Here is a 40405-nt window from a genome sequence, read left to right on the forward strand (position 1 = left end):
TTAAATTATATTTTTGAGGTGAAACTATGATATGCACGCATATACCAAATGTCAGCTGTTATTACTCGGATTCCCTGGATCATATTCTGTTCATGCCATCGGCACATTTTGAATACCAGATGATTTTAGTCACGGGAGGCTCCTCACAAGTCCAGATCAATCATAAATCTTATGTCTTAAAAGAAAAATCGCTGCTTTTCATCAGCCGTCTGGAAAGACATAACTTTATTATCAAACAAGAACCTTATGCACGCTATATTGCGTCCATGTCCAGTGAATTAATCATGTCCAGTATAAAAGATGTGGAACTCTGTTCCATTTTCATTCAGCGCCCCAAGGAGTTTTGCCATGCCATTCAGCTCAGCGACCAGGCATATGACACCATACTGCCGCTCTTCATCCATTTAGCTGACGAATACAAAAATCAATACGATTTCTATGTCTCCCGCAGTACCTCTCTGGTGGTCGCCATACTAATCGAATTATACCGCATGCACCCGCTGTATTTTCCTCTCCGCAGTCAAAGCAACATCTCTGCAGCTGTACTAAATGCACAGCAATATATCAGCAGTAATTTTTCGCAAAAAGTCACTTTGCAGGAAATCGCCGACCAGAACTATATCAGCAGTCACACACTTTCCATCGCCTTTAAGGATATTGTGGGGATAACCTTTAAGGAATACCTTCTGCTTTTTCGGATCACCGAGGCAAAAAAATTACTGATCACCACCGATGCGTCCATTTCAGAGATTGCTGAACAGGTAGGTTATATCAATGTCAATAATTTTATTAAGGTATTTCGTGAGAAAGTCCTGATATCTCCGCTTCAGTACCGCAAACAATATGTTTCATCTCAACATGAGTAGTCTATCATGCAACGTGACTAAATAAAATTATCCCAGCTTTGAAAAAATATGCTTTTTATTACATGTTTGATGATGTATGACTAATTTATAAGGTTTATTATATTGTTTTTTATGCCTTTTATTACCATTTTGTGGAAGGTATGAGGGTTGGGTTTGGCAAATCAGACAAATTGCAAATCTTTCATATGACATCCGGGCACGACAAAATAAGGAAAGGAGCGCAAATAGACTGCGCTCCTTTCCTAAAAAAATCACTTCTGAATCTCTGTATAAATAATTAAGGTTCTATCCCCCACTGCAGATTTCCGGCCAGATAAGCGGGTATTTTATCGCTGTCGGCATATGCTGTGCCGGTTGCCTGATAGGAATAATCGTCTGTCTGGATATAATTCGTCCAGTCTGACTTGGAAAACCTCACCTGCAATTCCACGGATTTCCCGGCAGAAAGGGTACCAGATGCTTCGTTAAAACCAATTTCCAGATAATAATCGGCACCGCTCTTTTCCTCTTTCATTTTCACAAAAGCTCCTGCCACATTGGCGGTTCCCGCGGAAGACCAGTCACACCAGAATTGCTGTTCTTTCTCTCCATCAATCGTGTAATAATATCTTAATTTAACATCAGAAAGACTGATGTCCCCGGTTCCCGTATTATACAGTCTCATTTTTGCTGCAATGCTGCTTACGGTTTCGGGTGTATTCATATTATACGCCTGGACTTTCAAATCTCCTGTTGGGATAACTGAACTATCCGTTATGGTTATTGTGAAAACAGGATCGTTCCCTCCGCTGAAATCAAAGGTTAATCGTAAATTGCCAACAGATTTACCTGCAAGATAGGAACTTAAAATGGTAACAATGTTATCGGATACGACATAATCGGTTTCTTTCACCAGCAGATCGGTGCCATTTTTTATATTGTCAAGTGTATTTCCATTGTATATCACGGTTACTGGCACATCCGAAGGATTGTATTGGTCAAAAGATGCAGTTACCGGACTGATGGAAGAACTTCCTGAGGAACTTCCCGGCTCATTGCCGAATACTTTTACCCCAGCGTCATATACCGGAATATAGGTTGTCTTAACTACTTTTCCGGAAGTTACACCGTCTAATCCGGTGTAAGAATAGTCATTGGTATGATCCCAGGATGCCATACTTTCCGGTGCGGCGATTCGAAACTGGATTTCTTTCTTGTAAGCGGACTGTCCTCCAGGATAGATTTTGATTTTTGTGAAGTCAACATTTACATAGTAAATATTGTCAGCCTCTGACCAGGGCAAAAGATGGGATATGGCTGCTCCCTGGTTGTAATTCGCAGTGATTGTAAAATCGTCTGCTGTATAGCCTTTTTTTACAGCTCCTGTTATATCAACAAAATACTTAAATGATAAATGGTCTCCCATTCTTGCAGGCCATCCGGAGCAATTATTTATTATAGCCTTGATCTCTATAAAGTTACTGCCTGAGGCGTTAATTCCGGCTTCCATAAAGTATTCGTCGTTCGTTACCTCTTCCATTGCTGTAAAGTCAGCAATCGGATTTCCGCCGTATTCTCCATAAAGTTTTGCAAGTGCTCCGACAAATCCTGCATTATAGTCGCAGGCGACCTCGTTATTGACATAGTTATTGATATCATCGGTATAACTGTCGTCTTTACCCGGTCCCCCTGCCAGAGCCCCATAAAGGGTATGCCTGTGGTATGCAGGCACGGTCATGCTGTCTGCCCAGGAACTGTGGGCGGTTCTGTGGTGAGGCCTTTTGGGAGAATTTATTCCATAACCAACCACAAAACTGCGGCCGCTGCTTCCCAGAGCATAGTCGATCTGCTGTTTGGCAAAATTCTTGTAGGTTTCCACTTTGTTTGCACTGCAGCCGGACCAGTCAGCATAAACGCTGGCTAAGAAAGCTGTGGTGGTGGCGTATCTTAAAGAGCCCCAGGTATCCAGCCAGGCAAGCCCCTTTGGCGTATAGGAAATGCGGCTGCCGTTATATCCGGTTGTCCAATAATCCAGATGCATTTCCATACTGTTCCTATACAACTCTTTTCCGGTTAATTTCGCAAGTAGCAAAGCAGCGCCATTGTGCACATCATCCCAGCATTGTGCCCATTTATAGGAAATGGTGGTAGATTGAGATTCTGTGCCCCAGTTTGGAACATAGGATTCTGCTTTGTCCAGATAATTGGAATCTTTGGTTGCTATATACAGCCATACACAGGACCAGGACAGTTCATCATAGAAACCGCTGCTGGAGGTATAAAAGCCATTGGCTGCGGTATAACCACTGTCACTTTTTGTTTTGTCAGCAAATGAAAACAGCTCCTTTGCATGTTGAATGCAAGTCAAGGCATAGCTGGGATCACGATCCGCATAAATGACAGCCGCTGCTGCCAGTGCTGCCGCTGCCGCAGCGGAAACGGAAGAACCAGGACTGTTAAGATCGACCCGATAGGACGGTCTTCCCATCTGCATTACTTCTGCCGGCCCCCACCAGGAATGATCCGTATTGCCATTTCCCACCTGATAGTAAAAGACATTTGCCGAAGGGTGGCACTTGATCAGATAATCGGTTGCCCATTTGATTTCTTTTAATAAATACTCTAACTGACCACTTTCTTTTAAGGCATCCTCTGCCTCATATACGCTCCAGGCAAGCATGGCGGCTGAATAAGACATGGGGAGATTAAATTTCACATGATCTCCTGCATCATACCATCCTCCAGTTAAATCGATCCCTGCGTCTGAACCGTCAGACAGCCCAGAATCTCCTCTCCAGTTATTCCGTATATCAGAAGGCAGTTTTCCGGAACGTTGGAACTCATAAAACATGATTGCTTTTTGTAATGCTTCTCCGTAATTATAAATTGACTCTTTCTTTGACGGCTGAGCCGCAAGGGTGGTACTCATTTTTGTACGCATATCCAAATCTCCTTATCAATCGTTTCCCACGCTGATCGATTGATGAAACGCATCCTTACGGGTTCTTATTGATAATCCTGACCCAAATCCAGTCTTCTGATATCTGGGCCAGAATATATATTTTTTAGCTCTACGCTTTTATTGCGGCTCTACTCCCCATTTCAGGCTGCCAGAAACATATCCTGTGATTTTTGTCCAGTCTGCATAACTGCTGCCTGATTTTACAAAGGAATAATCTCCTGTCTGCGTATAACTGCTCCAATCAATTTTATTGAATCTTACCGGTACTTCAATGGACTGACCTTCTGCCAGTTCACCGGCTCCAGCTGTAAATCCGATCTCCAGGTAGTAATCTGCACCTGATTTTGCTTTTGGCATTTTTACAAAGGTACCTGTTACATTACTGCTGCCGACTGTAGACCAGTCACACCAGAAATTCTGGTCCTTTTCTACGTCTATGGTGTAATAGTATCTGAGTTTCAAATCTGTAAGTGTGATACTGGTTTTCCCAGTGTTGGTGATTTTGATTTTTGGTACAATGGAACTTACCTGTGCTGTTGTGGTGTCATTATACATTTGTACTTTGATATCTCCGGCTGCGATTGAAGAATCTGTCACAGTCAGGACAAGTACCGGGTCAGTTCCCGCGCTGAAGTCGAAGGTGAGTTTTAATTTCCCGACTTCTTTTTCTGCCAGATAGGTTTTTAATAATAAAACTGTATTATTGGTTAAGGTGTACTCCACACCCTCTGTTAAATAATTATTGCCCTCTTTAATCCCGATAAAGGTATTTCCGTTTAAGGTAAGGGTGATTTTAATGTCTTTCTGGCTGCCTGCCTTTTTGTCAAAAGCTGCTGATGTGGGATCAATGGCAGAGTTGTTTACCGGCTCTCCGCCTTCTTCAAACAGCATGGAATATACACCGTTCGCAATCGCAATATCACACTGTGCCCAGAAGCGGTGGTAATTTAATACCGGAGCGGTTCCTCTTTTGTAAGCGTTCTCAACCTTCTGAAAATCAGGATCATCTTTATATTTAGAACGGATATCTATAAACTTAACTCCTGATTTAATCTCATCTCCGTTTGGCATGGTTCCTGTCCATCCTGACGGCACATAGACTTCCTGATCAAAGAAGCGGCTGTAGTCATTCCTCTGTTCGGGAATGGAAAGACCTTTGTCACCTTTGTATAAATTCCACATACGGTCTAATAATTCCTTGGCAAGTACTCTGGCCTCATCGTCACCGGAAGCTTTACTGTAATACAGTAAGGTGTTAGCAAGAGAACCTGACACGCCAAGGTCCGTGCCATAGGTGCTTACTTTTACATGCAGATTGGGATTTCCGGTATAGGACCCTGTCCAATTATCAGGCTGGCCAGACCAGTCCAGATTATCAGGAATCGCAAAGGTTCCGTCTGCTTCCAGTTTGACTACTGTTTTAACCCATTTAACCCATTTGTCCAGTAAGGCCTTTGCCTTTAAATTCTTTGTTTTGTAATAATACTCTGCTACACGCTGCATTGACCATGCCTGGAACCCAAACCACCGGTTGCTTCCCGGATCAGCATAAACAGGGTGTTCCTGATAGCCCATTCCATAAAAGGTTGCGGTTCCTGAAGGCCAGCTTTCATAACGGCCTTTATTAGAATTGGAAACACCGCCTGCAATTCCGCCTTCATCGGACTGCAGCCACTGATAGAATTCCAGCTGTCTCTCCAGACTTTTACTCCAATCACTTGCACCATTTTGGGAGCGTGGTTTAAATTCATCATCCTGTGACAATATCCAGGCTGCCATGGGATTCTGGTAACCAAAATGGTTGTGACTGCATCCAATTACCCAGGACCAGTTTGCGTTCTCGCCGCCACCCCATGCATAATACCAGCTGAGCAGATAATGAGCCCCTTCGTAACCGGTACCGGCAGCAGCTGGCGATCCGATTTTACGGAAGTATTTATCAAACATGGCATACCTTAAATAGTCACCCATTTTGCTAGCCTTGCCAATATAGGTTTCAAGATCTACCCCATATTCACTGGCCCACTGGTCTGCCCAGTATGTCGCCTGTATTGCACGCGAATCTGCATCGGGTGCATCGGTATACTTAAATTGTTTTGCATAATTACTGTCTCCGGTAAACAGATCCAGAAATCCGTTTTTACCACCGAAGCGCATGTCATCCCAGCATGGCTGAGGTATGGTTTCCCAGGTAGATTCCTCTCTTCCTCTCTGGAAGGTATTGATATATGACGGTGCAGACTTGCCATCTCCCCGACTGCCAAAACCATACCAGTTGTCCGCATCTAACAGCCAGTGCATGCCGTAAATAACAGATGTGCCATAGGTTGATTTTAAATCGTTATAGATTGGATCTGTACCTACCGCTGCGCCAGAATCCAATTTTGCCGGATAAAGACTTGGCAGCTCCCATTCAGGTGCATAGGTTGCGGGTTTGCTGGCATTGTATCCAGACATACTGCTATTGGGCTGGTCTTTTTCTGTGGGGATGATATAGGTTTCTGCAATATCCCATGCTTTTTTAAAACCAGAGAAATCGCCGGTAAATTTGCCATACATGGCTTCAAGCCAGATATAATAGCTTAACGTTTCACTGGTAGTTACATGACCGTAGTCGGGTGCTTCTACTATCAGAGTTTCTATGCTGTGATAGGGGACTCCCTGGGGACTGAAATATCCATTTTCGGAATCGTGGAGTATCTCCCATAATTCCAGGAACCTTTTCTGATAGGCACCTGTGGGCTCTTTTAATAACTCGTTTTTCATTATAAAATATCCTCCTCTTATACTAAAAAATCAACAGAATCTTCAAAACGATAAAATACTTAAATTATCCAATGGAATCACTCCTTTCACTGAAAATTATGGTACCTTCCTTTGAGACTCAATGGGTTTTAGCATATGCCCTAGCCAGGTAAATTCCAACATAAGTTCCGAAATTATATACGTTGAGTATGATGTTATGAAGCTTTATTTTTGATTTTTCAAATGCTTTATTTCAATTTGATTTTTAATCTTACGACTTAGTTGAATATAAAATATAATTTATCCTTACCACATTTTTTCCGTAGGAAATCAGAGCCCAAATGGTACCAATCAATGGTAATAAATAAAAATTATTGGACTCAACGAACGGCACTTGTGTTAAAACAACCCTAAGTTAAGTATATGCTAAAGATGTCCTATAAGTGACCAAGACGTTTTACATGGATTATTTTCTTAATAGATTGATGATCTAAATGACGACGATTGAGGGGCGGAGAGGACGACCAGAATAAATAACTAATGAATATTCGTATACCAGAATTTTAGATATCAGCTTGGGTTTGAATGCAGGATTTTTCCCTTTATGGAGTCTTGGATCTCTTTTATCACACAAATCTGTTTTATAATCAATAAAGTATTAGAATAACATATAACTTTGAAAAATATTACGAAATGACATTATGGGACAGAAAAAGCAGAAAATCTGGTTCGATTCACTGCTTCTGTTGCTACTGAAAAAGTAGCGGATGTTTAGTTTAATTAAAGATTAAATCATATTTTATGAATATCACATTATTCCCTTAACTATAAAAAATTCGGTTGGATTATAACTTATATATTTAATAATTTTTCGTATAATATATTCATACACCCTATTTTTATTAATAATAATGTCATAGCTGCCGTAATTAATATAATAGGTAGGTAACGCTTCACCTTTTGAGGAATATAAATTAAAAGACACACTATCATACATAAATAGGCTACTAGTAGTAATATATTATCTCTTCCTGTTATATACCATTCCGTACACAATGCTATGATTGGCAGAGCCGCAATAATATTAGCAATGCTTTTATTTTCCCTTGCATACCACATAGCAGCTGCACAGATTGGTGAAATTAACGATATAATGCTCCATAAAATTATTTGTGATTTCGGAAAGAAACCAAGAAACAAAATTGTATAAGCATAATATGTCAAAATCATTGTGGAAAAAAAACTAAATACTCTAATTGCTGCATGTACAGGTGTATTTGAAAAAACAGATAATAGTGTTGCGACAAAAATCCAAATACCAAACCTCCCAAATATATCATCCAATATTGGAAACTCCCCTGTAATTCTTGGAACATCCACAAGCTTTGCTACCAGTCCTAAAAATATACCAATTATTGCTGCATAAATAATTGAATGACATTCTATATTTGTCTTATTTTTTCTATATTTGCATTGCAAATTTATACCTCCTCACGCTCCCCTTTAATTTACTCTCCAGATTTATAGATTTCCGGATCTCTTTAAGGTAATTCCCTAAGCAAGGATTTAAAGCGGTCTGCAATCGTCTGTTGGCTGAGATTGAGACTGAGAAGCCTCAGAATCTCACGATACTTTATCATAAAAGTAACCTCCTTATAATGAATTTATACCGGTTTGGTGCATGTCTTCACTATAAGTAATGACGTATAATTAATTTCACAAATTCATTTTAATAAAAATAGACATGGTCTATAGCCGTTTAGTAAAATAAAGTCACCACAACCAAATCTCACAAAGGTGGCTATAGAACATGTCCGATAACATTATACAATTAAATCAGGAACTTATCCATAAAGATTTGAAAGATTTAGTACGTAACAGCGTTGAGGAAATTTATCGGTGATAAATGCCTTGGGATGCTCGAATCTATTCCAGAAGTATTTCCGGATGCAAAGTATCAAAGATATACGGTTCATTTCTATCGAAATATATTCTCAGCCACTTCTCGTAATAAGATGAAAGAAGTCTCTATGTTGCTGAGTGCTATCCATGCTCAAGAATGCAAAATATCTGCAAAGGAAAAAGCGAAACAAGTAGCAGATAAACTATGCGAGCTGAAATTAACTTCTGTAGCTAAAAAGGTTGAAGATGGAGCATCTGAAAAAATCTGATATCCAGAAAGAGTCTGATATCCTAGCCGGCTGACTACCGGCTACCTAACGGGGGAAATACAATTTGCTAAAAAATCTTGACACTATCAGAAGAAGCAAACTGATAGATTATAGTGTGTTTGGAGATAATTTTAAATTGTCTTATTACCACTTAAAAACGCAAAAAAGAGAAGCTCAAATTGAACCTCTCTTGCTGGATCACAGACCTAAATCAACACTATTGCCGGGGTCTTTACATTACCATATGATAACGGAGTATCTGCTATTTCACTATACCAACACACCTCCATGATAAAAACATTCATAAACTTTAATATTCTGGCAGTAAATTTCTTCGTAGCCCTGGAACCACTCCATATCACCAATTACCTTAGTTTTATATGTGTACTCTCCAGATTGATAGAATTCCGGGCCTCTATAAGGTAATTCTCTCGGTGCTGATCCTAATACCTCTTTTAAGAAATCACCGCTAAATCTTTCATCTAAGTTTCTTCCAAAATAGTTCATTGAATAAATTGCTTTTCCCTTTTTCCAGATAGCTTCTTCCCCTGAAAACTTTTCTCCACCTAACCACGTATCATAATATTGGTAATCGCCTTTTGTGTAGGTATAATCGTTTGAACCAGGCCTAGATGCGCCACAGGTTTCAGCATAGCCTGCGTAAGTGTTTTTGATTGCCTCTAATTTGAAATCTATTAGTTCGTCAATGTTATTTTCATGGGTGATTTCTAAAGATTTGCTGCATTGATTGTCTTTGACTAGGTAATCAACCGTAATATGAAATAATTCACTTAATTGAATTAAATTCATTATGTCCGGGTATACCATGCCACTCTCCCATTTTGTAACTGCCTGACGGGATACATTCAATTTTTCGGCTAATTCTTCCTGGGTGATGCCTTTGGATTTTCGGATAATCTGTAATTTATCTGAGAATGTCATTTTGTTAACCTCCATTTCTATGATAACTTTCTTCTACACAATATCATGAAAAGTGGGTTTTAGAAAGCATTCGGTGGTTGCATGAAAGATACTATGGGTTACATTATAGATCCATCTAACTGCCTGACCCTCATCAGAATGTCCTTACAGGTGTCGCCTTCCTTTGGATTATACAGGAGGGGCATATGCGCTTGTTTCTCTTACCCTGAATGGGAAGCAGTGCAACAATTAATCCGCCTAAGGAAATTAGCAAATCTATCCTCTATTTTATGTAGCACTTACTCCCCCCTAAAACTGGAAAGGGATTTTTGTATAAATCTAATTTAATTATACACATGAATAACTATTGCACCTTCATCATTTGATACTTTAAATTGTTTACCATAATCTGTAGTTCTATTTTGCCATTGAGAGAGATCAAGCGCTTTAGCATTAATACCATCACTAATATCATTTACCCAAACCATCTTTTCATCTGTTCCATTAGGGTCTTCAAACCAAAGATCATAATTACCATACGGTTCTGGTTCCGGAAGATTCTCTAAATCTGGAACAGGATATTCCATCAATACATTATTTGACTTCCTATATTCAATCTCACCTCTCCAGCCTTCTATAAAGTTTTCTTTAGTAGCAGGCCTCTCTGGAAAACCACTTTCCCTCCAACCTCTTATGGTGTTTCCGTTTTCATCAACAGCCATCTTGTATCCACCAGAATGACTTATCTGATCCGCATGAGGACGAATGTAATCAAATAATTCTTTCCCTACTACATCTCCAACTACTGCTTTAATAGTTCTAAATTAGCGGGCTCATAGCGTTGTTCAAAACTCAGCAAGATTTTACATTTATCAAACTTATATATACAATGGAACTGTCTCCAAATAACTATGCTCAACCCTTGCTATTGCTACACCATATTCAATCATATCATCCCATGTTTCATCTCTTTTTAACGATATTGCAAACCAATTTCCTTTAAATGCAACATATAGTTTCTCATTACTAAAAGCATGGCAATACCATGATATTTTAATTTTCTCTTTTAGCATATCTAATACACCTTCGATCTCATTATTATTTACATGATATTCATTTATATGCCATGCTGGAAATTCATCTTTTGGCACATTTTCTATCCGCTGTGATATAAAATATGGACTCAATGTACTAAGAATATTCACTTCTTCAAGACTCTCTTCTATTATACCTAATTTAAACATCCACTACCTCCATTTTCTATTCGGACCAATTCATTTGTTCATCTAAAATGCCCATTTTTTGACATTCCTCGCATACTTGTCTTTTTTCTGTTTCATTTCCTATTCGATATTTTAAAATTTTGTTCTTAAATACGATGTACTTTACGTTTCCTGTTTTAAAGTCAACAAACCAATTTTCTCCACCATCTGAATCTGAGACCATAACATTAGAAATTTTCTCCGGAAAATCATCTCTGTCACTGGTAAAAAAGAGTACTGTCCAATATTTTGGAGTTCCACCAGTATTCCATAATTCAATCTTATTTACGTTTATCAAATCAATAATACCATCATCCACTACACTTTCTTTAATTAACACCCCTTCATATACTTCCTGTTTTTTCTCATGAATTGCATTATCACTACAACTGTTAACTTCCTTAACCTCACTCAGGATTAACTCATCCTTTAGTAAAACATCCATTGAAACACGAAAGATCTTACCCAACATTAATAGTTTTTCTGTCTCTGGTAATGTAATATCTGCTTCCCATTTAGATACAGATTGTCTGCTTACATTACATATTGATGCAAGATCCTCTTGAGTCATTCCATTTGCTCTTCTTAATTCAATAATTTTCTCGGATAACTTCATAAAGGCTCCCTCCTACAGTTATTGAATTTATTGTACAAAACAATAAATTTATTTACCACCAATTTCAAAGTTCTTTTTCGCAACCATAAGTTGCTCAATATAATTATAGAGGAAAAATCTTTTTCAGACATTTTATATACCGATTGAGGATACAAAGTTATTCCTTCGTTTTGAAAACTTGTATATAAAAAAACACTCCATTGGTACACTGATGTCCAAGAAGTATTTTTTCAATTAAATCTTTATTCATATACGCGCTTTATTGTATAAGTCCCCTTAACGTTATCATTATATTGAATTATTCTATCTTGCGCATCAAGATTTACTTTTTCTTCATATTTAATTCCTTGAGAATCATAATATTGAATATTTAATGTTAAATAATCGTGATGATTAACATATTGCTTTGAGCACATTGCAATATTTAATAACGATATATATTGTTCTGGTAAATAATATTCAAATGCTTCTTTCCCATCTCCTAATAAATATGGCTTTTTGATTCCGTTCCAATTGCAAAATTGTGATTTATTATCATCTATACTAATAAAATAATTGGCTTCAGAACCTTCGATGGAATAAGTATGATTTTCATCACATAAATCCGCTATTTTAACAAGATCTTTTAAATTATCAAAATCCATCGAAATTTCCAAATCAATAGCATTCCCACCTAAATTATAAAAAACAATTGGTTCTATTGTTGCATTAATTAAACTTGATTCTTCACTTTGATTGATATTAAATGATACTTTTGAACCTTCTTGTACAAGCACTGGTTTATATGTATTATTTCTTTCAACTTGCGTTTCTTTTAAAGTTAGCCTTACATAATACATCGATGAGATTGCCAATAAAATTGATATGATAGAAATGAATAACTCAATATTTTTTAAGGTAAATAATTTTTCAAATTTCTTTTCATTTTCATTAACCCCTTATCTAATATAGTTCATCAAAACTGCTGACATTTTGCTGACACAAAAACTGGGAAGTCGCTTATTTAGCGGCTTCCCAGCGTTTCCAGGTCACTCGAATTCAATCGTAGCCGGCGGTTTCCCCGTGCAGTCATACAACACCCGGTTCACACCCTTCACTTCATTTACAATCCTTCTTGTCACAACCCCCAGAACCTCCCAAGGAAGCTCTGCAGATTCCGCAGTCATGAAATCAGAAGTCAACACTGCTCTCAAAGCAATTGCATAATCATAAGTTCTCTCATCGCCCATGCATCCAACCGAACGCATATTTGTAAGTGCAGCAAAGTACTGTCCCAGTCCTTTATCCACGCCTGCCTTAGCAATCTCTTCCCTATAAATCGCATCTGCTTCCTGTACAATCCTTACCTTTTCCGGTGTAACTGCACCAATAATCCTTACACCAAGCCCCGGACCCGGGAATGGCTGGCGATAAACCAGATATTCCGGAATTCCAAGTTCCAGACCAGCTCTACGAACCTCGTCCTTAAACAGAAGACGAAGTGGCTCAATAATCTCCTTAAAATCCACATGCTCAGGAAGTCCACCTACATTATGATGGGACTTAATCACTGCAGACTTACCAAGACCTGACTCAATCACATCAGGATAAATGGTCCCCTGCACAAAATAATCCACTACACCAATCTTCTTCGCTTCATCCTCAAATACACGGATAAATTCTTCACCAATAATCTTCCGCTTTGTCTCCGGATCTTCCACCCCATTCAGTTTCTCATAGAAACGTTCCTGAGCATTCACCCTGATAAAGTTTAAATCATATGGGCCAGCAGGTCCAAATACCGCCTCAACCTCGTCACCTTCATTCTTACGAAGCAGACCGTGGTCTACGAATACGCAGGTAAGCTGCTTACCAACCGCCTTCGCCAGCATAACAGCAGCGACAGAAGAATCTACACCACCCGACAAAGCGCAAAGAACCTTTCCGTCTCCAACCTTCTCTTTAATGGACTGAATAGAAGTCTCCACAAAAGAATCCATCTTCCAGTCACCAGCACATTTACACACATTGTAAACGAAGTTGGAAAGCATCTTGGTTCCTTCCTGTGTGTGCATAACCTCAGGGTGGAACTGAACAGCGTAAAGCCCTTTTTCCTCACATTCCATACCCGCAACCGGGCACACTGGAGTATGAGCGGTAACAGTAAAGCCTTCTGGTGCTGTCTCTATATAATCCGTATGACTCATCCAGCAGATGGTCTTTGGACTAACATCTTCTAATATTTTGCTGCCAACTACTGTGGTGACTTCCGTCTTACCATACTCGCTGACAGGAGCTGTGGCAACCTTACCGCCAAGCATATGAGCCATTAACTGGGAGCCATAGCAGATACCCAGGATCGGGATTCCCATTTCAAAGATTTCTTTCTCACAGCGAGGGGATTCTTCCTTGTAGGCACTGTTTGGACCGCCTGTGAAAATGATTCCTTTGGGGTTCATTTCCTTAATCTTGTCCAGGGGCAGTGTGTGGGGATGGACCTCACAGTAAACGTTGCATTCTCTGACTCTTCTGGCAATCAGCTGATTGTACTGTCCGCCGAAATCCAGAACGATAATCATTTCTCTTTTCACGGGTATTCCTCCTAATTTAAGCTTCAACAAATAGCACTTTGGATAATATTATATTCTACTTCCAATGGCTTGACAAGCATTTTCTAAGTTTCGCGAAAAAGATGTCGATTCCTACAACCAAAGGTTCCTGTCTTGTTCTTTTTCTCACCAATCAGACAGAAAAAACGGAAAATGCCGGAAATCCCCGTTTCCCAAACTGTCCCCTGCACATGCATCTTCACATACAGACGACAGCAAGAGAAACCAGGCAGGAAAATCTCCGGGATCTTCCGCTCATAAATCATCTTCTACTGCTCTAAATACTTCTTCACATAGTAACCGGTATAAGACTCCGCACACTTCACGACCTCTTCCGGCGTACCCTGGGCAATAATCATTCCACCCTTATCTCCGCCTTCCGGACCGATATCAATCAGATAATCGGCTGTCTTTATAACGTCTAAGTTATGCTCGATCACAACCACTGTATTGCCGCCCTCAGACAGCTTCCTGAGAATCTCAATCAGCTTGTGTACATCTGCAAAGTGAAGTCCCGTGGTCGGCTCATCCAGAATATAAATAGTCTTGCCAGTTCCCCGCTTGCTCAGCTCTGTAGCCAGCTTGATTCTCTGTGCTTCACCACCAGATAACTCCGTCGAAGGCTGACCCAGCCGGATATAGGATAATCCCACATCATTAAGCGTTGAGATCTTCCTCGCGATCGTAGGAACATTCTCAAAAAACTTCAGTGCTTCCTCTACCGTCATGTTTAAAACATCATAGATGCTCTTTCCCTTATACTTCACATCCAATGTCTCGCGGTTATACCGCTTTCCACTACAAACCTCACATGGTACATAAACATCAGGGAGGAAATGCATCTCGATCTTGATAATACCGTCACCGCTACAGGCTTCACATCGTCCGCCCTTCACGTTAAAACTGAATCTTCCCTTGGAATACCCCTTTGCCTTGGCATCCGCCGTGGAAGAAAACAAATCACGGATCAGATCAAACACGCCTGTATAAGTGGCTGGATTGGATCTCGGCGTTCTTCCAATGGGTGACTGGTCAATCGCAATAATCTTATCCAGCTGTTCCGTTCCTATAATCTCCTTATGCTTTCCGGGAATCGTTCTGGCGCGGTTTAACTTCTTTGCCAATGCCTTATAAAGGATCTCATTCACCAGAGAACTCTTACCAGAACCGGATACACCGGTGACACAGGTCATTACGCCCAGTGGGAATGTCACATCAATATTCTTTAAATTGTTCTCTCTCGCTCCCTTTACCGTAAGATAGCCGGTAGGCTGTCTTCTCTCATTGGGAACCGGAATTTTAATTCTTCCGCTTAAATAAGCGCCGGTAACGGAGTCCTTATTCTTCATGATCTGCTTTGCATTGCCGACAGCCACTACATTACCGCCATGTTCACCAGCACCCGGTCCAATATCCACGATATAGTCAGCGGCCATCATGGTATCCTCGTCGTGCTCTACCACGATTACACTGTTACCCAGATCTCTCAGATGGAGAAGCGTCTTTAACAGCTTGTCATTATCTCTTTGATGAAGCCCAATACTTGGCTCATCTAAAATGTATGCCACACCCACCAGACCGGAACCAATCTGGGTAGCCAGTCTGATTCTCTGAGCCTCTCCGCCGGAAAGGGTTCCTGTAGCGCGGGTCAATGACAGGTAATCCAGACCTACATCGATAAGGAACGAGATTCTCGCCCTGATCTCCTTTAAGATCTGGTCTCCGATTGCATGCTGCATATCAGTCAGCTGCAGCTCGTCCATAAAATTACGGAAACGGACGATGGACATGTTAGTAGCGTCGTATATATTCTCATTCCCTACTGTTACAGCAAGGGATTCCTTCTTTAATCGCTTGCCGCCGCAGGCAGGACAGGGCGTAATTCTCATAAATGTCTCATATTCAGCCTTAGAGGATTCGGAATAGGTCTCCCGATATCTTCTGGCAACATTCTGTACCAGTCCTTCAAATGCTACATCGTAGACTCCTTCTCCACGCTGTCCCTTGTAGTATACCTTGACCTCTTTTCCCTTGGTTCCATGGATCAGAATGTCATGAACTTCCTGTGAGTAGTCCTCGAAGGGTGTATCAAGGCTGAACTTATATTCTCTCGCAAGAGCATCTAAGACTGCACGGGTATAGCTTCCCTTATCAGTACAGGACTGCCAGCCCAGCACCGTGATGGCTCCCTGATCAATACTTAAGCTCTTATCAGGAATCATTAAATCCTCGTCAAACTCCATCTTATATCCCAGACCAAAACAATCCGGACAGGCACCAAAGGGGTTATTAAAGGAAAAACTTCTCGGCTCCACTTCATCAATGCTGATTCCGCAGTCCGGACAGGAAAAGCTCTGGCTGAAATGAATGGGCTCTCCGTCAATAACATCGACGGTCATCAACCCGCCAGCCAGCTCCATCACGGTCTCAATGGAATCGGTAAGACGCTTTGCGATTCCCTCACGGATGGCCAGACGGTCCACAACCACATCGATACTGTGCTTAATGTTCTTGTCCAGCTTGATCTCTTCAGAAAGCTCGTAGAGACTGCCGTCAACCTGGACTCTTACGTATCCGCTCTTGCGGGCACTCTCCAAAACCTTGGCGTGTTCTCCCTTTCGTCCGCGGACAACCGGAGCCAGCAGCTGGATCTTGGTCCGCTCAGGCAGCTCCATAATCTGATCCACCATCTGGTCAATGGTCTGCTTGCGTATCTCTCTTCCGCACTTGGGACAGTGGGGGATACCGATTCTGGCATAAAGAAGCCTCATATAATCATAAATTTCCGTAACGGTACCGACTGTGGAACGAGGGTTACGGTTGGTTGACTTCTGGTCGATGGAAATGGCCGGTGACAGACCTTCAATACTCTCCACGTCCGGCTTCTCCATCTGGCCAAGGAACTGCCGTGCATAGGAGGAAAGAGACTCCATATACCGCCTCTGACCTTCAGCATAAATGGTATCAAAGGCCAGGGAAGACTTCCCGGAACCGCTGAGACCGGTTAATACAACCAGCTCATTCCTGGGAATGTCCAGACTCACGTTCTTTAGGTTGTGCTCATTGGCACCTCTTATCTTAATATACTGTTTTGCCATACTGTACTCCTGTTATATCCTGAAATTTATTAATCTCACAACAATCGAATGCGGACTTATGATATGAAGTCCGCACCCGTAGTTACTCAGCAACCGGTTTTCCCCATTATAGCACAACATGAACCGCATTGCAAACATTTGTTCGATAAATATTTAAATCCTGAATGCTTTTCTTAGAATCCAACATGCTTTTCTCGTCTGGAATAAAATTATGGTAAAACTGTCTTTCGAAAAAAAAGCATGGTATAATTATTATAAACCACAAGAGAGGAATGAAGATATATGAAACCACATCCATTGTTGCCAGTTATATTCCTTACTCTTTCCTTAACCGCCTCCGGATGTAAGATGAATTCCCGGTTAGAGGAGACCCCTTCCCCACCGTCTGAATCCATCACAGAACAGGATACTGAGGCACAGGAAGAAAGCAGTACGGAAGCTGGAAAATCAAATACGGAAAATAGCGTCAGTCCGGTAACAGTAAAAACCTGGACTACGGTTACCAGTGAGAAATATACTGACCGCGGTGCTCTGATTTACCGTTGGAACAGCCGGGTGCCGGAGGTGATCATTCCAGATAACCCCACTTCCCAGTATCTCATCAACCGAAACGTTAGAGAGAATGATCAGAACACCAGGCGAAACAATTTTATCAGTGATGCCATGGAAATCCCACCAGCAGATGCCGGTAATCCACAGAGAAATTATCTTTATATCTTTGATTATCAGGTATTGCGTAATGACGGAAGACTTTTAAGTCTGAAGCAGAGCGGTGCCGACATCAGGGGAACGAACCGCAATGATACATTTACCTTTTTCAGTTCCTATGATGTAGAAAATGGAAAGAGGATCACTCTTTCTGCTCTTTCCGATGATCCGGAGGGATTAAAGCTGGCACTTGCCCAGGCTGCGGCAGGTCAGGCATCTGCCGATGGCAGTTCCAACGCGTCCCTTCTGACCCAGATCATGTCTTCCGACCTCAGTCAATTTGCACTTTTAAAGGAAGGAATTTTATTATCCGCTCAGTGGAATGGCGGAAAAACCAGTTCTTCTGCCGGTCAGGAAACACTGATCCCTTATGAACAGGTCAGAGATAAACTCAATGATTATGGGAAACAGCTCATGGCTGCTGCTCAAAATTCCAAAGATGAAGCCGTAAATGCCATGGTACAACCAGATTATATATTTCCGGAAAGCAGCACAAGCTGTCTTACTGGAGGAGACTTGCTGGAAGCTGATCCATCTGTGCTGAGACTGGCAAGAAACGAAATCTATGCCCGCCATGGAAGAAAATTTGATGCAGCAGATCTGCAGGAATATTTCAATAGTAAATCATGGTATCACGCTGAGACGTCTCCCGCTGATTTCAAAGAGGATGTTCTAAACGAGATTGAAAAGAAAAATCTGGAGCTGATTAAAACAGCAGAAAGTCAGCTGCCTGATAAAGAAATCACTGATGAAGGTGTTACCTTGAAAGCAGACAAAGATTATTTACTGGACTTAGATGGTGATGGTGTCTGCGAAACCATTCGCTGGAGCAGCACCGAAGACCCGAAAGATTATGATGAGAAAAGCCTCAAACTTTCAATTAATGGCAAGAACCAGACCTCAGTTCCGGAAAATGTAAGGGGCACCATCAGACTGACAGCATTGGATCTGAATAAAAAAGATCAGCAAATTGAGCTTCACCTGGATATATCCCAGGAATCCGATTCCCTTTTCTCATACAGCTTCTATCGTTACCAAAACGGCAGTCTGGAGTTGATTGGAGATCTGGCGGGACCTGTCAGTGGAGGAAATGGATCTCTTTTCCGTGAGAGCGGATTAATAGCGGAAGGAGACGGAATTTTGAAAGTATCTGCAGATACCCCATTTTCAGGATCTACTCTCCAGTTTGGGTGCTACTTCGTAGATCTAATCTGGTCCTATGAAGACGGGAAATTAAAGGAAGTACCCCAGAATGTTTATTTCAATAAGAATTATGACATGATCACCAACGCGTTTCTTCATCAGAATCCGGAGAATTATTATGTGGTATCCCATACGTTTCCTGTTGCAGCAACTATGGAAGGAGATACCCCCGCTTTCTCTGTCAACCCTGGAGAAACAGTCTGCCCAATCGGCTGGGCAGTAAAGGACGGACACTCCTATATCCTGGTTATGAACGAGGCCGGAGCCTGTGGATGGGTAAAGGAATCAGCCTGGGATGCAGATCCTGATACAGCATATTATCTGGCAGTTCCTGCTTGGGGATAAAAAAACACCTTGCATCGGCAAAAAAATCCGGGCAAGGTATTTTTTTCGTTATGTGATCAGGCAAATGATTATTCTCCTGTGACGCCACCTGTCTCCTCATCTTCCTCATCAAGTTCCCTCATCAGCTGGGGAAAGCTCTCCCGCTCAAATTCCTGTATGGATATTGATTTCTTGTTGGGGTTTGCGAAAACAAAGGTTTTGTCTACATTTTCCACATAGTTCTGGATCTTATCATTGGTGGCGCTGATAATGGCCTGGAAACCAAGACCGCGGATCAGCTCGATACAGCTTGCCACCTTTTCCCCATCCATCTTGGAAAATGCCTCATCAAGAACTACAAGACGGATGGTTGGGTTTCTCTGAATCTTCTGAGGCACATTGATCCGGTATGCCTGGGCAAAGCTGGCGAGAAGCGCCACGTAAAGGGGATTCTGCCCCTCTCCGCCGGAATTCTTCTTAATCATCTTGCTTAAACGGATCTTAATGACTTCATCCTCATTCTGGATCAGCTGCTGCATGTCAAAGGTCAGATAGGTACGGTAATCCGCATATTTATCCATATTCCGCTTTGCTTCCTCCATCTGCTCCGGGGTTGCATTTTCCGGCGGAATGAAGATATTAATCAGATCATTGATTAATTCTCCGTACTGGTTTTCATGCTCCATGGTGAAAAGATCCATCTGGTTATCCAGGGTATCCGTCAGCTGGGAAGGATTGATTTCCAGAGAATCATCCATGAACATATCATAGTACCTGCCATCCGGTCCTTTATTCTTTCCAATGACAAACTGATACTTGTCCTTTCCGAAATCCAGTCTGTTGATAATCCGGTTCAGCTCATCTCTTCTCTGCAGCGCATCCCGAATGGCGCTACGGATCTTAAACATAAAGTCGTCTTTAAAATGAAGGACTGCGGACTTTGCCTGTTCTGCCGCCATATTTTTATATTCTTCCAGATTTGCGCACTCCATGATCTCCAGAAGACGGTCATATTCCTGATTATCTTCTGCAGTCAGTGAAAAGTTCCGGTTGGGATACTTACGCACATATTCGCCTCTTGCAGAGACAAGAAGGCGGTACGCCTCTTCCCGGGCTTCCTCCGCTCTCTTTAAGAGAGCAAAGTATCGATCCTTCAAACGGTCATAGCGGGGAGTTTCATTGCCATCCAGAGATGTTTTTAATACTCCCTCCAACTCCTGGTCGGCCTCCAGTGCCCGTTCCCTCGCTACCAGTTCTTCTTCCAACTGTACCGCTTCACGCTGGAACTCTTCTGCCTTTCTCTGAAGGTCTCCCATGAGACGGTCTAACGCCCTTAACTCGGCACGTTTTCCCTCGCAAAGACCTAAAATGGCTTCCCTCTCCTTTTCCCATTCCTCCACATTCTGGGCTTTCAGCTTTTCCAGCTTCTGCTCCAGCTTTCGGATTTCTTTCTCTTTTTCTCTAAACGAAGCGATTTCCTGCTGCCACTCTGCATAGACCTCTGTTCCCTCTGTCAAAGCTTCCAGAGAGAGAATGCGGCTGCATTCCCCTATTATCAGTTCCTGCGGCTTCTTCTCCGCCTCCATGGCCTCCAGATTCTTTTCCAGAAGACGGATTCTGCGGCGTACACTGTCCTTGCCGATGTAGGCAAATCTGGTGTAATGATCGGGATTTATGTGCTGTAAGCGGAAGGTGTGGTACAGCATACATTCCGGCGTGATACCGATGCGGCAGCTGCGGAGTTCTTCCAGGCTTTCGCATTTGATCACCTTTCCAAGGAGTAAATCCAGGTAAGGCTGCAAATAAGACTCTCTTGCAATCACTTCTTCCACAAGGGAATTGGTAAGAACCTCATGGGTGCTCTCTCCTGCCCTCTCTGTATCCAGAACTGCCACATGAAAGGCTTCACTCTGATCCAGTTCCTCATAGACTTCCATGGCTGCTTTTGCATAGGCTGGAGCAACCACCAAAGACAGCTTGTGATTGCCTAAATATCCCTCTGCCGCATTTCTCCATTTCTCATCCCGGATATCCAGAAGATCCGCAAGAACGTGAACCTCCACTGCCTTGCCGGTCTTTTGAAGAAGACGCTGCTGGAGAAATGTTTTAGCCCGCTCCACGTGCTTTGGATAAGCCTTGCTTCCTGCTTTTAACTGGGTAAGTTCCTCACTGGTCTGACGCTCCCGTTTCTTAATATCCCTCAAAAGGCTTTCCGCCTCTTTTTTTGTGTCCTCCGTCTCCTCCTGCATCTGGGCAATGGATTTCTTTAACCTGGCAAGCTTTTCCTCATCGATGGTATTTTTCTCAAATTCCTCAATGTCCCATATGGTCTGGTTGGAGGTGGATTCCTCATCAATCCATGCGTTCAGGCGTTCTGCCGTCTGCTGCCATTTAACCACACTCTTATTTAGATGGTTCACCAGTTCCCTGGCTGACTCCAGCTGATTCTTTAAGTCTTCATATCCGGTGGAAGAAATCTGGCGGAGAAGCTCTTCTCCCTGCTTGGTCAGATCATTAATCTGAACATCCAGCCCTTCTTTTCGCTCTTCCTGACGGGTATACTCCTCCCCTGATAAACGGATCTTATCCTTCAGTGCCTGAATTCGGGTCTGATAATCCAGAATCTCCATTTTGCGGAAATAATAGGTGTTTGACCGGATTTCTTCATCCTTTTCCAGTACAGAATCGTAGAGCGATCTCATTTCCTTCAAATATCCGATCTCGACAAAGGTATCCTCGATCTTCTTTCTCATCCGCCCATACTGCATAACGCTTTCCTGCATATCCTCAATGTGAATATCCTGTTCCATGCAGATATATTCCTTTACGAAATCCTCCAGCCGGATATTCATGCGGAACGGAATTGCTCGCTTAAAGAGCAGAGGAAACTTCTCCGAATCCAATCCCCCCAGATAGACATCATACAGCTGTCTGCGGAACCGTTCGTTATGGGAGGTAGTAAAATACTCATCTTTCTCATAATGAACCTGAAGATAAGAAGTCACTTCATCAATTGTCATGGTTCTTGTTCCGGTGCGATATTCATTTTCCCATAACGGGCCTTTGTGCCAGAAAAACTTTCTTGATATATCATTGGTGGCCGTTTCCACATCAAAGATAATTCCCACACACTGGCATTCCCCATTGTCTGTGCGCTTCAACTCCAAAGCAATGGTGGTGGAGAAATTCTGGTTCCTTAAATAGGCAAATTCATTGTTTTCTCCAATGTTCACCATTCCCCTCAGATATTCAATCAGGTTCCGGTCCGAATCGTCGGCAGCCGCCTTATTAAAGAATCCTCTTCCGTCGGTATTGGCATAAAGCAGGATTTGCATGGCATCGATGACCGTTGATTTTCCGCTGCCGGAATGTCCGGTGAAGAAATTGATCTCTTCATGAAAAGACAAAGTCTTACGGGTAATATAGTGCCAGTTATTTAAAAGTATCCTGGACAATGCCTCAAAATTCTGATTCGTCATCGCTGTCTCCTTCTTCTTCAAATGATTCCAGCAGAGACCTTACGTCATCGCCAAATAAAACCACATTGATGCTGGGGTAGATAATCATGCGGTTGTCCCCATCTAAATCTTCCAGTACATCAAGAGGCTCCAGAATCTGATATTTTTTCAGCAGAGCGATAGCACGGCGGATCTCCGTAACAGAAGGCTGCTTTTTGAAAAGCCGGTAATTACCAAGCTTATCGTGGATCTCGCTTATGGTAGTATAAACATTGATGCTGGTGGAAACTGCTGCCATTTGCTCATCATAAATCAACTTCAGCACCAGTATATAAAGGGTAGCAAGCTTTGGCAGCTTTTCTCCCATGGTGTCCTCTCCCTGTATATAGATGAGACCCAGCTGGCTGTTCTCCAGTACATTAATACCGCTGACTGCTAAATATGCCCGGATAAACTCCAGATGCTTGTTGCAGACTTTAAACTCCTGATTATAAATAAAACGGCTGGAACGCTTGTCATACCGATGTTCCAGGATAAAGGTCTGTTTTAACAGTAGCCGTATGGCATCTCTTAACTCCGCCTTCTCTCCCTGCAAAAGCCCGTCATAATATGGAATCTGGCTGATTGAGCCAGTATACTCTTCATTTGTCATACATCATTCCTCCTTACAAATACCAGCCGGGGATAACGGTACTTACCATTATCAACCAGCTCCGGATCCATATCCTCCACCCGATAAAGGCTTTTTCTCCTTATGGAATAATCATAAGCCAGAATCAGCTTTTCAAATTCCTCCGGTGTACGGATCGTATCTTCCCTGACCTCCATACGCCCATCTACCATGCGGGATTCAATATAGCTTTCAATTTCCCTCCTGCTGTAACGGTTCTTCACCCGGTTTAAATTCAGAATCTCCTCTGCAGTCAGCTCCGTAGGTTCCTCATCCGGCACCAGCGTTTCCTTAAACTCCGTTCTGCTCTTTCTCTTTTTATAAATGGATTTGTCAGAAAGAATTGCCATCTGGGATAAGTTCATACAATTCCCCGCTTTTTCTATGGCATCCTCCGAATCATCCACAAGAGATAAATGGTTTAACAACCGTATCACAAGACCTTTCATGTTATCTTCCTGATTGAGAAGATAGTTAAGCCTTGTTACCGTAGCACGGATGTAGCGGGAATGTTCCTTATCCATATTGGATATCCGGTGTTCGATGTGATCAAATCCCCGTTCAATCTGGTCCAGCTTTTCAGCCACATCGGCAGCAGTCACCCGGTTGGCGCTTCGCCGGCTCATCTCTTCCATCCACCCAATATCATCCCTAAGACTGCCGATCCACCGCTTGATATCATTTTTATAAAGATAAAAGTTATCCGACGTCTTCAAAATGTGGTACTTCTTTTTTACGATCTCCTCCACATAACCTTCCAGATGCTCTTTTAACAACTCCCCGTACGCCTTCTGCTCCAAAAGGCTTGCAAAGAACTTATCCATATTGTGAAGCATGTCCTGCAAAGATTTATTGAGCCGTTTCGTATTAACATAAGCCGTATTTAAAAGGCTGATTCCCGCCCTGGGATCATGTTTCAAAGAGAATAGAATGGCGTAAATATTCTGAATGTAGATCTGTGTCTCATCCTCTTCGTCGCTGGAAAGCTTAAAAAATGCCTCAATCATGACAGCGGCATAATCAGGAATTACGATATTTACCGTCATGGAGGCATAATCATCCACCTTGCGAAGCCAGCCTGCCCTCAAAAGCCAGTTTAATACTCTGGAAGCTGGGGGAAGCAATTCATCTGCCTCATCTTCCAGCTCATCCTGCCAGATCACCAGACGTTTCTGGACAAAATACTCCTCTAAAACCTGCAGGCACACCTCACGGCTTAAAAAGTAGTTGCTGTATTCATATTCTTCATTAATTCTTAAAAGAGCTTCTATGTAAGTGGGCCGGTTTATGGAACGGAACAGTCCCCAGAAACGGTCCGGTATTTCATTCATCAGTATCATGGTTGTTTTGACTCATCTCCCATCGCTTCGTTATTTCTATAAAAACAGACAGAAAGAAACGGCTATCATCCTACATGACAGCCGTTTGATTCTTCGTTTCTTATTGTATCTGATTCAAGGCTATTGCCTTTATTATACCAAAAATCTCCATGTGTTACAATCAGTTTGTGAAACGGTCAAAACATCATAACTCCGTTTTGTCCTCTGTGTCACCATGAAATCCCTCTGTTTTCGCCTTAACTTCTTCTTTCACCCAATCGGTCAGTCCGTCTTTTGGTTCCTCAGATGCTTCGTCTTCTCCTGACTCTCCGTCTGATTTCACCGGTTCCGGAATTCCTTTTGCTTCACGGAAGATCTTCATGAATTCTTTGCCGGTAATGGTCTCTCTCTCGATTAAGAATTCTGCAATCTGATCCATGATATCCCGGTTCTCCATCAGAAGATTCTTAGCTTCCTCATAAGCCTCTTTTAACATCTTCATGACTTCTTCATCGATCTGGGAGGAAGTTGCTTCTGCGCAGTTCATAACCATTCTTCCGCTTAAATACTGATCTTCTTTCGTAGCAAGACCGATGAGACCAAACTTATCCGACATACCGTACTGGGTAATCATGGCACGGGCAACCTTGGTGGCCTGCTCGATATCATTGGCTGCTCCAGTGGTAATGGAATCAAATACGATTTCCTCTGCCGCACGTCCGGCTAAGTAACCAACCAGCATGGCGTGAAGCTCTTTCTTGGAGTTTAAGAACTTCTCTTCCTCCGGCACATGCATTACATATCCCAGCGCTCCCATGGTTCTTGGAACAATGGTGATCTTCTGCACCGGTTCTGCATCCTTTTGAAGTGCGCTGACTAAAGCATGACCAACCTCATGATAGGATACGATCCGTCTCTCTTCCTTATTAAGAACCCGGTCTTTCTTTTCCTTACCAACCAAGACAACTTCAACTGCTTCAAACAGATCCTTCTGGGATACTGCATGACGTCCGTTCTTTACTGCCAGAATGGCACCTTCATTAATCATGTTGGCAAGATCAGAACCAACAGCACCAGAAGTTGCAAGTGCAATAGCATCCAAATCTACTGTATCATCCAAAAGCACGTCTTTTGAATGAACTTTTAAGATGTCAACACGGCCTTTTAAATCCGGTTTATCTACGATAATCCGACGGTCAAAACGGCCGGGACGAAGGAGTGCGGGATCCAGGATCTCGGGGCGGTTAGTAGCTGCCAGAACCAGAAGACCCTTGGAAGAATCGAAACCGTCCATCTCGGAAAGGAGCTGGTTTAAGGTCTGCTCTCTCTCATCGTTGCCGCCGCCAAATCTGGAGTCACGGCTCTTACCGATGGCATCTACCTCATCAATAAATATAATACAGGGAGCGGATTCCTGCGCCTGCTTAAATAAGTCACGGACACGGGAGGCACCAACACCCACAAACATCTCTACAAAATCTGAACCGGAAAGAGAATAGAAAGGAACATGAGCCTCACCTGCAACTGCCTTGGCAAGAAGCGTCTTTCCTGTTCCGGGAGGGCCTACTAAAAGGGCTCCTTTTGGAAGCTTGGCACCGATCTTTGTATATTTTCCGGGATTATGAAGGAAATCAACGATCTCCGTTAAGGATTCCTTGGCTTCATCTTCACCTGCCACATCTTTAAAGGTAATTCCTGTTTCTTTCTGGACGTAGACCTTGGCATTGCTCTTTCCAACGCCCATCAGTCCGCCGCCGCCTACACGACGCATCATAAAGTTCAGTAAGAAGCCCATTGCTGCAAATAGAAGAAGATAGCTGACAATGGTCTGGATGAAAAAGTTTCCATCCCGGCGCGTCCTTACGGTTTCCACGCCAGCAGTACGAAGACGCTCTGCCAGGTTTAAATCGTTGTCCATTCTTACCGTATAATAGCTGACACCCGGCTTATATTCCTCCCAGGTCTTCTTGGGAGTAATGGTGATTCTGGTATCCTCAACAATAACCGATTCCACCTGTTTTTGATCTACCATATTCATAAAGATATCATAGCTTAATTCTTTATTCGTCCTCGTAGTTATGGCATTATGCAGATACGAGATGCCTGCTACCGCAATCAGAAACGCTGTAACCCAGATAACGATGGCCTGGGCATTCTTAGGCATTTTGTTATTCTGATTCTTGTTATCCATCTGTGTAAATTCTCCAATCCGGATAGTTTCTACCCATTCTATACCTCTATCATTATATTGTCATTCTCCCCATAAATCAAGAAAAGAATTATTAAATACTTATAAACACGCGGACTGGATGGAATTCACAATTTGAAAATTTTTTTAACGTTCTTCCCGGAAATAAGCCCGCCCCAGACTTGCCGGCGGCTGATGCTCTCTTTCCTTTCTAAGGCTGGTTATTATCAATACGACAATGGTCACTACATAAGGCAGCGCTTTAAAGATTTCCTGTGTGCTGCGGCTGAGTCCCGGAATGTATAAATAAAGGATGTAAAGACCGCCAAACAGAAGGGAACCCCAGATCGCATTGACCGGTTTCCAGAGTGCGAAAATAACCAGAGCAATGGCAAGCCAGCCTCTGTCTCCGAAACCGTTGTTGGTCCAGGTTCCGCCGGAATATTCCATTACAAAGTAAAGTCCGCCAAGCCCGCTTAAACCGCCTCCGATACAGGTTGCAAGATACCGGTATGCAGTTACATGAATTCCTGCTGCATCTGCAGTGGATGGGCTTTCGCCTACTGCTCTTAAATTCAGTCCTTTTCTGGTTTTGTTTAAGAAAAAGGAAAGTAAAATCGCTAAAATAATGGCAAGATAGGTTAAAAAACCATAAGAGAAAAACGCCTGACCGATCACACCCAGTTTGGAAAGTCCCGGTACCGGTGTCTTAAATGCTGCTCCAGTCACTGCAACGGAAATCTGTCCAACTCCGCCAGCCAGCTTTGATAAGGAACCGCCGAAAAAGTTACCGAAGCCCACACCAAACGTGGTCAGTGCAAGACCGGTTACGTTCTGGTTTGCACGGAGGGTAATGGTTAAAATACTGTAAATCAGACCGCCCAGTGCCGCGCATAAAAATGCACATAAAAATGATATAATAACGCCAACCAGACCATTTGGCTGAGCCGTGTTATTCTCATAAAGGAAGGCGCCGATCAGTCCGGCAATTCCTCCCATATACATCATGCCCGGAATTCCAAGATTTAAGTTACCGGATTTTTCCGTCAGAATTTCTCCCAGGGCTCCATAAAGGATTCCGATTCCCTGACCAATGACTTTTTGAATAAATATTACCAAAAATCCCATGAACGTTTCTCCTTCCTATTCTTCTGACCCAGCCTGTTTTGCGCTTCTTATTCTTACTTTATAATCAATGAAAAACTCACAGCCCAGGATGAAGAAGAGAATGATGCCGGTAATTACATCGGCGGCATTTTCGTTTAAATTGAACTGGGAAGCGATCTGACCCGCACCCTTTTGCATGAAGACAAGGAAAAAGGATACTAAAATCATGGCAAAGGTATTAAACTTACTCATCCATGATACGATAATGGCGGTGAAGCCTCTGCCTCCTGCCGTACTGGTGGAAATCGTATGGCTGGCTCCGCTTACAATGATAAAGCCTGCAATTCCGCAGACTGCACCGGAAATCGCCATGGTTCTTAAGATTACCTTCTTTACATTAATTCCGGCATATCTGGCAGTGTTGCCGCTTTCGCCCACAACCGATATTTCATATCCCTGCTTGCTGTATTTTAAATAGATAAACATAGCTGCTGTCAGAGCCAGTACAATCACCAGATTCCAGCCGTATTCCAGACCGAACAGCTTGGGAAGCCAGCCTCCCTTTGTCGCGGAATTAATGGTACCGACTGAGTTGGAGCCTTTGGGATTTTCCCAGAAAATAATTCCAAAGGTGACAACCTGCATGGCAACGTAATTCATCATCAGGGTAAACAGTGTTTCATTGGTATTCCAGTAAGCCTTAAAAAATGCCGGAATGATTGCCCATACCATGGCTGCCAGAGCGCTTCCTGTTAACATAAGAGGAAATAAAATCACAGGAGGAAGGGTATTTCCCAAATATATCATCATGGCTGCAGAAGTCACGCCTCCGATGAGTATCTGACCTTCTGCTCCGATATTCCAGAATCTCATTTTAAATGCAGGAGTAATACCAACTGCAATGCAAAGGAGTACCAGCGTATCACGGATGGTCATCCACGCACGTCGCTTCGTTCCCACTGCTCCATCAAAAATTCCTTTATAAACCTCCACCGGATTCAGTCCCGTCAGAGCAATAATAACACCTGCGCAGACAACCAGAGACAGTGCCACGGCAATCAGACGGATCAGCCAGGCCTTCCATGGCTCTATGGCTTCCCGCTTTGTCATCTGAAAAACCGGTTCCCTTCCTTTACTCATCCTTGTGTTCCTCCTGTCTTCATCATCAGTTTTCCGATTTCTTCTTTTGTGGCAGTCCTTCCGTCTACAATGCCGCTGATTTCTCCGCCGCACATAACCAGAATTCTGTCGCAAAGCTCCATCAATACGTCAAGATCCTCTCCTACACAGACAACTGCAGTTCCCTGCTTCTTCTGCTCATTGAGAAGATGATAAATGGTGTAAGAGGAGTGAATATCAAGTCCGCGTACCGGATAAGCAACCAGCATAACTGCAGGAGCCAGAGAAATCTCTCTTCCTACTAAAACCTTCTGAACGTTACCTCCTGAAAGCTTCCGCACCGGTACAGCCGTTCCAGGAGTAGCAATCTCAAGTTCTTCAATCAGCCGTTCGGCAAGACCCTTTGGCGCTTTTCTGTCAGCAAAAAACGGCCCGCCCTTCCGATAGCTTCGAAGCATCATATTGTCTGTCATGTCCATGGCTCCCACAAGTCCCATTCCCAGCCGGTCCTCGGGAACAAAGGATAAACGGACTCCGATTCTGGCAATCTCTGCAGCTGACATGGAAGTCAGTTCCTTTTCCCCGCCCTCCGGTGGATAATAGGAAATGGAACCTTCTGCGGAAGGAACCAGGCCTGCAATCGCTTCTAAAAGCTCTCTCTGTCCGCTCCCTGCCACGCCTGCGATTCCAAGGATTTCACCGCTGTTAGCAGTAAAGGAGGCATTGTTTAAAGTCTTTACCCCCTCCCTGCTGATACAGGTCAGTCCTTTTACATTGAGACGCTCCTTGGGGTTTACAGGGTCTGGACGTTCGATGTTTAAGCTCACCTTTTTGCCAACCATCATCTCGGTTAAGGATTCTTCTGTGGCATCTTTCGTCTCAATGGTACCGATGTATTGTCCTTTTCTTAAAACAGCCACCCGGTCAGACAGGGAAAGAACCTCGTTGAGTTTATGTGTAATAATGATAATGGAATGACCTGCTTTTTTCATATTGCGTAAAACGGCAAACAGACGGTCAGCTTCCTGAGGGGTTAAAACGGCGGTCGGCTCATCAAGAATTAAAATATCAACTCCGCGGTAAAGCATCTTTACGATTTCAACAGTCTGCTTCTGGGATACGGACATTCGGTAGATTTTCTGGTCTGGATCCAGATCAAATCCATATTTTCCGGTCAGTTCATTGATCTTGTCATTCACCGCTTTCCGGTCCAGAATCTCTTTTCCAGGCAGTCCCAGAATGATGTTCTCTGCTGCAGTAAGCACATCTACCAGTTTGAAATGCTGATGAATCATACCAATTCCCAGATCAAAGGAGTCTTTCGGCGACCGTATGGTGACCTCTTTCCCATGAATCAAAATCTGTCCCTCATCCGGATAGTAAATACCCGAAATCATATTCATGAGAGTGGTCTTTCCGCTTCCGTTCTCACCCAGAATAGAGAGAATCTCTCCTTTTTTTAATGACAGGCAGACTTTGTCATTGGCAACTACCTGGCCAAACCGTTTTGTGATATTTTTAAGTTCAATAGCATTATTTTCTTTCACCCGGCTAACCTCCGTTTCATTTTTTCCTCATTTTTCCATTGTCTCATACAACCCAAAAAGCGGGCCAGATAGTCTGGCGCCGCTTTCTGTTCATTTCCGGCGAAATCTTATTTATCGATGGTAGTAATGCCATCAATTAAAATATCAAATGCCGGTGCGGATCCGTGCTCAGATTCATGGAAATAACCATCTTCAATATACTCAACATCGCTTCCGTCTTTTTTATAGGTCTCCAGTTTTTTGCCGCCTACAGTGAAGGTAGAGGTATCGAATACATGAAGAGTTCCTGCCTTGATGGCATCTTCTACTTCTTTTACCTTCTCCTCTGTTCCAGGAACTACTGCATCTTTGTTCAGTTCTGTAATGGAGTTTGCTCCCTCTTTGTATCCCTGGCACCAGTCAGTCTCAATGGCCTTGCCGTCAATGACACTCTGTACTGCGTAGGTTACATATGGGCCCCAGTCGATGGATGCAGAAGTAAGTGCTGTCTTAGGAGCAGTTGCGATCATGGAAATATTATATCCAACGATTGGAACGCCTGCTGCCTCACATGCAGTAGGAGCACCGGTTGTATCAGCATGCTGGCTGATTAATACGCAGCCGTCAGAGATAAGGGCATCTGCTGCTTCCTTCTCAAGATCAAAGCTTGCCCAGCTGTTTGTATACTTCACTTCCATGGTTGCTTCCGGACATACGGAACGAACACCTAAGAAGAAAGAAGTATAACCACTGATTACCTCTGCGTAAGGATAAGCGCCTACATAACCAACTTTTACTGCATCCTTATTTACTTTGCCGTCTTCTACCATCTTGTTTAACTTAAGACCTGCAACAACACCGGATACATAACGTGATTCATAAACGTTTGTAAAGTAGTTGTGCATGTTGCTCAGTCCGCTTGTTGCAGCCTGATAACCGGTTGCATGACAGAACTGCACATCTGGATACTCTTTTGCAGCTTCCAGCATATAGGATTCATGTCCGAAACTGTTGGCGAAAATGATGTTACAGCCCTGATCAGCCAGATCCATTGCTGCATCCTTACAGGTTTCATCTTCCGGTACATTCCATTTAATAATGATCTGATCGTCTGATAAACCAAGAGCCTCTTTCATTTCCATTGCTCCCTTGTAATGAGCTGCCGTATAACCCTCATTCTCATCACCAACATAGATAAATCCAACTTTTAAATCTTCTTTGGCAATGCCGCCTTTGGCAGCTTCTGTGGTTTCAGCTTTCGACTCTGTCTTTGCAGTTTCTGAAGCCTGTGTCTCTGTTTTCTCTGCTGCGGTAGTCGCTTTCGGAGCGGAACCTCCGCATGCTGACAGGGACAGTGCCATTACACTTACAAGTGCAAGTCCCACCATTTTCCTCAATTTCATAGACTTTTCCTCCTTAAACATCAGCTGGGACCATGAAAAAAAGCGACAGGAAGGGCCAATGGCTCACCTGACGCAATTGTCATACCCTTATTTAATGTGAAAATACATTTATTAGTATATCATTATTTTTTCGCTTGTCAATAAGGAAGATTAATATCTGGACAAATTTTTATTAACCTCTGCGATGATTTCTTTGACCTTTTCCGGACATAATATTCATAGTAAATGTTTCCACTTAATTATCTTAGTTTTTTTAATTTACTACTAGATTTTTTATTAAAAAAGACGTATAATACTTTTTTTGAAAATATCCCCATACCATCACAGAAGGAGGTTACACTGTTATGTCAGTGAAATACGTATTTGTCACCGGAGGCGTTGTATCCGGACTTGGCAAAGGTATTACCGCAGCATCGCTTGGACGATTGTTGAAAGCCAGAGGCTACAAAGTAACAATGCAAAAATTCGATCCTTACATCAACATTGATCCAGGTACTATGAATCCGGTTCAGCATGGAGAAGTCTTCGTCACAGAGGACGGCGCAGAGACAGACCTTGACCTTGGTCATTATGAGCGGTTTATCGACGAAAGCTTAACAAAGAATTCCAATGTTACCACTGGTAAAGTTTATTGGAACGTACTGACCCGTGAACGGCGCGGGGATTTCGGGGGAGGCACCGTACAGGTTATCCCTCACATTACCGACGAAATAAAGAGCCGTTTTCACCGCAACCACAATTCCTCCGATACTGAGATAGCTATTATAGAAGTAGGCGGAACGGTAGGTGACATCGAAAGCCAGCCTTTCTTAGAGGCGATCCGACAATTCCAACATGAAGTAGGCCACGAAAATGCCATTCTGATCCACGTGACCCTGGTTCCATATCTGAAAGTTTCCGGCGAACTGAAAACAAAACCAACCCAGGCCAGTGTAAAAGATTTACAGGGAATGGGTATCCAGCCCGACATCATCGTATGCCGTTCCGAACTGCCCCTTGATGACGGAATCCGCAGCAAAATCGCACAATTCTGTAATGTTCCCAAGACACACGTAATACAAAACTTAGACGTGGAAGTATTATATGAACTCCCTCTTGTAATGGAAGAAGAACACTTGGCTCAGGTTGCATGCGAGAGCTTACATTTACCATGCCCGGAACCTGATTTAAAGGATTGGGCCGCAATGATCGATAACTGGAAACATCCGGAGCATGAAGTAACCGTAGCTCTTGTAGGAAAATACATCCAGCTTCACGACGCTTATATTTCCGTAGTGGAAGCTTTAAAGCACGGCGGAGTTGAAAGCCGCGCAGACGTTCATATCAAGTGGGTGGATTCAGAGCTTGTTACCGACGAGAACGCTTCCGAATACTTCAGTGATGTAGACGGAATTCTGGTTCCCGGAGGGTTTGGAAGCCGCGGAATCGAAGGCAAGATATCCACAATCCGTTATGCAAGAGAAAATAACATTCCGTTCCTCGGTCTCTGCCTGGGCATGCAGATGGCAATTGTGGAGTTCGCCCGCCATGTAGTCGGTTTCAGTGACGCCCATTCCGTAGAGCTTGATGAAACCACCACTCACCCGGTCATTCATTTAATGCCTGACCAGAACGGTATTGAAGATATCGGCGGAACTCTCCGCCTTGGTTCCTATCCATGCGTCCTGGACAAGTCATCCAAGTCCTTTGAAGTTTATGGAGAAGAACTGATTCATGAACGTCACAGACACAGATATGAGGTAAATAACGATTACCGTGTTGATTTAATCAAAGCAGGTATGAAATTATCCGGTATCTCACCAGATGGACGTATCGTGGAAATGATAGAAATTCCGGAACACCCATGGTTTATCGCAACCCAGGGACACCCGGAACTGAAATCAAGACCCAACAGGCCTCACCCCCTGTTCAGGGAATTTATCCGCGCTGCTGTTAATCATAAGTAGAATGTATTCGAAATATGGAGTCCGCACTCTTTCACTGAGAGGCGGGCTCTTTTTTTATTTTACAATCAGACAAACCTTACTTAGAATAAAGAATATTAAGATATGGGCGGGATAAAAGATATAAAAAAAGTATTTCATGCTTTTCCCTTTTTTACCGTTGTATAATAAAATAAATGGCAGAGCCCCTATCATCATCCATTGGATTGAATACCGGTCTATACCAATAACATGGAATCCTAAAATAGGAAAAATAAAACTTGATATATAAAAAAGTGTATCATAGTGATAATAGTTTAATCTTGTCAAAATTCTGGGAGCTATTCCAGCCATAGTAATAAAAGAGTATAAGAAGCAAAAAAGAGAATAATAAACCGCTATATGTTTTTTATTCTCTCTTATAAAATATAAAACTACTCCTAAGGATACAAAAATAAAGCCCCCTTCGTTAAAGAACATATTTCCCATAAAACCTATAAGCAGATAAATTATATTATCAGAGTAAATGTCAACATAATAACAGACTATTACACCAATCAGCTGCCAAACAATATATAATAATAAATAAGTTTTCCTTTTCGGATGCTTTTTACGGATACATTCATATAAATGAATAATTACTGCAATTGAAAATAAGGTTACAAATATATTATTATCTATATAATCACCATTAGAAAAGCAGTTTATTATGTAATCCAATCCCCCCATTCCTAAACCAAAAAGATACATTCGTAGCAGATAGACTTTTTTATCCCTTGTATGTGAAAACCCTGTTACCATGCAAAAAACAAATATGGGAGCAGACATCCTTCCAATATATCGAAACCAGATTGGTGCATTTGGAAAAAAGAGACCAATGTGGTCTATCACCATAAAGGCTAAAGCCAATATCTTTAAACTAAATGTAGTCATATATTTACCTCTCTAGATACTTACTTGTACCACCTGCATTTGATTTAAGCATAACACAGACAGCAGGTATACTCAACTTGTACAAATCTCTCCAACCGGTCATCCCTCTCATTTTATTTAGCAAATTTCCTGCCCTACGCTGAAACACCAGTAAACTCCATCGTTTCCACTAAGTTACCAGAAGTCGAAGCTGGCTTCCATTGCTAAAGCTTCATTTTTGTTCTTAAAATAAGAATTTACTTTATATTATTATTTTCTTTCATTTTTTTCTTGCACTTTTCTCATCTTCTGCTATAATATAATGCAACGTGTGTCTACACGGAGGACACTTGTTCTCGCATGAGATACACAAAAAGGAGGATAAAATTATGAAATTGAAAAAAGTATTTGCACTGACTATGGCTGCATGCTTAAGCGCCAGTGTAATCGCCGGATGCAGTTCCAGTCCCCAGTCTGCAAAGGATAACGGTGAGAAGGTAATCAAGATCGGAGTTTTTGAACCAACCACCGGAGAGAACGGCGGCGGCGGAATGCAGGAAGTTTTGGGTATGCGTTATGCCAACCAGACACATCCAACTGTAAAGATCGGTGGAGAAGAATATAAGGTTAAATTAGTGGAAGTTGACAATAAATCTGATAAGACCGAAGCGGTAAACGCAGCGCAGAAGCTTGTCAGCGAAAAAGTATCCGTTGTACTGGGCAGCTATGGTTCTGGTGTATCCATTGCAGCCGGACAGATCTTCGCAGATGCAAAGATTCCTGCAATCGGAGCTTCCTGTACCAATCCTCAGGTTACTCAGGGCAACGATTTCTATTTCCGCGTATGCTTCTTGGATCCGTTCCAGGGAACTGTTATGGCAAACTATGCCAATGACAATGGAGCGAAGAAAGCGGCCATTATCACCCAGCTTGGTGACGACTATTCCTCCGGACTTGGTTCTTTCTTTAAGACAGCATTTACCAAACTTGGCGGAACCATTGTAAGTGAAGAACAGTTCCAGACCAACCAGACAGATTTCAAGGCAATTTTAACCAATATCAAGGCACAGAACCCTGACATCATCTTTGCACCATCTTCCATTACATCGGCTCCGCTTATTATTAAGCAGGCCCGCGAGCTTGGTATTACCGCAACCATTGCCGCAGGTGATACATGGGAGAACTCAACCATCATTGAAAATGCAGGCGACTCTGCCAATGGCATCGTGCTTTCTACTTTCTTTGATGAGGCAGAACCGGCTAACGATGAGGCTGCTGCATTCATCTCCGGATTTAAGACCTACTTAAAAGAACAGAAACAGGACGAAATCATTCCTGCTGTATCAGCTCTTGGTTATGACGCTTACCTCTGCGCTCTTAAGGCAATTGAAACGGCTGGCTCCACAGATGGCACCGCAATCCGCGATGCATTAAAGGGTGTTACCATTGACGGTGTCACAGGAAACATTTCCTTCGATGAAAACGGCGACGCAAAGAAAGATATGGCATTTATCAAGACCGTTGAAGGTGGCAAGTTTAAATTCTTAACAACAACTACAGTAAAATAAACGCACATACCGCGACAAAGCAGTCACGAACGGATGAGTGGGGACGTAATTTTTTCCCCACTCGTTCCATTTTCAGGCTGATTTTATGCATATTCCATACTAAACAGATAGGAGGCATTTTGCCACATGAGTCTTTCAACCTTTTTACAGCAGTGCCTGACCGGTATCTCCTTAGGCGGTGCTTACGCACTGATTGCCATTGGTTACACACTGGTTTACGGCATCCTGCGGCTCATCAATTTCGCACACGGTGACATCTTTATGATGGCAGGCTATTTTATGATTTTCGCAATGGCAACGTTTCCATGGTATATCGCCATTCCCATCGTCTTACTCATCACCGTCTTTTTAGGTGTTTCCATTGAGCGGGTGGCATACCGTCCTTTACGTACCGCACCAAGAATGTCCGTTATGATTTCTGCCATCGGTGTTTCTTACCTGCTGCAGAACCTAGCTACTTACTTATTTACGGCACTGCCGAAGGGCTATCCGGAAATTCCGTTTTTAAAAAAGATCTTTAAAATCGGCGGCCTTTCCGCATCTTTCGTTACATTTCTCACACCAGTACTTACTTTAATCATTGTATACGCCCTGATCGTTCTCATTAATAAAACAAAAATCGGAATGGCAATGCGTGCCGTTTCCAAGGATTACGATACTGCTTCCTTAATGGGAATCAAGATCAATCGCGTTATCACCTTTACATTTGCCATCGGTTCTCTTTTAGCTGCTGTAGGCTCTATCCTGTATTTTACAGACCGTATGACCGTATTTCCATTCTCCGGCTCTTTACCTGGTCTGAAATGTTTCGTAGCAGCAGTTTTCGGAGGTATTGGAAGCATTCCCGGCGCTGTAATCGGAGGATTTATCCTGGGACTTGGGGAAACAGCCCTGGTTGCCATGGGTTATTCCACGTTCAGCGACGCATTTACCTTTGTTCTGTTAATCATCATTCTCCTGATCAAGCCTACCGGCCTGTTTGGTGAGAAGACAACCGATAAAGTGTGAGGTGTCATCTATGAAAAAGAAAGCATTTTCCAAAAACAAACTTTATACCCTGATTGCCTTGCTGTTCATCATTGGCATCCTTGGCTTTTTACAGGCTAACAGCGCCCAGTACAGCTATCAGATCTCTATATTGGAACGAAGCGCCATTTATGCAGTGGTAGCCGTTTCCATGAACTTACTCACTGGTTTTACCGGTCTGTTCTCTCTTGGTCAAGCTGGTTTTATGGCAATCGGAGCTTATACGGTGGCCATTCTTACCATCCCGGTTGATACCAGAGCCAGCGTTTACTATGTAGACGGCATCGCGCCCTTCCTGGCAAATCTTCAGTGCCCTTACTGGCTTGCACTGATTATCGCAGGACTGTTTGCCGCAGGAGTCGCCGCACTGATCGGTATTCCGGTTCTCCGCTTAAAAAGCGATTACCTGGCAATCGCTACTCTGGGATTTTCCGAGATTATCCGTGCAGTCATCGCAGCCCCTCAGTTAAACAAGATAACAAACGGTTCTTACGGATTAAAAAGTATTCCGGGTTTTCCAAACCTGTTTGTGGCATTCGGGCTTTGTGCCCTTTGCATCCTTTTAATGGTTCTTTTGATCAATTCCTCTTACGGCCGGGCATTTAAGGCTCTCCGTGAAGATGAAGTGGCAGCACAGGCCATGGGACTGAATCTGTTCCGCTATAAGGAGCTGGCATTTATTATCTCCTCTTTTTTCACTGGTGTAGGCGGAGGTCTTCTGGCCATCTTTATGCGCTCCATTGAATCCAAGACCTTTTCCATTAACCTGACCTATGATATTCTGCTGATTGTGGTTCTGGGTGGTATTGGAAGTGTGACCGGCAGCGTAATCGGATCTTTCCTGGTTACTGCAGGCAGGGAATGGCTGAGATTCTTTGACAATCCACTTTACATCGCAGGCGTTCAGATTCCACTGTTCCGTTCCGGTTTTCGTATGGTTATCTTCTCCATTCTTCTTATGGCAGTGGTACTCTTCTATCGCAGAGGTATTATGGGAAGCAACGAATTTTCCTGGAATGGACTGTTCCGGCTGATAAAAGGAATCCCTGGCAAACTAAAAAAGAAAAATAAAGCACAGAAGGGAGAAAACGCATAATGTCAGCGACAGCAAAAACCCGTGCAAATGTACTTCATATGCAGGACGTTACCATGCAGTTCGGCGGTGTTGTGGCGGTAAACGGCTTAACTCTCGATGTAAATGAGGGGGAAATCGTTGCTTTAATCGGCCCTAACGGTGCTGGAAAAACCACTGCATTTAACTGCGTGACTGGTATCTATGAACCCACCTTCGGACAGGTGGACTTTATGGGTGAGACCATTCTCTCCAACACTCCCAAGGGAAAGATGCAGAAAATCTATCTGGGAGAAGTAAAACCCAGACCGCTCTCCATCGTGCGTAATACGCCGGACGTTATAACAAAAAAAGGAGTTGCCCGTACCTTTCAGAATATCAGGCTGTTTGGTCAGCTGACTGTCTTTGACAACGTACTGATCGCAAAACATATGAGGGCAAAACAGAATGTATTTTCCGCAACGCTTCGCTTAAACAGCAGGGAAGAAGCCAGAATGCGGGAGGAAACCTCCGCTCTTTTAGAAGAGCAGAACTTACTTCATTTAAAAGATGAAATTGCCTCTTCTCTTCCTTACGGCCTTCAAAGACGTCTGGAAATTGCCAGAGCCCTTGCTACTGAGCCGAAATTTTTACTTCTTGATGAACCGGCTGCAGGAATGAATCCTCAGGAGACCCAGGAGCTGACTGATTTTATCAAACAGATCCGGGATTCCTACCACCTGACTGTATTAATGATTGAACACCATATGGATCTGGTTATGCAGATCTCCGACCGCATCTACGTTCTGGACTTCGGTAAACTGATCGCACAGGGTACCCCGGAAGAAATCCAGAATAACGAACGGGTAATTGAAGCATATCTGGGGGTGAGTGACGATGCTGAAGATTGATAACTTAAGAGTAAATTACGGCGGAATTGAAGCCGTGAAAGGAATCTCCTTTGAAGTACCGGACAAAAGCATTGTGACCTTAATCGGGGCGAACGGAGCTGGTAAAAGCACCACTCTCCGCTCCATCGTAGGTCTTGCAAAGCCTTCTGCCGGAAGCAGCATCACGCTGGACGGTCAGGAATTAATCGGTATGGATACACCAGATATCGTTGCAAAAGGAATTGCACTGGTTCCTGAAGGACGCCGGGTATTTCCGGATATGACAGTTATCGAGAATATTAAAATCGGGGCCTATTTAAGAAATGACAATCTGGATGAGGATATTAACTGGGTCTATGATTTATTTCCACGACTTAAAGAACGAAGCTGGCAGCTTTCCGGAACACTCTCCGGAGGAGAACAGCAGATGCTGGCAGTTGCCAGAGCTCTTATGAGTCACCCGAGAATCCTTATGATGGATGAACCGTCTCTTGGTCTTGCACCACTGATTGTAAAGGATATCTTCTCAATCATTAAGGAGATCAATAAAAAGGGTGTGACAGTCCTCTTAATCGAGCAGAACGCCAATATGGCGCTTCATACAGCTGACGTAGGATATGTACTGGAAACCGGACGGATCACCATGTCAGGACCTGGTAAAGAGCTTCTTGCAGATGAATCGGTAAAAGCTGCTTATCTGGGAAAAAAGAAAGATTAACAAAAAATGCAGACAGGAATATGACTGATTTTGATGTGACCCCTAAAAGTTAGACTTTATGGCGGAGTGGATTTTTCCACTTCGC

27 protein-coding genes and 1 pseudogene are annotated in these 40405 nt (G+C 42.9%); 9 read left to right on the forward strand and 19 right to left on the reverse strand.

All coding sequences use genetic code 11. The annotated features are described in order from the left end of the window. Nucleotides 1-26: 26 nt before the first annotated feature. Entirely contained in the window at nt 27-866 is an 840-nt protein-coding gene (locus tag ABS301_RS07565) for an AraC family transcriptional regulator (protein ID WP_349671631.1), read from the forward strand. Between the two features lie 277 nt (nt 867-1143). Here ABS301_RS07565 and ABS301_RS07570 read toward each other — a convergent pair whose 3' ends face one another. From ABS301_RS07570 to ABS301_RS07580, 3 genes are all read right to left on the reverse strand, one after another. Next, a complete protein-coding gene (locus tag ABS301_RS07570) occupies nt 1144-3786 on the reverse strand; it encodes a glycoside hydrolase family 9 protein (protein WP_349671632.1) in 2643 nt (880 codons plus the stop codon). 138 nt (nt 3787-3924) lie between these two features. Then, entirely contained in the window at nt 3925-6573 is a 2649-nt protein-coding gene (locus tag ABS301_RS07575) for a glycoside hydrolase family 48 protein (protein ID WP_349671633.1), read from the reverse strand. A gap of 831 nt (nt 6574-7404) precedes the next feature. Then, the gene (locus ABS301_RS07580; RefSeq protein WP_349671634.1) at nt 7405-8031 is read right to left on the reverse strand and encodes a hypothetical protein; all 627 of its coding nucleotides are present in this window, start codon (nt 8029-8031) and stop codon (nt 7405-7407) included. A gap of 404 nt (nt 8032-8435) precedes the next feature. On the opposite strand from ABS301_RS07580, the pseudogene ABS301_RS07585 reads away from it, so the two are divergent. Further along, a pseudogene (locus ABS301_RS07585) lies at nt 8436-8720 on the forward strand (transposase); the annotation flags it as partial. Nucleotides 8721-8993: 273 nt separating this feature from the next. Here ABS301_RS07585 and ABS301_RS07590 read toward each other — a convergent pair. The 7 genes from ABS301_RS07590 to uvrA form a co-directional block, all read right to left on the reverse strand. Beyond that, nucleotides 8994-9665: a DUF5680 domain-containing protein gene (locus ABS301_RS07590; RefSeq protein WP_349671635.1), complete on the reverse strand. Its 672-nt coding sequence runs from the start codon at nt 9663-9665 to the stop codon at nt 8994-8996. A 323-nt stretch (nt 9666-9988) separates the two neighbouring features. Next, nucleotides 9989-10366 carry a hypothetical protein gene (locus ABS301_RS07595; RefSeq protein ID WP_349671636.1) on the reverse strand — a complete coding sequence of 126 codons (378 nt, stop codon included), beginning with the start codon at nt 10364-10366 and terminating at the stop codon, nt 9989-9991. A gap of 156 nt (nt 10367-10522) precedes the next feature. Continuing rightward, on the reverse strand, nt 10523-10888 hold the full coding sequence (locus ABS301_RS07600) for a hypothetical protein (RefSeq protein ID WP_349671637.1): 366 nt from the start codon (nt 10886-10888) through the stop codon (nt 10523-10525). A 16-nt stretch (nt 10889-10904) separates the two neighbouring features. After that, the gene (locus ABS301_RS07605; protein ID WP_349671638.1) at nt 10905-11522 is read right to left on the reverse strand and encodes a helix-turn-helix domain-containing protein; all 618 of its coding nucleotides are present in this window, start codon (nt 11520-11522) and stop codon (nt 10905-10907) included. Between the two features lie 242 nt (nt 11523-11764). Continuing rightward, complete coding sequence (locus ABS301_RS07610) at nt 11765-12361, reverse strand: hypothetical protein (protein WP_349671639.1); 597 nt, start codon at nt 12359-12361, stop codon at nt 11765-11767. A gap of 189 nt (nt 12362-12550) precedes the next feature. Further along, a complete protein-coding gene (gene guaA, locus ABS301_RS07615) occupies nt 12551-14092 on the reverse strand; it encodes a glutamine-hydrolyzing GMP synthase (RefSeq protein WP_349671640.1) in 1542 nt (513 codons plus the stop codon). Nucleotides 14093-14379: 287 nt separating this feature from the next. Beyond that, the gene (gene uvrA, locus ABS301_RS07620) at nt 14380-17208 is read right to left on the reverse strand and encodes an excinuclease ABC subunit UvrA (protein WP_349671641.1); all 2829 of its coding nucleotides are present in this window, start codon (nt 17206-17208) and stop codon (nt 14380-14382) included. Between the two features lie 282 nt (nt 17209-17490). On the opposite strand from uvrA, the gene ABS301_RS07625 reads away from it, so the two are divergent. Continuing rightward, nucleotides 17491-19464, forward strand: a complete 1974-nt coding sequence (locus tag ABS301_RS07625; RefSeq protein WP_349671642.1) for a YARHG domain-containing protein — start codon at nt 17491-17493, stop codon at nt 19462-19464. 68 nt (nt 19465-19532) lie between these two features. Here the strand turns inward: ABS301_RS07625 and ABS301_RS07630 are convergent, their stop codons facing one another. The 8 genes from ABS301_RS07630 to ABS301_RS07665 form a co-directional block, all read right to left on the reverse strand. Next, the gene (locus ABS301_RS07630) at nt 19533-22922 is read right to left on the reverse strand and encodes an ATP-binding protein (protein WP_349671643.1); all 3390 of its coding nucleotides are present in this window, start codon (nt 22920-22922) and stop codon (nt 19533-19535) included. Beyond that, complete coding sequence (locus tag ABS301_RS07635) at nt 22903-23553, reverse strand: DUF4194 domain-containing protein (protein WP_349671644.1); 651 nt, start codon at nt 23551-23553, stop codon at nt 22903-22905. Before ABS301_RS07635 ends, ABS301_RS07630 begins: the two co-directional genes overlap by 20 nt. Next, nucleotides 23550-24911: a Wadjet anti-phage system protein JetA family protein gene (locus ABS301_RS07640; protein ID WP_349671645.1), complete on the reverse strand. Its 1362-nt coding sequence runs from the start codon at nt 24909-24911 to the stop codon at nt 23550-23552. Before ABS301_RS07640 ends, ABS301_RS07635 begins: the two co-directional genes overlap by 4 nt. 184 nt (nt 24912-25095) lie before the next feature. Beyond that, nucleotides 25096-27081 (reverse strand): ATP-dependent zinc metalloprotease FtsH, encoded by a 1986-nt coding sequence (gene ftsH, locus ABS301_RS07645; protein WP_349671646.1) that lies wholly within the window; start codon nt 27079-27081, stop codon nt 25096-25098. Nucleotides 27082-27225: 144 nt separating this feature from the next. After that, entirely contained in the window at nt 27226-28206 is a 981-nt protein-coding gene (locus ABS301_RS07650; protein ID WP_349671647.1) for an ABC transporter permease, read from the reverse strand. Nucleotides 28207-28221: 15 nt separating this feature from the next. Beyond that, nucleotides 28222-29325, reverse strand: coding sequence for an ABC transporter permease (locus ABS301_RS07655; protein ID WP_349671648.1), 1104 nt, complete (start codon nt 29323-29325; stop codon nt 28222-28224). Then, the gene (locus tag ABS301_RS07660; protein ID WP_349671649.1) at nt 29322-30851 is read right to left on the reverse strand and encodes an ABC transporter ATP-binding protein; all 1530 of its coding nucleotides are present in this window, start codon (nt 30849-30851) and stop codon (nt 29322-29324) included. The genes ABS301_RS07655 and ABS301_RS07660 overlap by 4 nt, the downstream gene beginning before the upstream one ends. A gap of 107 nt (nt 30852-30958) precedes the next feature. Continuing rightward, entirely contained in the window at nt 30959-32233 is a 1275-nt protein-coding gene (locus ABS301_RS07665; protein ID WP_349671650.1) for a BMP family ABC transporter substrate-binding protein, read from the reverse strand. A gap of 344 nt (nt 32234-32577) precedes the next feature. Here ABS301_RS07665 and pyrG point away from each other — a divergent pair, with 344 nt between their 5' ends. Further along, nucleotides 32578-34179, forward strand: a complete 1602-nt coding sequence (pyrG, locus tag ABS301_RS07670) for a CTP synthase (RefSeq protein ID WP_349671651.1) — start codon at nt 32578-32580, stop codon at nt 34177-34179. Nucleotides 34180-34233: 54 nt separating this feature from the next. Here pyrG and ABS301_RS07675 read toward each other — a convergent pair whose 3' ends face one another. Continuing rightward, on the reverse strand, nt 34234-35088 hold the full coding sequence (locus tag ABS301_RS07675; protein WP_349671652.1) for a TraX family protein: 855 nt from the start codon (nt 35086-35088) through the stop codon (nt 34234-34236). A gap of 368 nt (nt 35089-35456) precedes the next feature. On the opposite strand from ABS301_RS07675, the gene ABS301_RS07680 reads away from it, so the two are divergent. From ABS301_RS07680 to ABS301_RS07700, 5 genes are all read left to right on the forward strand, one after another. Next, nucleotides 35457-36635: an ABC transporter substrate-binding protein gene (locus ABS301_RS07680; RefSeq protein ID WP_349671653.1), complete on the forward strand. Its 1179-nt coding sequence runs from the start codon at nt 35457-35459 to the stop codon at nt 36633-36635. A gap of 126 nt (nt 36636-36761) precedes the next feature. Next, a complete protein-coding gene (locus ABS301_RS07685; protein WP_117417363.1) occupies nt 36762-37643 on the forward strand; it encodes a branched-chain amino acid ABC transporter permease in 882 nt (293 codons plus the stop codon). Between the two features lie 10 nt (nt 37644-37653). Next, on the forward strand, nt 37654-38757 hold the full coding sequence (locus ABS301_RS07690) for a branched-chain amino acid ABC transporter permease (RefSeq protein WP_349671654.1): 1104 nt from the start codon (nt 37654-37656) through the stop codon (nt 38755-38757). Further along, nucleotides 38757-39623: an ABC transporter ATP-binding protein gene (locus ABS301_RS07695; protein ID WP_349671655.1), complete on the forward strand. Its 867-nt coding sequence runs from the start codon at nt 38757-38759 to the stop codon at nt 39621-39623. Before ABS301_RS07690 ends, ABS301_RS07695 begins: the two co-directional genes overlap by 1 nt. Further along, nucleotides 39610-40320 carry an ABC transporter ATP-binding protein gene (locus ABS301_RS07700; protein WP_170823671.1) on the forward strand — a complete coding sequence of 237 codons (711 nt, stop codon included), beginning with the start codon at nt 39610-39612 and terminating at the stop codon, nt 40318-40320. The genes ABS301_RS07695 and ABS301_RS07700 overlap by 14 nt, the downstream gene beginning before the upstream one ends. Nucleotides 40321-40405 lie beyond the last annotated feature (85 nt).

Source organism: Lacrimispora sp. (assembly GCF_031982545.1).
In the GTDB taxonomy this organism is placed as follows: domain Bacteria; phylum Bacillota; class Clostridia; order Lachnospirales; family Lachnospiraceae; genus Lacrimispora.

Coding starts and splice junctions, on each gene's coding strand:
- ABS301_RS07685 (WP_117417363.1), top strand. CDS start 36,762: ATGAGTCTTTCAACCTTTTTACAGCAGTGCCTGACCGGTATCTCCTTA.
- ABS301_RS07630 (WP_349671643.1), bottom strand. CDS start 22,922: ATGACGAATCAGAATTTTGAGGCATTGTCCAGGATACTTTTAAATAAC.
- ABS301_RS07605 (WP_349671638.1), bottom strand. CDS start 11,522: ATGAAGTTATCCGAGAAAATTATTGAATTAAGAAGAGCAAATGGAATG.
- ABS301_RS07665 (WP_349671650.1), bottom strand. CDS start 32,233: ATGAAATTGAGGAAAATGGTGGGACTTGCACTTGTAAGTGTAATGGCA.
- ABS301_RS07635 (WP_349671644.1), bottom strand. CDS start 23,553: ATGACAAATGAAGAGTATACTGGCTCAATCAGCCAGATTCCATATTAT.
- ABS301_RS07680 (WP_349671653.1), top strand. CDS start 35,457: ATGAAATTGAAAAAAGTATTTGCACTGACTATGGCTGCATGCTTAAGC.
- pyrG (WP_349671651.1), top strand. CDS start 32,578: ATGTCAGTGAAATACGTATTTGTCACCGGAGGCGTTGTATCCGGACTT.
- ABS301_RS07600 (WP_349671637.1), bottom strand. CDS start 10,888: ATGTTTAAATTAGGTATAATAGAAGAGAGTCTTGAAGAAGTGAATATT.
- ABS301_RS07590 (WP_349671635.1), bottom strand. CDS start 9,665: ATGACATTCTCAGATAAATTACAGATTATCCGAAAATCCAAAGGCATC.
- ABS301_RS07690 (WP_349671654.1), top strand. CDS start 37,654: ATGAAAAAGAAAGCATTTTCCAAAAACAAACTTTATACCCTGATTGCC.
- ABS301_RS07640 (WP_349671645.1), bottom strand. CDS start 24,911: ATGATACTGATGAATGAAATACCGGACCGTTTCTGGGGACTGTTCCGT.
- ABS301_RS07650 (WP_349671647.1), bottom strand. CDS start 28,206: ATGGGATTTTTGGTAATATTTATTCAAAAAGTCATTGGTCAGGGAATC.
- ABS301_RS07655 (WP_349671648.1), bottom strand. CDS start 29,325: ATGAGTAAAGGAAGGGAACCGGTTTTTCAGATGACAAAGCGGGAAGCC.
- ABS301_RS07595 (WP_349671636.1), bottom strand. CDS start 10,366: ATGGCTGTTGATGAAAACGGAAACACCATAAGAGGTTGGAGGGAAAGT.
- ftsH (WP_349671646.1), bottom strand. CDS start 27,081: ATGGATAACAAGAATCAGAATAACAAAATGCCTAAGAATGCCCAGGCC.
- ABS301_RS07700 (WP_170823671.1), top strand. CDS start 39,610: ATGCTGAAGATTGATAACTTAAGAGTAAATTACGGCGGAATTGAAGCC.
- ABS301_RS07570 (WP_349671632.1), bottom strand. CDS start 3,786: ATGCGTACAAAAATGAGTACCACCCTTGCGGCTCAGCCGTCAAAGAAA.
- ABS301_RS07575 (WP_349671633.1), bottom strand. CDS start 6,573: ATGAAAAACGAGTTATTAAAAGAGCCCACAGGTGCCTATCAGAAAAGG.
- ABS301_RS07610 (WP_349671639.1), bottom strand. CDS start 12,361: ATGTATTATGTAAGGCTAACTTTAAAAGAAACGCAAGTTGAAAGAAAT.
- ABS301_RS07675 (WP_349671652.1), bottom strand. CDS start 35,088: ATGACTACATTTAGTTTAAAGATATTGGCTTTAGCCTTTATGGTGATA.
- ABS301_RS07565 (WP_349671631.1), top strand. CDS start 27: ATGATATGCACGCATATACCAAATGTCAGCTGTTATTACTCGGATTCC.
- ABS301_RS07625 (WP_349671642.1), top strand. CDS start 17,491: ATGAAACCACATCCATTGTTGCCAGTTATATTCCTTACTCTTTCCTTA.
- uvrA (WP_349671641.1), bottom strand. CDS start 17,208: ATGGCAAAACAGTATATTAAGATAAGAGGTGCCAATGAGCACAACCTA.
- ABS301_RS07695 (WP_349671655.1), top strand. CDS start 38,757: ATGTCAGCGACAGCAAAAACCCGTGCAAATGTACTTCATATGCAGGAC.